Annotated in this window: 56 protein-coding genes and 1 tRNA gene; 56 read left to right on the forward strand and 1 reads right to left on the reverse strand. The window is 37.5% G+C overall.

Features of this window, described 5'->3' with window-relative positions; translation table 11 throughout:
* Window positions 1-931: 931 nt before the first annotated feature.
* The 10 genes from LT143_RS19155 to rsmI all read left to right on the forward strand — a co-directional run bounded on the left by LT143_RS19155 (window position 932) and on the right by rsmI (window position 8,328).
* On the forward strand, window positions 932-1,135 hold the full coding sequence (locus LT143_RS19155; protein WP_246945980.1) for a sigma factor G inhibitor Gin: 204 nt from the start codon (window positions 932-934) through the stop codon (window positions 1,133-1,135).
* A 74-nt stretch (window positions 1,136-1,209) separates the two neighbouring features.
* Window positions 1,210-2,631 carry an aminotransferase class I/II-fold pyridoxal phosphate-dependent enzyme gene (locus tag LT143_RS19160; protein WP_246945982.1) on the forward strand — a complete coding sequence of 474 codons (1,422 nt, stop codon included), beginning with the start codon at window positions 1,210-1,212 and terminating at the stop codon, window positions 2,629-2,631.
* A 14-nt stretch (window positions 2,632-2,645) separates the two neighbouring features.
* Complete coding sequence (tmk, locus tag LT143_RS19165) at window positions 2,646-3,296, forward strand: dTMP kinase (RefSeq protein WP_246945984.1); 651 nt, start codon at window positions 2,646-2,648, stop codon at window positions 3,294-3,296.
* Window positions 3,297-3,492: 196 nt separating this feature from the next.
* Window positions 3,493-3,822, forward strand: a complete 330-nt coding sequence (locus LT143_RS19170) for a cyclic-di-AMP receptor (protein WP_246945986.1) — start codon at window positions 3,493-3,495, stop codon at window positions 3,820-3,822.
* 15 nt (window positions 3,823-3,837) lie between these two features.
* Window positions 3,838-4,278, forward strand: a complete 441-nt coding sequence (locus LT143_RS19175; RefSeq protein WP_246945989.1) for a YaaR family protein — start codon at window positions 3,838-3,840, stop codon at window positions 4,276-4,278.
* Window positions 4,279-4,291: 13 nt separating this feature from the next.
* Window positions 4,292-5,284: a DNA polymerase III subunit delta' gene (holB, locus tag LT143_RS19180; protein WP_246945991.1), complete on the forward strand. Its 993-nt coding sequence runs from the start codon at window positions 4,292-4,294 to the stop codon at window positions 5,282-5,284.
* A 1-nt stretch (window position 5,285) separates the two neighbouring features.
* Window positions 5,286-6,113 (forward strand): PSP1 domain-containing protein, encoded by an 828-nt coding sequence (locus tag LT143_RS19185; protein WP_246945993.1) that lies wholly within the window; start codon window positions 5,286-5,288, stop codon window positions 6,111-6,113.
* A 13-nt stretch (window positions 6,114-6,126) separates the two neighbouring features.
* Window positions 6,127-6,489: a DNA replication initiation control protein YabA gene (gene yabA, locus LT143_RS19190; RefSeq protein ID WP_246945994.1), complete on the forward strand. Its 363-nt coding sequence runs from the start codon at window positions 6,127-6,129 to the stop codon at window positions 6,487-6,489.
* A gap of 148 nt (window positions 6,490-6,637) precedes the next feature.
* Window positions 6,638-7,390 (forward strand): tRNA1(Val) (adenine(37)-N6)-methyltransferase, encoded by a 753-nt coding sequence (locus LT143_RS19195; protein ID WP_246945996.1) that lies wholly within the window; start codon window positions 6,638-6,640, stop codon window positions 7,388-7,390.
* A 56-nt stretch (window positions 7,391-7,446) separates the two neighbouring features.
* Window positions 7,447-8,328 carry a 16S rRNA (cytidine(1402)-2'-O)-methyltransferase gene (gene rsmI, locus LT143_RS19200; protein ID WP_246945997.1) on the forward strand — a complete coding sequence of 294 codons (882 nt, stop codon included), beginning with the start codon at window positions 7,447-7,449 and terminating at the stop codon, window positions 8,326-8,328.
* 77 nt (window positions 8,329-8,405) lie between these two features.
* On the opposite strand, the gene LT143_RS19205 is transcribed toward rsmI, so the two are convergent.
* Window positions 8,406-8,690: an AbrB/MazE/SpoVT family DNA-binding domain-containing protein gene (locus tag LT143_RS19205; protein ID WP_246945999.1), complete on the reverse strand. Its 285-nt coding sequence runs from the start codon at window positions 8,688-8,690 to the stop codon at window positions 8,406-8,408.
* Window positions 8,691-9,267: 577 nt separating this feature from the next.
* On the opposite strand from LT143_RS19205, the gene metG reads away from it, so the two are divergent.
* The 46 genes from metG (at window position 9,268) to lysS (ending at window position 56,157) form a co-directional block, all read left to right on the forward strand.
* Entirely contained in the window at window positions 9,268-11,214 is a 1,947-nt protein-coding gene (metG, locus tag LT143_RS19210) for a methionine--tRNA ligase (protein WP_246946001.1), read from the forward strand.
* A gap of 146 nt (window positions 11,215-11,360) precedes the next feature.
* Entirely contained in the window at window positions 11,361-12,128 is a 768-nt protein-coding gene (locus LT143_RS19215) for a TatD family hydrolase (RefSeq protein WP_246946003.1), read from the forward strand.
* A 226-nt stretch (window positions 12,129-12,354) separates the two neighbouring features.
* Entirely contained in the window at window positions 12,355-13,551 is a 1,197-nt protein-coding gene (locus tag LT143_RS19220; RefSeq protein ID WP_246946005.1) for a ubiquitin-like domain-containing protein, read from the forward strand.
* A gap of 361 nt (window positions 13,552-13,912) precedes the next feature.
* The gene (gene rnmV, locus LT143_RS19225; protein WP_246946008.1) at window positions 13,913-14,470 is read left to right on the forward strand and encodes a ribonuclease M5; all 558 of its coding nucleotides are present in this window, start codon (window positions 13,913-13,915) and stop codon (window positions 14,468-14,470) included.
* On the forward strand, window positions 14,467-15,342 hold the full coding sequence (gene rsmA, locus LT143_RS19230; protein ID WP_246946010.1) for a 16S rRNA (adenine(1518)-N(6)/adenine(1519)-N(6))-dimethyltransferase RsmA: 876 nt from the start codon (window positions 14,467-14,469) through the stop codon (window positions 15,340-15,342). Before rnmV ends, rsmA begins: the two co-directional genes overlap by 4 nt.
* A 394-nt stretch (window positions 15,343-15,736) precedes the next feature.
* A complete protein-coding gene (gene yabG, locus LT143_RS19235) occupies window positions 15,737-16,612 on the forward strand; it encodes a sporulation peptidase YabG (protein WP_246946012.1) in 876 nt (291 codons plus the stop codon).
* A 283-nt stretch (window positions 16,613-16,895) separates the two neighbouring features.
* Entirely contained in the window at window positions 16,896-17,165 is a 270-nt protein-coding gene (veg, locus tag LT143_RS19240; protein ID WP_246946014.1) for a biofilm formation stimulator Veg, read from the forward strand.
* 89 nt (window positions 17,166-17,254) lie between these two features.
* Window positions 17,255-17,434 (forward strand): small, acid-soluble spore protein, alpha/beta type, encoded by a 180-nt coding sequence (locus LT143_RS19245; RefSeq protein ID WP_246946017.1) that lies wholly within the window; start codon window positions 17,255-17,257, stop codon window positions 17,432-17,434.
* A 217-nt stretch (window positions 17,435-17,651) separates the two neighbouring features.
* On the forward strand, window positions 17,652-18,521 hold the full coding sequence (gene ispE / locus LT143_RS19250) for a 4-(cytidine 5'-diphospho)-2-C-methyl-D-erythritol kinase (RefSeq protein ID WP_246946019.1): 870 nt from the start codon (window positions 17,652-17,654) through the stop codon (window positions 18,519-18,521).
* Window positions 18,522-18,580: 59 nt separating this feature from the next.
* Entirely contained in the window at window positions 18,581-19,441 is an 861-nt protein-coding gene (purR, locus tag LT143_RS19255) for a pur operon repressor (protein WP_246946021.1), read from the forward strand.
* Entirely contained in the window at window positions 19,438-19,812 is a 375-nt protein-coding gene (locus tag LT143_RS19260; RefSeq protein ID WP_246946023.1) for a RidA family protein, read from the forward strand. Before purR ends, LT143_RS19260 begins: the two co-directional genes overlap by 4 nt.
* 214 nt (window positions 19,813-20,026) lie before the next feature.
* Entirely contained in the window at window positions 20,027-20,317 is a 291-nt protein-coding gene (gene spoVG, locus LT143_RS19265; RefSeq protein WP_163181994.1) for a septation regulator SpoVG, read from the forward strand.
* Between the two features lie 415 nt (window positions 20,318-20,732).
* Window positions 20,733-22,106, forward strand: a complete 1,374-nt coding sequence (gene glmU / locus LT143_RS19270; RefSeq protein ID WP_246946025.1) for a bifunctional UDP-N-acetylglucosamine diphosphorylase/glucosamine-1-phosphate N-acetyltransferase GlmU — start codon at window positions 20,733-20,735, stop codon at window positions 22,104-22,106.
* 24 nt (window positions 22,107-22,130) lie between these two features.
* The gene (locus tag LT143_RS19275) at window positions 22,131-23,081 is read left to right on the forward strand and encodes a ribose-phosphate diphosphokinase (protein ID WP_246946027.1); all 951 of its coding nucleotides are present in this window, start codon (window positions 22,131-22,133) and stop codon (window positions 23,079-23,081) included.
* A 127-nt stretch (window positions 23,082-23,208) separates the two neighbouring features.
* On the forward strand, window positions 23,209-23,841 hold the full coding sequence (locus tag LT143_RS19280) for a 50S ribosomal protein L25/general stress protein Ctc (RefSeq protein WP_246946029.1): 633 nt from the start codon (window positions 23,209-23,211) through the stop codon (window positions 23,839-23,841).
* Window positions 23,842-24,179: 338 nt separating this feature from the next.
* Window positions 24,180-24,740, forward strand: a complete 561-nt coding sequence (gene pth / locus LT143_RS19285) for an aminoacyl-tRNA hydrolase (protein WP_246946031.1) — start codon at window positions 24,180-24,182, stop codon at window positions 24,738-24,740.
* 113 nt (window positions 24,741-24,853) lie between these two features.
* Window positions 24,854-25,084, forward strand: a complete 231-nt coding sequence (locus tag LT143_RS19290; RefSeq protein ID WP_246946033.1) for an anti-sigma-F factor Fin — start codon at window positions 24,854-24,856, stop codon at window positions 25,082-25,084.
* A gap of 138 nt (window positions 25,085-25,222) precedes the next feature.
* Complete coding sequence (gene mfd, locus LT143_RS19295; RefSeq protein WP_246946035.1) at window positions 25,223-28,765, forward strand: transcription-repair coupling factor; 3,543 nt, start codon at window positions 25,223-25,225, stop codon at window positions 28,763-28,765.
* A gap of 175 nt (window positions 28,766-28,940) precedes the next feature.
* Window positions 28,941-29,477 carry a stage V sporulation protein T gene (spoVT, locus tag LT143_RS19300; RefSeq protein ID WP_246946037.1) on the forward strand — a complete coding sequence of 179 codons (537 nt, stop codon included), beginning with the start codon at window positions 28,941-28,943 and terminating at the stop codon, window positions 29,475-29,477.
* Window positions 29,478-29,614: 137 nt separating this feature from the next.
* Complete coding sequence (locus LT143_RS19305) at window positions 29,615-31,207, forward strand: putative polysaccharide biosynthesis protein (protein WP_246946039.1); 1,593 nt, start codon at window positions 29,615-29,617, stop codon at window positions 31,205-31,207.
* A gap of 44 nt (window positions 31,208-31,251) precedes the next feature.
* Window positions 31,252-32,715 (forward strand): bifunctional methyltransferase/pyrophosphohydrolase YabN, encoded by a 1,464-nt coding sequence (gene yabN / locus LT143_RS19310; protein WP_246946041.1) that lies wholly within the window; start codon window positions 31,252-31,254, stop codon window positions 32,713-32,715.
* Window positions 32,716-32,731: 16 nt separating this feature from the next.
* Complete coding sequence (locus LT143_RS19315; protein WP_246946042.1) at window positions 32,732-33,007, forward strand: RNA-binding S4 domain-containing protein; 276 nt, start codon at window positions 32,732-32,734, stop codon at window positions 33,005-33,007.
* Window positions 33,008-33,078: 71 nt separating this feature from the next.
* Window positions 33,079-33,384, forward strand: a complete 306-nt coding sequence (gene yabP, locus LT143_RS19320; protein ID WP_246946043.1) for a sporulation protein YabP — start codon at window positions 33,079-33,081, stop codon at window positions 33,382-33,384.
* Complete coding sequence (gene yabQ / locus LT143_RS19325; protein WP_246946044.1) at window positions 33,381-33,980, forward strand: spore cortex biosynthesis protein YabQ; 600 nt, start codon at window positions 33,381-33,383, stop codon at window positions 33,978-33,980. The genes yabP and yabQ overlap by 4 nt, the downstream gene beginning before the upstream one ends.
* 18 nt (window positions 33,981-33,998) lie before the next feature.
* The gene (locus LT143_RS19330) at window positions 33,999-34,382 is read left to right on the forward strand and encodes an FtsB family cell division protein (RefSeq protein ID WP_246946045.1); all 384 of its coding nucleotides are present in this window, start codon (window positions 33,999-34,001) and stop codon (window positions 34,380-34,382) included.
* A 73-nt stretch (window positions 34,383-34,455) separates the two neighbouring features.
* The gene (locus LT143_RS19335; protein WP_246946046.1) at window positions 34,456-34,902 is read left to right on the forward strand and encodes a S1 domain-containing RNA-binding protein; all 447 of its coding nucleotides are present in this window, start codon (window positions 34,456-34,458) and stop codon (window positions 34,900-34,902) included.
* 665 nt (window positions 34,903-35,567) lie between these two features.
* Window positions 35,568-35,641 (forward strand) — tRNA-Met (locus LT143_RS19340).
* A 221-nt stretch (window positions 35,642-35,862) separates the two neighbouring features.
* On the forward strand, window positions 35,863-38,346 hold the full coding sequence (gene spoIIE, locus LT143_RS19345; protein WP_246946047.1) for a stage II sporulation protein E: 2,484 nt from the start codon (window positions 35,863-35,865) through the stop codon (window positions 38,344-38,346).
* 530 nt (window positions 38,347-38,876) lie between these two features.
* Window positions 38,877-39,614 carry a vWA domain-containing protein gene (locus tag LT143_RS19350; RefSeq protein ID WP_246946048.1) on the forward strand — a complete coding sequence of 246 codons (738 nt, stop codon included), beginning with the start codon at window positions 38,877-38,879 and terminating at the stop codon, window positions 39,612-39,614.
* Window positions 39,583-40,593: a protein kinase domain-containing protein gene (locus tag LT143_RS19355; protein ID WP_246946064.1), complete on the forward strand. Its 1,011-nt coding sequence runs from the start codon at window positions 39,583-39,585 to the stop codon at window positions 40,591-40,593. Before LT143_RS19350 ends, LT143_RS19355 begins: the two co-directional genes overlap by 32 nt.
* Window positions 40,594-40,757: 164 nt before the next feature.
* Entirely contained in the window at window positions 40,758-42,140 is a 1,383-nt protein-coding gene (tilS, locus tag LT143_RS19360) for a tRNA lysidine(34) synthetase TilS (RefSeq protein ID WP_246946049.1), read from the forward strand.
* Between the two features lie 22 nt (window positions 42,141-42,162).
* Complete coding sequence (gene hpt / locus LT143_RS19365; RefSeq protein WP_246946050.1) at window positions 42,163-42,705, forward strand: hypoxanthine phosphoribosyltransferase; 543 nt, start codon at window positions 42,163-42,165, stop codon at window positions 42,703-42,705.
* Window positions 42,706-42,802: 97 nt separating this feature from the next.
* Entirely contained in the window at window positions 42,803-44,746 is a 1,944-nt protein-coding gene (gene ftsH / locus LT143_RS19370; protein WP_246946051.1) for an ATP-dependent zinc metalloprotease FtsH, read from the forward strand.
* A gap of 191 nt (window positions 44,747-44,937) precedes the next feature.
* Window positions 44,938-45,714 carry a type III pantothenate kinase gene (locus tag LT143_RS19375; RefSeq protein WP_246946052.1) on the forward strand — a complete coding sequence of 259 codons (777 nt, stop codon included), beginning with the start codon at window positions 44,938-44,940 and terminating at the stop codon, window positions 45,712-45,714.
* Window positions 45,715-45,728: 14 nt separating this feature from the next.
* Window positions 45,729-46,604 (forward strand): Hsp33 family molecular chaperone HslO, encoded by an 876-nt coding sequence (hslO, locus tag LT143_RS19380; RefSeq protein ID WP_246946053.1) that lies wholly within the window; start codon window positions 45,729-45,731, stop codon window positions 46,602-46,604.
* Window positions 46,605-46,624: 20 nt separating this feature from the next.
* Window positions 46,625-47,539 carry a peptidyl-prolyl cis-trans isomerase gene (locus tag LT143_RS20655; RefSeq protein WP_246946054.1) on the forward strand — a complete coding sequence of 305 codons (915 nt, stop codon included), beginning with the start codon at window positions 46,625-46,627 and terminating at the stop codon, window positions 47,537-47,539.
* Window positions 47,540-47,610: 71 nt separating this feature from the next.
* The gene (gene cysK / locus LT143_RS19390; RefSeq protein ID WP_246946055.1) at window positions 47,611-48,534 is read left to right on the forward strand and encodes a cysteine synthase A; all 924 of its coding nucleotides are present in this window, start codon (window positions 47,611-47,613) and stop codon (window positions 48,532-48,534) included.
* Window positions 48,535-48,764: 230 nt separating this feature from the next.
* Window positions 48,765-50,195, forward strand: a complete 1,431-nt coding sequence (locus tag LT143_RS19395; protein WP_246946056.1) for an anthranilate synthase component I family protein — start codon at window positions 48,765-48,767, stop codon at window positions 50,193-50,195.
* Between the two features lie 16 nt (window positions 50,196-50,211).
* A complete protein-coding gene (pabA, locus tag LT143_RS19400) occupies window positions 50,212-50,814 on the forward strand; it encodes an aminodeoxychorismate/anthranilate synthase component II (protein WP_246946057.1) in 603 nt (200 codons plus the stop codon).
* Window positions 50,799-51,644 (forward strand): aminodeoxychorismate lyase, encoded by an 846-nt coding sequence (pabC, locus tag LT143_RS19405; RefSeq protein WP_246946058.1) that lies wholly within the window; start codon window positions 50,799-50,801, stop codon window positions 51,642-51,644. Before pabA ends, pabC begins: the two co-directional genes overlap by 16 nt.
* Before the next feature lie 35 nt (window positions 51,645-51,679).
* A complete protein-coding gene (gene folP / locus LT143_RS19410) occupies window positions 51,680-52,483 on the forward strand; it encodes a dihydropteroate synthase (RefSeq protein WP_246946065.1) in 804 nt (267 codons plus the stop codon).
* Window positions 52,484-52,487: 4 nt separating this feature from the next.
* The gene (folB, locus tag LT143_RS19415) at window positions 52,488-52,850 is read left to right on the forward strand and encodes a dihydroneopterin aldolase (protein WP_246946059.1); all 363 of its coding nucleotides are present in this window, start codon (window positions 52,488-52,490) and stop codon (window positions 52,848-52,850) included.
* Window positions 52,847-53,362 (forward strand): 2-amino-4-hydroxy-6-hydroxymethyldihydropteridine diphosphokinase, encoded by a 516-nt coding sequence (gene folK / locus LT143_RS19420; RefSeq protein ID WP_246946060.1) that lies wholly within the window; start codon window positions 52,847-52,849, stop codon window positions 53,360-53,362. The genes folB and folK overlap by 4 nt, the downstream gene beginning before the upstream one ends.
* The gene (locus LT143_RS19425; protein WP_246946061.1) at window positions 53,314-53,520 is read left to right on the forward strand and encodes a helix-turn-helix domain-containing protein; all 207 of its coding nucleotides are present in this window, start codon (window positions 53,314-53,316) and stop codon (window positions 53,518-53,520) included. Before folK ends, LT143_RS19425 begins: the two co-directional genes overlap by 49 nt.
* 16 nt (window positions 53,521-53,536) lie before the next feature.
* The gene (gene dusB, locus LT143_RS19430) at window positions 53,537-54,538 is read left to right on the forward strand and encodes a tRNA dihydrouridine synthase DusB (RefSeq protein ID WP_246946062.1); all 1,002 of its coding nucleotides are present in this window, start codon (window positions 53,537-53,539) and stop codon (window positions 54,536-54,538) included.
* Window positions 54,539-54,654: 116 nt separating this feature from the next.
* Window positions 54,655-56,157: a lysine--tRNA ligase gene (lysS, locus tag LT143_RS19435; protein WP_246946063.1), complete on the forward strand. Its 1,503-nt coding sequence runs from the start codon at window positions 54,655-54,657 to the stop codon at window positions 56,155-56,157.
* The last annotated feature ends 467 nt before the right edge of the window (window positions 56,158-56,624 follow it).

Genomic DNA, 56,624 nt, shown 5'->3' on the forward strand with positions numbered 1-56,624 from the left:
GTAAAAAAAGCAGCTAATTATAGCTGCTTTTTTTGTGTTTTCTAATGATGGGCGTTTATGTATGACATTTCTTGTTTTGTGGAATTCCGGAGTAAAATTGTAAAATAATCTTGAAAATCGTGAAATCATGTAATTTTTGTGGAAATACCAACCAAAAAGTTGAAATAACTTATAATTTCGTGGAATTAGCAAAACAAAGGTAAGCTAGGATTCCATATAGCCATACCCTAAACGATTAAATATAAATACATGAACCAAAAGTTACTAAAACTACCTCCGCTGGTTAAGAATTCACCTTATTTTAGAGTAAAATTGCTCCTGATCCTTAAAAAAATTAGCCTCTGCTAAACAAGAATGTTAATTTTCACTGTGGGACGGCTACTTTCCGCTGGATGGTAAGAAGAGAATCTACACTAGCGTAAAAAAACATGACTCGGCGCTTCTCACCTGCCTGAACTTCCATACCACACCGAAGATGTCGCAAGAAGGAGTCACACAGCCCTCCACTTCAATCAACCGTGCAAATAACAACCACAGCAGCAAGTGATAAACAAAGTAACAAGATAAAGTTAGAAGTACTATATTCACTACATCCATATATAAGATCCAGAAAAGCATTATAAGGATCTCCGTCCTGCTATAAGCAATTATTAAGCAGTACGAGAGGTTTCTTCCCTATTTAGGCACAACGGCACTCCGGGACTGTAATCAGCCCCAAGAATACAATCTAATACTCCGTACGTACAGCAAGCATGCCAGTTAGTACTCTTACCTAACTACCAACTCTAATTATTAAAATTAACAAATAGACATACACCTATAAATTCGAGATACATAGACTAGAATCATAAGGTAAAAAAATTATGCAAATTTTAAATTGTGTATACATTTTGCGAACTATGGCAATCCTAGTGACTAGGAGGTGGAGGAAATGAATGCGATTCCGAAGAGAGACTCTATAGGGGAAACTTGTGTGGTGTGTGAAATTCCGAAAGACAAAGGTATCCATTTATATACTTCGTTTATTTGTACAGATTGTGAGACTGATATGATTCAAACTGAGACCAATCATCCTAACTATAAGTTTTACTTAAAACAGTTACGTAAGGTGACACAGCCTACAATATTTTCATGAAAATCCCGCGTTTTGGGATTTTTTTTTTCGTGGTCTGATATAATACTTAAAGAACTTATAGAAAGGGATTAGCGATGAATCAAGAAAAAACCCCTTTATTTGATGCGTTATTAACTCATATAAAGAAGCGTCCCATATCTTTACATGTGCCTGGGCATAAGAACGGACAAGTTTTTCCAGAGAAGGGGCTTCCATATTTTCAGGATCTGCTCGCATTAGATGTAACGGAATTAACAGGGCTTGATGACTTACATGAACCAGAAGAAGCAATTTTTGAGGCAGAGGCGTTATTGGCATCGTTATATGGTGCGGAGAAATCATTTTTTTTAGTAAATGGTTCGACTGTTGGAAATTTGGCAATGGTTCTCTCTGTATGTTCTCGAGATGAGAAGGTCTTAGTACAGCGAAACTGTCATAAATCAGTAATGAATGCTCTAATGATGGCGGGAGCAAAACCTGTTTTTCTTACACCGGAATTTGATAAAGATGTACAAGTTCCCTCTTATATACATATACAGACGGTGAAAAAGGCACTATTAGAACATCCAGATGCTAAAGCAATTGTACTAACTAACCCCAATTATTACGGACAAACCTATGATTTGAAAAATATAATTGAGAGTGCTCATCAAATGAATGTACCAGTTCTTGTTGATGAAGCGCATGGGGCTCATTTTGGAATAGGTAAAACCTTTCCTACATCAGCATTACAATGCGGAGCTGATATCGTAGTCCAATCCGCACATAAGACTCTACCTGCTATGACAATGGGATCCTATCTCCATTATCAAAGTAAGTTAGTGCCGTTGGAAAAAGTTTCATTTTACTTAAAAGCGTTACAATCTAGCAGTCCTTCTTATCCCATTATGGCATCTCTTGATTTAGCAAGATATCATCTTTATCATTTTAAACAGGCTGATGATCATGAGTTCTATAAAAGCATATACCAGTTGCGCGAGGAGATTGACAAAATTCCTTCTATTCAGTGTGTACGATCTAAGGATGATCATGTTGCACAAGACCCTTTGAAGATTATTATTCAGAGTCGGTCTCAAGTTTCGGGTTTTGATATTAAGGCTAGGCTCGAAAGTGTGGGGTTATTCGTGGAATTAGCGGACCCTCATAATGTTTTACTCATACTTCCGTTAGGAGTAATCAATCATGATCAAATACTGTCTAAAATGCAACAGGCGTTACAGCAGGTTGAGATCAAAGGGACTAAACCTAATGAGAAATCGATATATGCTAATTTAGAATCAAAAGTGCCATATTCTTATTATGAACTACAATTTAAAAAATCAGTGAAAGTCCAAATAGAGGATTCCGTCGATAAAATATCAGCTCAAACCATCATTCCCTATCCACCAGGTATACCCTTGTTGTTGCAAGGAGAAGTCATTACAGATAAGCACTTACAAGAGCTAGCCATGTTAAAAAGGGTAGGAGCAAAGATACAAGGATCAATTGAAGGCGAAATCAACATCTATGAATCTTAAAGAGGAGATCTACTATGAAAGGTTTATTTATATCAGCAGAAGGGCCTGAAGGTGCAGGCAAGACAACTATTATTCAAATGCTAGTAGAGCACTTAAGACAAGAAAATCAAAAGGTAGTCTATACAAGAGAACCAGGGGGCATAAAGATTGCAGAGGAGATCAGGTCTATTATTTTAAATCCTGAAAATACGGAGATGGATGGTAGAACAGAAGCTTTATTATATGCTGCAGCTAGAAGACAACATTTAGTTGAAAAGGTTTTACCGGCTATAGAAGAAGGGTATATTGTATTATGTGATAGGTTTTTGGATAGCTCATTAGCTTATCAAGGGTTTGCAAGAGGATTAGGTGTACAAGAGGTATTATCTATTAATCAGTTCGCGATAGACAGTCTAATGCCAACAAAAACTATATATTTTGATATTGAACCAGAAGAGGGTTTTAAGCGAATACAGCAAAATAAAGACCGTGAGATTAATCGTCTAGACCTAGAGGAGCTTGAGTTTCATCACAAAGTGAGAGACGGTTATCAACTAGTAATGGCAAAAGAACCAGAACGATTCTTAAAAATTAATGCAGCTCAGCCTATTGAAGATGTCTTTTCCGATACATTAAGACAAGTACAATCCATCATTGACGAACATGTAAAAAGCACTTCTGTTTAGAGGTGCTTTTCATTATAAAGGAAAGAAAGTCCTATATAGAGATCTAACGTAAAGGACAATTTTCTCGAAAAAGTTTTCAGAATTTAGTGAAGTTGTTTATAATAGAGGAAAATGATGTGTAATCACAGAAGAATTACCATTTAACAGAAAATGAATAGTATATAAAAACATGATAAAATAAGAGGAGGCATACGGTATGAAACTAATTATGGCTGTCATTCAAGATAAAGATAGTAATCGTTTATCAACTGCGCTGGTGGAATCAAATTTTCGTGCGACTAAATTAGCGAGTACAGGTGGATTTCTTAAGTCGGGTAATACGACCTTTCTTATTGGAACAGAAGATATTCGCGTACCCAAAGCATTGGAAATTATTAAAGAAAACTGTAAGCACCGTGACCAATTAGTAGCACCAGTCTCTCCAATGGGAGGAAATGCTGATTCATATGTTCCTTATCCTGTAGAGGTAGAGGTTGGGGGAGCTACCGTGTTTGTCTTACCGGTAGAAGAATTTCACCAGTTTTAATGGGGGCACTAAGTAATGAAAATAAATCAAGAACTTCGTCCAACAATAGATAAGGCTAGACAGGAGCTTAAGTTACCATCAACTGGGCAATTACGTTTTGGAGATATGGTCCAAAAGCAGGAAAATAAATTGCAGATGGAACAGCTTCATAAACTAATGTCACAAATTGAAAGCCAAGGGGAACGTCTTTCCAGATCAAGAAACTTTAAAGACTTAGCAAAATATAAAGGCCTGGTCAAAAACTTCGTGAAACAGGCTGTTGATTTTGGTATGAATTTAAAGCAGTCTCATAGTTGGACATCTAGCGGTCATAGTCAGACACTTAAAACAGTGGAGCAGATTGACCGAAGCTTGGTGGAATTAACAGACGAAATTGTTAAAAAAGAGCAAGGCACCATTGATATACTAGGAAAGATTGGTGAGATCAAGGGTCTTCTCATAAACTTATATACGTAAGTGAGTGGTAAAGATGAATAAGACGTGGGATGATATTTCCTTACAGCAGCCAATCATAGCAAAAATGTTAACGAACAGCATAAAAAAAAATAGATTAGCCCACGCTTATTTGGTAGAGGGAAAAAAGGGGACTGGAAAAAAAGAGATTGCCAAGTTTCTAGCAAAGTCCCTTTTTTGCAAAGATCTTAAGGATGGAATACATCCTTGTCATATATGTATTAATTGCAAAAGGATTGAATCTGGTAATCATCCGGATGTCCACTTTATAGAGCCTGATGGATTATCAATAAAAAAGCAGCAAATCCAGCATCTTCAAGAAGAGTTTTCGAAAACTGGTGTAGAATCAAAGAAAAAGTTTTATATCATCAATCATGCTGATAAAATGACAATAAATGCATCCAATAGCTTATTAAAGTTCCTTGAGGAGCCAAACCAAGAGACAACAGCAGTCCTTTTAACCGAGCAAGTAAATAAGATGTTAGATACGATTATCTCGAGATGCCAGATACTTTCTACGAAGGCAGTACAGAAATCTGTATTAACGGAACAGCTTATTGGAGAAGGGATAAATCCGTTAATTGCAAAAGTTGTGGTTCAATTAACAAATAGTATTGATGAGGCTCAAAATCTAGCACAAGATGATTGGTTTGCAGAGTCAAGAAAAATAGTGTTACAATTATGTGAAGTACTAGATTCACCTTCTAGTTTATTCTACATTCAAGATAAGTGGCTTTCCCACTTTAAAGAACGTGAACAAACAGAAGTTGGCTTAGACTTATTATTACTTTATTATAGAGACGTACTTTCCATTATGATTGGAGAGGAAGAAGCAGTTGTATATCGTGATGTTATTGATCATTTAAAACAACGTGCCCTCCAAGTATCACGAAAAAGTGTTGTGGAAAAAATGGCTGCTATCTTAGAGGCAAAAAAACGCCTAAACGCCAATGTTCAAGGGCAATTAATGATGGAACAATTGGTGTTAAATTTGCAGGAGGGATCCTAGCTTGTATGATGTAGTTGGAGTCCGCTTTAAAAAAGCGGGTAAAATATATTATTTTGACCCATCAGAATTTAAGATTCCCAATGAAGAGTTTGTCATTGTGGAAACAGTCCGTGGAATTGAGTATGGAAAGGTTGTTATTAGTAATAAAAAGGTAGACGCAGAAGATGTTGTACTGCCTTTAAAGAAAGTAATCCGTATTGCTGATCCGAAGGACAAAATGACCGTAGATGAGAATAAAATGGCAGCACAAGAAGCATACCGTGTGTGTGAAGAAAAGGTAAATGAACACGGATTAGATATGAAGCTTGTAGATGTTGAATATACGTTTGACCGAAATAAAGTCATTTTCTACTTTACCGCAGACGGAAGAGTAGATTTCCGTGAACTTGTTAAGGACTTGGCTGCTATATTCCGTACAAGAATTGAACTACGTCAAATCGGAGTACGTGATGAGGCAAAAATGCTTGGTGGAATTGGGCCGTGTGGTAGAATGCTTTGTTGTTCAACTTTCCTCGGTGATTTTGAACCTGTGTCCATAAAAATGGCTAAGGATCAAAATCTATCATTAAACCCATCCAAGATTTCTGGGCTTTGTGGTCGTTTAATGTGTTGTTTAAAGTATGAAAATGATGAGTATGAAACCGCAAAAGAGGCTCTGCCTGATATAGGTGAACCAATTGAAACACCTAATGGTCGTGGGAAAGTAGTTGGTTTAAATATTTTAGAACGCTTGATCCAGGTTGAGCTACTAGATATCGAACGAGTTGTTGAATTTACACTTGATGAATTAATCGAAGAAGGGGCCGTGTCGATCCAAGCTACAGATTAATGAGGTGGAGCAAGTGGATAAAAAAGATATATTTGAATCTGTCAGTAGTATGGAAGAACAAATCGGGGACTTATATAAACAATTAGGTGAGCTTAAGCAACATTTAGCTGAACTACTTGAAGAGAATAATGAAATGAAAATAGAAAATGAACACCTCCGCAAACGACTCGATCAACAAGTGATGGAAGAAGAAAAATCACAAGTTGGTGAAAAGCCTGAAGCAAAGGAAAGTTCAAAGCCAGTGGATATAGGAGAAGGCTATGATAACTTAGCAAGACTATATCAAGAAGGATTTCATATATGTAATGTGCATTATGGGAGTATTCGAAAAGAAGGAGATTGCTTGTTTTGTCTTTCCTTTCTAAATAAGAAATAATGTATAGCCTTTCCTATAGTAGGGAAGGCTATTTTCCTTAAGGCACGTTCTATCATTTTATTGTATGATAGTTCAAGTACCCGAACAATATAGGAATGAGGAAAAGAATACTACCTTCCTCTTAAAGTAGATGGAAAGGAATAAACAGATGGTTGATTTACATAATGATGAACGCTTAGATTATTTGTTAGCAGAGGAATTGAGAATTATACAAAGTCCCTCTGTCTTTGCTTTTTCGTTAGATACGGTCTTGTTGGCTAAGTTTGTCTATGTGCCTATTCAAAAGGGAAATTTAATTGATCTTTGTACAGGGAATGGCGTGATTCCTCTTCTTTTAAGCACCAGAACGAAAGGAACGATTACCGGTGTTGAAATTCAAGAACGAATCTTTCAGATGGCAAAGCGAAGTGTAGAATATAATGCTCTATCCGAACAAATTAAGATTGTTCATGGAGATCTAAATGATATGCCAAAGGAGTTAGGGCATGGTAAATTTGATATTGTTACATGCAATCCGCCGTATTTTCCTACTCCGGCTACAAGTGAGAAAAACCGCAACGAGCATCTGGCCATTGCTCGCCACGAAATATATTGTACGCTAGAAGATGTAGTACGTGTTAGTAGTCAACTAGTTCGGTCAGGCGGAAAAGTGGCATTTGTTCACCGACCGGGTCGCTTATTAGATATAGTGACACTCATGAGAGCATATCGTTTAGAACCAAAGAGGCTTCAGTTGGTCTATCCAAAACAAGGGAAAGAAGCAAATACATTATTAATAGAAGGAATAAAGGATGGGAATCCTGACCTTAAGATTTTACCTCCTCTAATTGTCTATAATAATGATGGAGAATATACAAAGGAAGTTCAAACTATTCTGTACGGGGATTCAAAGGAAGACTGATGATAATCCAAGGTTAATTAAAACAACCACCAATTAAAAGATAGGAGGTGTATAGTATGTTTCAACAAAAAAGCTTTCAAAATGAAGAAGGAGCAGCTTTGTATTTGGTACCGACTCCAATTGGAAATCTTGAAGATATGACGTTCCGAGCCATCCGTCTGTTAAAGGAAGCATCTATTATTGCTGCGGAAGATACAAGAGTAACAAAGAAACTCTGCAATTACTTTGATATTCATACTCCTGTAATTAGTTATCATGAACATAATAAAGAAAAAAGTGGAGACCGACTTATTGAGGATTTAAAGGAAGGTAAGAAAATCGCTTTAGTTAGTGATGCGGGGATGCCGACCATTTCAGATCCTGGATATGAATTAGTGTCACAAGCTCTAGAGGCTGGGTTTCCAGTTATTCCTCTACCAGGTGCCAATGCGGCTGTCACAGCACTTATTGCTTCTGGGTTACCTTCGCAGAGTTTTTCTTTTTATGGGTTTCTCCCCCGTCAAAAGAAGGATAAGAAGCAAGAGCTTGAACGATTAAAAACACAAACGACAACGATGATCTTTTACGAATCACCGCATCGTTTAAAGGAAACGGTTAAGATTGCAGGAGAAATATTAGGTTCTAGAAGAATGGTTATTTGTCGAGAACTGACTAAGAAGTTTGAAGAATTTATTAGGGGTTCGATCCAAGAGGTAGTAGAGTGGATTGAGGAGACAGAAATTAAAGGCGAGTGCTGTATGTTAATAGAAGGAGCCTCTCTGCAAGAAGCGTCAGAAAAGGAATCTTGGTGGACAGAACTGACGGTGGTCGAACATGTTAATTGGTATATAGAGCAAAAAGGTCTTACTTCTAAAGAAGCAATTAAGAAAACAGCAGTTGATCGTAATCAAGCCAAGCGGGAAATATATGAAGAGTTTCATATACATAATGAGAGATAGGATCCGTGTTGAACTTTAGTAAAAATTAAAGAAGCATAAAGAAAAGAGCACTCAATAAAGAATGCTCTTTTTTCTAATTATTTATTTGAAGTTACTGCACCTTGTAGTTCGTTTAGAATTTGTTCAGCACCTTCACGGCTTAAGATAATCTTTCCACCAGCTAGAGCTAAATTTTCATCACTAACTTCTCCAGTAACCTGACAAGTCATGTTTGGCTTATATTTCTTTAAGATGATTCTTTCATCATCCACATAGATCTCTAAAGAGTCCTTTTCAGCAATTCCTAGTGTACGTCTTAATTCAATTGGTATAACAACACGACCTAATTCATCAACCTTACGAACGATTCCTGTAGATTTCATATTGGTAATCCCCTCTCCTAAAATCATTTATTTTTACAAATTTCATTGTTTTTCGTCATTATTCGACATAAACCTTAAAAATATAATACCAGTGATTCCCAAACCCGTCAATTGGAAAATGTAAAAAGATGTGAATTTTTTATTACAAATTACTTATAAATCCTTGTAAATTAGTAGTAATTCAGTGTTAAAGAGTTACAGTATTTTACTATTTTAATTATAATTCCAATTCGACACATTGCCAACAAAATTCGACAAACTCCAACTGGAAAATAAAGTAACAGTATTCCTTTACCCGTTATCTAGAAATCTAAACATTGAAGTTTAAAATAGTGGAAAAGTTTTACTATTTTAAGAAAGTCAGTTTGCATATTTTTGAAAACGGATGTTAGAAAGCTAAAAACTTTAAGAAAAATGACTTAATAAAAAATGGCATGCAAGAGCATAGTATAGATCGCATAGAGAAGGGTTAAGATGAAAATTTAAGAGACCATTTGTTTAATTCTTTATAATTCTTTTTTTTTTGATAAGATAATAAAAGGTAAATAATATTGAAATGAATTTAGGGGGCAGTAAAATGGCAGATCAGAAGACATTCTATCTTACAACGCCAATCTATTATCCAAGCGGTAAACTACATATTGGACATGCATATACAACAGTTGCAGGAGATGCAATGGCTCGTTACAAAAGGTTACGAGGATTCGATGTATTTTATCTAACAGGAACTGACGAGCACGGTCAAAAGATACAAAGAAATGCAGAAGAAAAAGGAGTAAGCCCTCAAAAGTATGTCGATGATATCGTGGAGGGAATTAAAGAGCTTTGGGACAAGTTAGAGATTACATATGATGATTTTATTCGTACAACAGAGGACCGTCATAAAGAGGTGGTTGAACAAATATTTGCGCGTTTAGTAGAACAAGGAGATATATATTTAGATCAGTATGAAGGCTGGTATTGTACACCTTGTGAATCATTTTATACGGAGAGACAGTTAGTCGAAGGTAATTGTCCTGACTGTAATCGCTCTGTAGAAAAAGTAAAAGAAGAATCTTACTTTTTTAAGATGAGTAAATATGCAGATCGTCTACTGCAATATTACGAAGATAATCCTGGTTTTATCCAACCAGAATCTAGAAAGAATGAAATGATAAACAACTTTATTAAGCCTGGCCTTGAAGATCTTGCTGTTTCTCGTACAACTTTTGATTGGGGAGTTAAAGTCCCTGGAGATCCAAAGCATGTTATCTATGTGTGGATTGATGCCTTATCAAACTATATAACCGCTCTAGGGTACGGTACAGAAAATGATGAGAACTATCAAAAGTATTGGCCAGCCAACGTTCATCTAGTAGGTAAAGAAATTGTTCGCTTCCATACCATTTATTGGCCAATCATGCTGATGGCTCTAGATTTACCTCTTCCTAAAAAGGTGTTTGCTCACGGCTGGCTATTAATGAAAGACGGAAAGATGTCAAAATCAAAAGGAAATGTTGTCGATCCTGTCACGCTGATTGATCGATATGGACTGGATGCACTACGTTATTACTTATTAAGAGAAGTTCCTTTTGGATCAGATGGGGTATTTACACCAGAAGGATTTGTAGAGCGGATTAATTTTGATTTGGCCAACGACCTTGGTAACTTATTAAATAGAACCGTCGCTATGATACAGAAATATTTTGACGGTGAGATTCCTCAATATACAGGAAGTAAAAGTGTATTTGATGATCAGTTAGAAGAAATGACAAAGGAAACAAGACGTAAAGTTGAGGATGCTATGGAAGACATGCAGTTTTCTGTTGCCTTAACGGCTCTTTGGCAGCTTGTTTCTAGAACGAATAAATATATAGATGAAACGCAACCATGGGTTTTAGCAAAAGATGAAGCAAATCGTGAAGCGTTAGGATCTGTTATGTCCCATCTTGCAGAGTCATTACGACAAGTTTCCATTATGATTCAACCGTTCTTAACGAAAACTCCAGAGCATATGTGGACTCAATTAGGTATAAATCAGAAAGAATTAACGAGTTGGGAAAGCATGGACAGCTATGGGATCATCCCTAAAGGAACAAAGGTAGTACAAGGCCAACCTATTTTCCCAAGACTTGATGTGGCTGAAGAAGTTGAGTATATTAAAGAAAAAATGCAAGGTTCCGCTCCAAAGGTTATTGAAAAGCAGAAATCAAGTGCTGCTGATGAGATAACCATTGATGATTTTATGAAGGTTGAACTAAGGGTAGCAGAAGTATATGCAGCTGAACCTGTTAAAAAAGCAGATAAATTACTAAAGATTCAACTGGATTTAGGATATGAAAAAAGACAGGTTGTATCAGGCATCGCTAAATATTACAAACCTGAAGATTTAATTGGAAAGAAAGTCATCTGTGTGACAAACCTAAAGCCTGTAACTCTTCGTGGAGAAAAGTCAGAAGGAATGATTTTAGCGGGATCACAAGATGGAGAACTCTCACTAGCGACAGTTGACCAGACGTTACCAAACGGATCCATCGTAAAATAGAATGAAAATGTTAAAGATAGGTGTTTTGTTGACACCTATCTGTTTCATTTTAAGCACATATGAGAACAGAGTTTGTAATCTAATTGTAAGGTTGCTGTAAGCCATGTTACAAAAATTCATGCTAAAATGACAAAAGGAGATTGTCTATGTTATTTGATACACATGTACATTTAAATGCAGATCAATTCAATGATGATTTAGAAGAGGTACTAGAAAGAGCAAAGCAGCAAGGTGTTCAAAATATGGTAGTAGTAGGATTTGATCGACCTACTATAAAGAAAGCCATAGAACTAGCTGAAAAGTATCCTCATTTGTATGCGTCAGTAGGTTGGCATCCTGTAGATGCAATTGATATGACAGATGAAGACCTTCACTGGATCGAAGAGCTCTCAAGTCATCCGAAAGTGGTGGCAATTGGTGAGATGGGTTTAGACTATTACTGGGATAAATCTCCGAAAGAGACACAAAAAGAAGTGTTTCGTAAGCAAATCCAATTAGCAAGACGAGTAAAATTACCTATCATCATACATAATCGAGAGGCAACTCAAGATATTGTAGATATTTTAAAAGAAGAGAATGCTGCTGAAGTTGGCGGTATTATGCATTGCTATAGCGGTAGTCTTGAGGTTGCAAAGGAATGTATAGACATGAATTTCTATATTTCGTTTGGGGGCCCCGTTACCTTTAAAAATGCCAAAAAGCCAAAAGAAGTAGCAAAGGAATTGCCACTAGATAAACTACTAATAGAAACCGATTGTCCATTTTTAGCACCGCATCCTCATCGTGGCAAAAGAAATGAACCAAGTTTTGTTTCATTAATTGCAAAAGAGATTGCAGAGTTAAAAGGAATCACATATGAAGAGGTTGTCCTAAAAACGTACGACAATGCTCGCCAATTATTTAACATCAAATAGTAGTGGTTCTTGTCGAATAACTAGTAATCATGTCCATTTATTTAAAAATTCAAAAAAGTTCTACAAGTCTCTTTCTCTTCATAGGATAAACTTGTCGATAAGTCTTCCTTCCCAAAAAAGAGCTTGTTATTCATAATAGGGTATACGGTCCGAGCTAGAAGGAGATTTGACAAAAAAGAATTTACTCTTTATAATCTCTCAAGTAGAGAAGGAGGCGTTTTTCATCGTGATTAATAACATGAAAAAGCTGTTTTCCGCACCTATGACACCTAAAAAACTTGTAGCATTGATTAGTAGTTTCCTAGTTTTATCAGGTTTAACCACCTATGCAGTATATGAGGAAACGAAGCAAACTGTTACACTGACATTGAATGGTGAAGAACAAGTCATCAGGACGCATGCTAACACAGTAGGAGACGTCTTGTCAGCGCAGGCTATTGAATTGCGAGATGAGGATTTCGTCAATCATAGCGTGGAAACTGTCATAAAGGATGACATGGTTGTCATTTGGAAAGCCGCATTACCAGTTGATTTAGTCATCAACGAAGAAGAAACAAAAGTATGGACTACAACTGAAACGGTTCAAGAATTACTCGAATCACAGAATATAAAAGTAACTGAGCATGATAAAGTAGAACCAGATCTTAGTGCTTCAATCAAGGCAAATATGGAAGTTTTAGTTGAAAGTGCATTTCAATTAACAATGAACGTTGGCGGAGAAGAAAAGCAGGTATGGACAACTTCGACTACTGTCGCTGACTTTTTAGAAAAGCAGAACATCACATTAAATGAATTAGACCGTGTAGAACCAGGACTAGAAGAAATGGTAGTGGCAGACGCAACCGTTTCGGTTACTAGGGTAGAAAAGGTCACCGATGTAGTGGAAGAATCTGTAGACTATGCTGTTGTTACAAAAAAGGATTCTAGCTTAGCTAAGGGAACTGAAAAGGTCGTAAACAAAGGTGAGACCGGTAAAGTTGCTAAACACTATGAAGTAATCATGGAGAATGGCAAAGAAGTTTCTAGAGAATTATTGAAGACAGAAACGTTAAAAGAAAGCAAGGACCGTATTGTTGCTGTAGGTACGAAGGTCGTCGAGCAGACGCAAGTTTCCAGAGGTAGTGGAACTGTAGCGAGTGAATTCTATGTAAGCTCTACCGCATATACAGCCTACTGTAATGGGTGCTCGGGCGTTACAAGTACAGGAATCAACTTAAAAGCAAATCCTAATGCTAAAGTCATTGCAGTTGATCCGAGTGTAATCCCTCTTGGAACAAAAGTTTATGTAGAGGGTTACGGATATGCAATTGCTGGTGATACAGGTAGCGCGATTAAAGGTAATAAAATCGACGTGTTCTTCGCAACAAAAGCAGAAGCATACAGATGGGGCCGAAAATCAGTTAAGATTAAAATCATCAAATAGGATCCAACGAACAGGGGATTATCCTCCCCTGTTTTTTTGCGTTATAATAAAGAAAAGCGAAAGTGCCTCGTTCAGCTCCGACAAGCAAATGTTCTGAAGCGGGGAAAAGGGTGCTCTTTCCCTTTTCATCGATTCAGGTTATTTGACTCGAGGAGCTAGGCACTGTAGCTAGCAGAAAGAAAAGCGAAAGTGCCTCGTTCAGCTCCGACAAGCAAATGTTCTGAAGCGGGGAAAAGGGTGCCTTTCCTTTTCATCGATTCAGGTTATTTGACTCGAGGAGCTAGGAGTAAAGAAGTTCATGTATTAACTACTATATAAGACGAAACAATACGAATAAAAGTTTCAGTTTTCGGAGGAGAAAATGAAAATAAAAGAAATTATTGTAGTGGAAGGAAAGGATGATACCGTCGCGATTCAAAGAGCGGTTTCGGCAGATACGATTGAAACCAATGGGTCAGCCATTAATGAAGAGACACTACAAAAAATAAAATTAGCTCAGGAAAAAAGAGGGGTCATTATCCTTACAGATCCTGACTATCCGGGAGAAAAGATTAGAAAAACCATCTCACAGAGTGTACCTGGGTGTAAGCATGCATTTATTCAAAAAAATGATGCACAAGATAAAAGAAAAAAGAAGGTTGGTGTGGAGCACGCATCAATAGAAGTGATCAGACAAGCATTATCTTCAGTCCAACAAGAGTGGATTGAGACTCACGAGGAAATAGGCTGGGATGAGCTCGTGTATTTAGGCCTCGTAGCAGGAAACCAAGCTAAGAAACGTAGGGAACGACTAGGAATGTTATTGAAGATTGGCTATACAAATGGAAAGCAACTTCATAAACGATTACAAATGTTTCAAATAACAAGGGAACAATTCGAACTTGCTGTGAAGCAAGTTATTCAGGAGGAATTAAGTTGACGAAAGATATAGCTACCCCATCAAGGACAAAGGAAATCCTTTCAAAATACGGATTTTCCTTTAAGAAAAGCCTAGGTCAAAACTTTTTAATTGATACCAATATTCTACATAACATAGTTGATTTTGCCGAGTTAAGTGAACAGAGTTGTGCAATTGAAATTGGCCCTGGTATTGGAGCTTTAACAGAACAGCTTGCAAAGCGAGCTAAAAAAGTAGTGGCATTTGAAATAGATCAGCGTTTACTACCTATTCTAGAAGATACATTATCGCCCTATCCAAATGTAAAAGTTATTCATCAAGATGTACTCAAAGCGGATGTAAGTCAAGTTATTAAAGATGAATTTGGTGAGAACCAAGATATTATGGTAGTTGCGAACCTACCTTATTACGTAACTACACCGATACTAATGAAACTATTAGAAGAAGGATTACCGTTAAGAGGAATAGTTGTTATGCTTCAAAAGGAAGTAGCCGACCGGATGGCTGCAGGACCAAATACAAAAGATTATGGCTCTTTATCTATCGCTGTTCAATACTACACAGAAGCAAAGACGGTCATGACTGTTCCCAAAACGGTGTTCGTACCTCAACCCAACGTGGATTCAGCCGTTATTCGGCTTACAAGACGAAGTCAACCTCCTGTTCAAGTAGAAGATGAAGACTTCTTCTTTGAAGTGGTTAGAAGTAGCTTTGCTCAAAGGAGAAAGACCATTTTAAATAACTTAAGCAATAACCTTTCAAAGAAACTACCGAAAGAACAAATACTCTTGGCGTTAGAGGAAGCAGATGTTGCACCTGAACGAAGAGGAGAGTCACTTTCTATTCAGGAGTTTGGAAAGCTTAGTGAAGCTCTATATAGGGCTTCTCAATAATTAATTTGAAGCTACAATCAAGAGTTAAGTAAAACCTAATTCTATAAAAAAGTCTTATTAAATTATATTCACTTAGGATCTAGTCTTATGGCTAGATTTTTTGTTTGGCTTTGGATTTATTAAAGTATGTTTATTTCATTAGTGGAAATCATCAACATACCATATCTAATTTGCACTCTTTCGCTTCTCCTACATAGGCTATTGAGAGGGTTATTATGTTTATAGCGAATCCCAGTATCTAGGCCCTCGAAGGAAAAAGAACAACACTTTTTCCTCGGTCAAATAACCCTAGAAAAATAAAGGGGAAATTCGCCCTTTTCTTCTTCTAGGAACATTTGCTTGTCGGAGCTTAACGGGGCGCTTGCGCCTTTTGTTCTTTATGGGAGGGAGAAGAATGGAATTGCAGGTCGGAGCGAAAGTTGCTCGCTTGTCATATAATTGTGACTTATTATTTAGAATTATAGAGATAAGAGAAGAGAATGGGGTTAGAAAAGCCTTATTGTATGGTGAGGATATTCGGTTAATAGCTGATGCCCCATTTGCAGATCTTAAAATACTTGACGATCTAGAACAAGCTAAGTACATGTCGATGGAGCGAAAAAAACAAGAAAACTCCTTTTCTCTCTTTAAACAGGATTATCATTTAACAAGGGAAAAGAGTGAATATGTAGCAACAAATGGATACCAAGGGGATTATGAGTTTTTTCAACTTCCTGGGAAGGTGTTACATCTAGATGGTGATTCTACGTATTTACAAAAATGCTTAAGTCTCTATGAGAAGATAGGTGTGCCAGTCTACGGAGTCCACTGTAATGAAAAGGAGATGCCTGAAAAAATTGGTCCTTTAATCGAAAAGTATAGACCAGATATACTCGTAATAACAGGCCATGATGCTTATTCAAAATCTAAGGGTAAAGTGAATGACTTAAAAGCTTATCGACACTCTAGACATTTTGCACGTACCGTTATGGAAGCTAGAAAAAAGGTTCCCAATCTTGATCAACTAGTTATTTTTGCAGGAGCATGCCAGTCACATTTTGAATCATTAATTCGGGCTGGTGCTAACTTTGCAAGTTCTCCGTCTAGAGTAAATATTCATGCGTTAGATCCTGTTTATATAGTGGCTAAAATTAGTTTTACTCCGTTTATGGACTATATTAATGTGTGGGATGTCGTAAGAAATACGTTAACAGGTCAAAAAGGACTCGGTGGGATTGAAACAAAAGGAGTATTACGTACAGGAATGCCTTTTAACAAACATACAGATTAAACAATGGCCTCTGATACTTTATTAGAGGCTTTTTTCTGTTGAGCACATATTAATACAGTTAAAATCGACTAAATACGAAAAACTGGCTAAATAAAAATAATTAGCTAAAGTTTTGCAATATATACATAAATATAACAAATTTAGACAAAATATATATGTTCGGACAGAAAATTGTCTTAAATTATTAATTGACAACTCTTTAAAAACATTGTTATAATTTATAATTTATTTGACTTTCGGACGGTAGTGTGTTATGATTAAATACATAGCGAGGTGGAGTGAAATGGGTAAAACACTTATGGAAATTAAACAAGCTCTTGATGGTAACCTTGGAAGACGCTTGACGTTAAGAGCAAACGGTGGTCGTAGGAAGACAATTGAACGTTCAGGTATACTTGCTGAAACCTATCCATCTGTTTTTGTCATTGAACTAGACCAAGATGAGAATTCATTCGAACGGGTATCATACAGCTATGCGGATGTGTTAACAGAAACGGTTGAATTAACTTTTTTTGAAGATAAAACAAGTGGTATTGCGCTTTCAGGTCAATAATTTAAAAATTGGATAATGAAGGCAATATAATTGTAACGGCTCCTTCCCAATACTATTAGTGTCGTAGTATTGGAAAGGAGCTGTTTTCTTTGGGAAGACGACGTGGAGTCATGTCAGAACACTTTAAATATGAGCTTGCAAAAGAATTAGGGTTTTATAACACTGTCCAGCGTGAGGGATGGGGCGGAATTACGTCAAAGGATGCCGGAAACATGGTAAAGCGAGCAGTTGAAATTGCTCAGAGTCAGTTAAACCAGAACCAATCTTAAGCATTCTTCATAGAAACATGCTAACCCGATAACGGAAGAAACTACGACAACGCCGAAGGACTCTTCGGCGTTATTTTATAGCCTTTTTTAAGAAGTAGGGTTTATAATGTTTGTTTTTATTCCATACTTTTGTTAAAAGTTGTCGAGTTATCGTTTTACAAGATACTTTATGGTACAATATCGTAATATATGGAAGTTCGTAAAGTAGGTGGACGTATTGAAAATCCTTGTTAAAGCTCCGGCCAAGATCAACCTTGCGCTAGATGTGCTTCATAAACGTAATGATGGGTATCATGAAGTAAAGATGGTCATGACAACCATTGATTTGGCAGACCGGGTAGAGCTTGAATTATTGGATACGGATCAAATAAAGATAAGCTCTCACAATCGCTTTGTTCCAGATGATAATCGGAACCTTGCTTATCAAGCAGCGGTATTATTAAAAAAGAAATACAACATCACTAAAGGAGTAGCCATCTCAATCACGAAATCTATTCCTGTTGCAGCTGGTCTAGCGGGTGGTAGTAGTGATGCAGCAGCTACACTTAGAGGATTAAATAAACTTTGGGGACTAGGCCTAAGCCTAGATGAACTAGCAGAGATTGGGGCTGAAATTGGTTCTGATGTTTCGTTTTGCGTGTATGGAGGAACAGCATTAGCAACTGGGCGTGGTGAGATTATTCAACCTATTGACCCTCCACCACATTGTTGGGTTGTTTTAGCTAAACCTTCCATTGGTGTTTCAACAGCAGATGTTTATGGACATTTAGATTTAGGACAAGTTACACATCCGAATGTAGACCAAATGGTCCAATCCATTCGCAATCATGATTATCCAAGCATTTGTAAAGAAATGGGGAACGTTTTAGAGGGAGTTACCTTAAAGATGTATCCAGAAGTAGCACAAATTAAAGATCAAATGAAACGCTTTGGTGCAGATGCAGTCCTTATGAGTGGAAGTGGCCCGACAGTGTTTGGTTTGGTTCAACATGATTCTAGAATGCAACGAGTATATAACGGCTTAAGAGGGTTCTGTGATCAGGTTTTTGCGGTTCGATTAGTAGGTGAACGAAATCGTCTTGATTAAATCCGTATAAAAATGGTATATTTACTTAAAACATTCGGATTTATAGGTGGTGAACAGGAATGAAGATTAAACGAAGTGGAAGACTCGTAGATATGACACACTATTTGCTACAGCATCCTCACGAGTTAGTTCCACTTACATACTTTGCAGAGCGGTATGAGTCCGCTAAGTCTTCTATTAGTGAAGATTTAGGCATTATTAAGCAGACATTTGAAGAATCAGGGGTCGGAACCTTATTAACGGTTGCAGGAGCTGCTGGTGGAGTTAAGTATATTCCTACTCTTGGGAAAGAAGAAGCGGTTTCCTTTATAGATGAGCTGTGTCAACTGTTTACAAAGCCAGAAAGGCTTTTACCTGGAGGCTACTTATACTTAACGGATATATTAGGAAATCCTAGCCTAGTTAATAAGATCGGGCTCATGTTTGCTTCACTATTCGCCACAAAGAAAATAGATGTTGTCATGACGGTTGCCACAAAAGGTATTCCATTAGCTTATGCTGTAGCTAGCTATTTAAATGTACCAGTTGTCATTGTTAGAAAAGATAGCAAAGTGACAGAAGGTTCAACAGTAAGTATTAACTATGTGTCAGGTTCTTCTAAACGAATCCAAACGATGCTACTAGCACGTAGAAGTCTAGAGGTAGGTTCAAACGTTTTAATTATTGATGACTTTATGAAGGCTGGTGGAACCATTAATGGTATGGTAAGTCTTCTAGAGGAATTCGATGCTAATGTTGCTGGTATTGGAGTCTTAATAGAATCGGATGATGCTGAAGAACGCTTAGTCGAAGAGTACTATTCTCTTGTCCAGTTATCTGAAGTTAAGTTGAAAGAAAAAGAAATAGAAGTTGTTTCAGGTAATTTCATCAAGCACTATGATGATATGGTTGTTAAAAACCTCGGAGGTGAAAAAGAATGAAAGTTGTTCAAACAGTAAAAGCTCCACAAGCAATTGGCCCATACTCACAGGGTATTATTGTAAATAATATGTTTTATAGCTCAGGTCAAATTCCATTAACAGCTGAAGGAGATCTTATAACTGGTACTATCCAAGAAGAAACACACCAAGTTTTTAAAAACTTAGAAGCTGTCCTTCAAGAAGCAGGAGCTTCACTTCAGTCAGTTGTCAAAACTACCGTTTTCTTAAGTGATATGAATGACTTTGCTGCCTTCAATGAAGTGTATAGCGAATACTTTACTTCGAATAAGCCAGCGCGTTCTTGTGTACAAGTCGCAAGACTACCAAAAGATGTAAAAGTTGAAATAGAAGTAATTGCTTTAGTGCAGTAGTAACAAAGCCCACTCAAATGAGAGTGGGTTTTTTTTGAGTTTATGGAATTTCCACCAAAATGGAAGTTGAGTAAGTAGAAAGAACTAGGTAGTTATATTAGAAAATTAAAAAAATTTGTAGAAATTTTTATTTTTTTTTAAAAAAAGAAGGAAAACAGAAAATTCCGTTGAATTAGTTAATTAAGTTTTATCTAGGGAAAAGGTGGTGAACATAATGGAAGTAACTGACGTAAGATTACGCCGCGTTAATACCGAAGGACGCATGCGAGCAATTGCCTCTATTACACTAGATCATGAGTTTGTTGTACATGATATTAGAGTAATTGACGGAAACAACGGTCTGTTTGTAGCAATGCCTAGCAAACGCACTCCTGATGGGGAGTTTCGTGATATCGCTCATCCTATCAACTCTTCTACTCGCGGAAAAATTCAAGATGCTGTACTAGCTGAGTATCATCGTGTTGGAGAGTTAGAAGTCGAGCTTGAAGAAGCTGGTGCATCTTAGGATGAAAAAAGCAGGAACCTAGTAATCATACTAGGTTCTTTTTTATTTTTTGGGAAATTATAAAATAATAACAAGGGTAGTGCATTTTAATCCAGCTTCAGCACCCAGCCCCTCGTAAAGGAACATTTGCTATGCCTGAGGTTAAACAGGGCGCTTGCGCTTTTGTTCTGTTATGCAAAATATTAGGATCAAAGATATAAATTCCTCAAAAGATCATCACTCTCTGTTATAATAAAAAATGCCTATTCCCCAAAATATTCCTAAATATTGTCTAAAATTCGTCAATTATTGACAGACCACTTGTAAGATTCCTTGTTTCCTTGAAATACAGTGTGTTTTAAGATATATTCGTAATGGATAATAGGAATAGAACGTCTAAAACGGTTTAAAAAACTAATAAATCAGGGGGTTTACTATGACAAAACGTTATGCTGTTGTATTAGCTGCTGGTCAAGGAACTCGAATGAAATCTAAATTATATAAAGTATTACATCCTGTTTGCGGAAAACCTATGGTTGAACATGTTATTGATGAAGTGTCATCATTACAGCTACATAAGATTGTAACGATTATTGGACACGGAGCAGAATTAGTAAAATCAACACTTGGTGAACGAAGTGAATATGCTCTGCAAGAACAACAACTAGGCACTGCACATGCTGTCATGCAAGCATCAACTCAATTAAAAGAAGAAAAAGGGACGACACTTGTTATTTGTGGAGACACACCCCTCATTACCTCTCAAACAATGGAAGAGCTTCTTAAACACCATGAAGAAACAAATGCTAAAGCGACAATTTTAACTGCACATGCAGAAGATCCGACGGGATATGGTCGAATTATTCGTCAATCTAATGGAGATGTAAAGAGAATTGTTGAGCATAAGGATGCAACTGAAGAAGAACGTAAAGTACAGGAAATTAACACTGGAACGTATTGCTTTGATAATGAGGCACTTTTTCAGGCTCTCAGCCAAGTTTCGAATGATAATGTGCAGGGAGAATATTATCTGCCTGACGTAATTGAGATCTTAAAAAACGCTGGTGAAACAGTTTCTGCATACCAAACTGAAAGGTTTGAAGAAACTCTAGGTGTCAATGACCGAGTTGCTTTATCACAAGCAGAAAAGATTATGAGGGAACGTATTAATAAAAAACATATGGTAAATGGGGTCAGCATTATTGATCCTTCTAATACGTATATTTCAGCTGAAGCGGTAATAGGGCCAGATTCCATTATTTATCCGGGAACGACTCTAACAGGAAATACAGCAATAGGTAACGATTGTATCATTGGACCTAATACAGAAATTAAGGACTGTACCGTTGGTGATCGGACGACGATCCGTCAATCGGTAGCTCACCAAAGTTTCATTGGATCTGATGTAGCGATTGGACCGTTTGCCCATATCAGACCTGATTCTCAGATTCATGACGAAGTGAAGATTGGTAATTTTGTTGAAATCAAGAAAGCCGTATTCGGTAAAGGCAGTAAAGCATCTCATTTAAGTTACATTGGAGATGCTAATGTGGGATCTGATGTTAACTTAGGTTGTGGTTCAATAACTGTTAACTATGATGGGAAGAATAAATACCAAACAGTCATTGAAGACGGTGCTTTTATTGGCTGTAATTCCAACTTAATTGCACCTGTAACGGTTGGAAAGAATGCTTATGTAGCGGCTGGGTCAACAATCACGAATAATGTGCCTGAAGAAGCACTTTCGATAGCAAGAGCAAGACAGACAAATAAAGAAGATTATGCAAGACGATTAAAACGTAAAGAATAACCTTAAGTGGAGGGTCTTAATCTCATGTCTCAATATGCTGATAAAAAATTAAAGTTGTTTACTCTTAACTCAAACTCGAAGCTTGCAGCTGATATTGCAAGCTTCATCGGAGTTGAGCTTGGTAAATGTTCCGTTTCTAGATTTAGTGATGGAGAAGTTCAAATTAATATTGATGAAAGTATCCGTGGCTGTGATGTATATGTTGTTCAATCAACGAGTGCACCAGTAAATGAACATATTATGGAGCTTTTAATCATGATCGATGCTTTAAAAAGAGCTTCAGCGAAAACTGTTAATATTGTAATGCCGTATTACGGATATGCAAGACAAGATCGTAAAGCAAGATCAAGAGAGCCGATTACAGCGAAGCTTGTTGCTAATCTGTTGGAAACAGCAGGAGCTAGTCGCGTCATCACATTAGATTTACATGCCCCTCAAATCCAAGGTTTCTTTGATATCCCTATTGACCATCTAATGGGTGTACCTATCTTAGCAGAGTACTTTGAAGGCAAAAACCTTAACGATATCGTGATTGTATCACCAGACCATGGTGGGGTAACTCGTGCAAGAAAAATGGCTGATCGCTTGAAGGCTCCAATAGCTATCATTGATAAAAGACGACCAAGGCCGAATGTTGCAGAAGTTATGAGTATTGTCGGAAACATTGATGGAAAAACAGCAATTTTAATCGACGATATTATTGATACAGCTGGTACAATAACGCTTGCTGCTAATGCACTAGTTGAGAATGGTGCAAAAGAAGTCTATGCTTGCTGTACACATCCAGTATTATCAGGTCCAGCTATTGAACGTATCCAGAACTCAAAAATTAAAGAGCTTGTCGTAACCAATTCAATTGCTTTATCTGAAGAGAAGATAACAGAAAAGGTTACTGAATTATCAGTAGCAGCATTAATCGGTGAGGCAATTATCCGTGTTCATGAAGAGCAATCTGTAAGTACATTATTTGATTAAAATCCATTGGAACGAACTTGTACGAACACGTAGTTCCAAAATAAATATCGTTTAGAATTTCCTCCAATGGGAAAAGGTATAATAGGACAACCCTTTATACAAATTTACCATATTGGAGGAATTTTTTATGGCAACATCAGTACTAAACGTTGAAAAAAGAACAAATCTAAAAAAATCAGAAAATCGAGTAATCCGTAATAGAGGTCGTTTCCCAGCAGTTATTTATGGGAAGCAAAAAGAAAGCCAACCAGTGGCAATTGACAGTGTAGAATTTGTTAAGACGCTAAAGGAAGTAGGACGTAATGGAATCCTCACTTTAAATGGATCTGGTGAGAATGTACAAGTAATGCTACATGATCTACAAACAGATCCATTAAAGAATGAAATCATCCATGCAGACTTTTATGTAGTGGATATGTCTTCTGAAGTGAATGTAGATGTGAATGTACATCTAGTAGGTGAAGCGGTAGGAGTAAAATCTGGCGGGGTCCTTCAACAACCTCTACACCAGTTGTCAGTTACAGCACTTCCGGGTGACATTCCTTCCTCTATTGATATTGATATCTCTAATCTAGATGTAAGTGAGACAGTTCAAGTTAGTGATATCGTAAAGAGCGGAAACTATAACATTAACCATGAGGATCAAGAAGTTATTGCTTCCATACTACCACCTAAAGTTGAAGATACTGTTGAAGCGGGAGAAACACAAGATGGAGAAGTAGAGAACGAGGGTACAGAAGGTGACGAAGAGGAAAAGTAAATGGTAGTGCTAAGCGTGGTCTAGAGGATAGACCATGCATTTTTTATATAAGGCTCTTTTCGTATAGATTGTTGCTTTCGTAAAAATCCCGAAAGCCTGATTTTTACGCGGTCCTACAGTGGTCATTGCTATAAATAGCGAAAGCTGCTCTTTTCTAACAATTATCACTTCGGTCTTATAGTATTAGAAGAGATGTTTATTATAAAATTAGCTTGAAAAGCAACAAAATTTTAAAAAAGAGCCTTTTATAAAAAATTTTAAAATTAGGAGGGGATTACGTCGTTAATTCTGTATACTAGTAGAATAAGAATAGTTTGAGTCTTAGTTGGAGGTAAAGGATGAAACTCATAATTGGACTAGGTAACCCGGGAAAGCAATATGCGCAAACTAGGCATAATGTTGGCTTTATTACGATAGATGAATTAGCGCACCGGCATCATATTGAGTTGGATAAAGAAAAGTTTAAAGGTTTGTATGGTACGGGGATGATTAATGGCGAGAAAGTAATATTATTAAAGCCACTTACCTATATGAACTTATCTGGTGAAGCTGTTCGTCCATTAATGGATTATTATAATATCGAAACAGAAGATATCATCGTCGTTTATGATGACCTTGATCTACCTGCTGGAAAAATACGTCTACGTACAAAAGGTAGTGCAGGTGGTCAGAACGGAATGAAATCTGTCATTCAACATCTTGGCACACAAGAGTTTAAAAGAATTAGAATAGGTATAGATCGTCCTAACAATGGAATGAAAATATCCGATTATGTTTTAGGTAGATTTTCTCCAGACGAAGTTCAGGACGTTGTTCATGCCATTAAGCAAGCAGCAGATGCTTGTGAAGAATGGACAAAAACTACTTTTATAGACGTGATGAATAAATTTAATGGGTAATGTATGTTTTTGACTTGGAATCAGCATTTTCATTAATCCTATACATACAATGTTGAATAAGAAACAACCTTCCCGTTCATACTAATCTTATATGAACTGCGGGGAGGAATAGGATGTCCATTCATTACAAATGTAGACATTGTGGAGTATCAGTTGGGAAAATTGATACTATGTCTGTAGACAGTCAGGCTTTAGGTTTTCACCAATTAGATGATCAAGACCGAATGAATATGATCTCCTATCAAAACGATGGGGATATTCATGTGAAAACCATTTGTGAAGACTGTCATGAGGCACTAGAGCGAAATCCACAATTTCATGAAGCGGAAACCTTTATACATTGAGCTTTGGATAAAACCAAAGCATTTTTCTGTTTTCATCTTGTTTTAGACGAACTTATACATTACTAGAAAATTAGTTTATATTAGGGGAAGTCAACAATATGAACCAAACATTTAACCTGTTGGAGAGGAGGACTACTTTTGATAGGTTTACAAGAAATATTCAAAAATAGTGAAGATGTATCGACAATAATAAACGGTATTGATGGAAGGTTAAAAGAGCAGCTTGTCGCAGGACTGTCTGGATCAGCCAGAACGGTACTTATGTCCTCAATCTACTCAACTCTACAGAAGCCACAAATTGTTGTCACCCATAACTTGTTTCAAGCTCAGAAACTTTATGATGATCTGGTTGAGTTAAACCCGGAGCAAGAAGTATTCCTGTATCCAGTGAATGAGTTAATTGCATCAGAAATTGGAATTGCAAGCCCAGAGCTTAAGAGCCAAAGAATAGAAGTATTAAACCATTGGAGTCAGGAGCCAAAAGGAATTATTGTTGTACCTGTTGCAGGTTTAAGAAGGCTTCTCCCTACAAAGGAGAAATGGAAAGCCTCTCAAAAGGTTATTCAAGTAGGAGACGATCTATCAATTGATGACTTCCTACTGGATCTTGTTAAACTAGGGTATGAAAGAAACTCCATGGTATCAACTCCCGGAGAATTTAGTGTTCGTGGAGGAATAATTGACATCTATCCTCTAACAGAGGAGTTACCTGTTAGAATTGAGCTTTTTGATACGGAAGTAGACTCAATTCGGACATTTGATGTGGAAGATCAGCGTTCTAAGGATAAGCTTGATTCTTTTGCCTTTGGACCAGCAACTGAGTACCTCTTTGAGGAAAAGGAACTGTTAAAGGGGGCAGCTAAACTAGAAGAAGGTCTAGCAAAATCACTTAAAAAATTGAAAGATGATAAGCTTAAAAAGCTATTTGTAGAGAACATCACTAGAGAAGTTGACTCCATTAGGAACGGCCAAGTACTTCAACAAATGTTTAAGTACTTATCCATATTCTATGATACTCCTGCTAGTTTACTAGATTACCTACCTGACAATGGTGTCATTATTGTAGATGAAATTAGCCGAGTGCAAGAAATGTCAGAGACGTTAGAAAAGGAAGAGTTAGAATGGACGACTTCCCTGTTAGCGGAAGGGGAAATTATCCATGACTTAGATCTCTCTCACTCCTTTTTTCCTTTATTGCATCAATCAAAGCAAAACATTTTGTACATGTCCTTATTTTTACGTCATGTACCACATACGAATCCGCAGAATATTGTCAATATGTCATGCAAAGCAATGCAATCTTTTCATGGACAGATTAATGTACTAAAAAATGAAATTGATCGATGGAAGAAATCCCAATATGCAATAGTATTCCTTGGGGCAACTGAGGAAAGAGTGAAGAAACTCGACCGAGTTCTAGCTGACTATGATATTGAAGGCGTTACAATTGGTAAAAACGATTCAATGGTACGTGGAAGAGTCCAAATTATCCAAGGCAGCCTTAATGACGGTTTTGAGTTTCCCATGCAGAAGCTTGCTGTTATTACGGAGGAAGAGTTATTTAAAAAGCAGGCACCAAAGCGTTCACAGCGGAAACAAAAGCTATCAAATGCAGAAAGAATAAAGAACTATTCGGAACTAAAAGTCGGAGATTATGTTGTTCATATTAATCATGGTATCGGGAAGTACTTAGGTATTGAGACACTTGAGATTAATGGTATTCATAAAGATTATATTCATATTAAATATCAGGGTAACGATAAGCTTTATGTCCCTATTGACCAAATTGACCAGGTGCAAAAGTATGTTGGTTCAGAAGGAAAAGAACCAAAGGTTTATAAGCTAGGTGGTACGGATTGGAAGAAAGTAAAAAGTAAAGTTGAGTCATCGGTACAAGATATTGCTGATGATTTAATTAAACTTTATGCTGAGCGAGAGGCAAGTAAGGGGTACTCCTTTTCACAAGATGGAGCCGAGCAGAGAGAATTCGAAACCTCATTTCCTTATCAAGAAACGGATGATCAATTGCGCTCTATTGAAGAAATTAAGCAAGATATGGAACGAGAACGTCCAATGGATCGTCTCCTTTGTGGGGATGTTGGGTATGGAAAGACCGAGGTAGCCATTAGAGCTGCTTTCAAAGCTATTATGGACGGAAAACAAGTTGCATTTCTTGTCCCGACGACAATCCTTGCCCAGCAACATTACGAGACGATAAAAGAACGTTTTCAGGATTATCCAATAGGAATTGGGCTTCTTAGTCGTTTTAAAACGAGAAAACAACAAAGTGAAACGATAAAAGGTATTAAACAAGGAACAGTTGATATTGTGGTGGGGACACATAGATTATTATCTAAAGATATTCAGTATAAGGATTTAGGTTTATTAATCATAGATGAAGAGCAGCGTTTTGGAGTAACCCACAAAGAAAAAATTAAACAATTTAAGGCCAATATCGATGTCCTAACCTTAACAGCAACTCCGATTCCAAGAACACTACATATGTCTATGCTAGGTGTACGTGACTTATCTGTTATTGAAACACCTCCAGAAAACCGTTTCCCGGTTCAGACGTATGTGATGGAGTATAATGGTGCCTTAGTACGAGAGGCAATTGAACGGGAACTGGCAAGAGGTGGGCAGGTGTACTTTCTTTACAACCGCGTGGAGGACATTGAACGCAAAGCGGATGAGTTATCTATGTTAGTTCCGGATGCTAAAGTCATCTACGCTCATGGGAAAATGAATGAAAATGAGCTTGAATCGGTCATGCTCTCATTTTTAGAGGGTGAGGCAGATGTACTTGTAAGTACCACCATTATTGAAACAGGTGTAGATATTCCGAATGTTAATACGTTAATTGTTCATGATGCAGATAAAATGGGCTTATCTCAGTTATATCAGTTACGTGGAAGGGTTGGACGTTCCAACCGTATTGCCTATGCTTATTTTACGTATAAACGAGATAAGGTTTTAACAGAAGTAGCGGAAAAGCGACTTCAATCTATTAAAGAATTTACAGAACTAGGATCTGGATTCAAGATAGCGATGAGAGATCTGTCTATTCGTGGAGCGGGTAATTTATTAGGAGCACAACAACATGGTTTTATCGATTCGGTAGGGTTTGATCTATACTCTCAAATGCTTAAAGATGCTGTTGAAGCAAGAAAAGGGTTAAGTTCTGAACAAAAAGAGATAGCAGTAGAAATCGATGTTGACCTAGATGCCTATCTACCAGAAGAGTACATCAAGGATGGAAAACAAAAAATCGAAATCTATAAGCGGTTCAAAGGGGTTTCGACTCCGGACGACTTGTTAGAACTTCAAGAGGAATTAATGGACCGTTTTGGAGATTATCCGCTCGAGGTTGATTATTTGCTTAAAGTGACAGAGTTAAAACTTTTAGCAACACAGGCAAAAGTTGAAACCATCAAACAAGTCAAGCAAGAGCTTATCATGCTTATGACCGAAGACGTAACAAATAAGATAAAGGGTGAAGAACTCTTTTTGACGGCAAATAAAATATCTTCTACCATTAATCTTGGACTAGAGAACAATAGAATCAAACTAACGATACCGACGAAAAAAGTACCAGCGGAACAGTGGTTGGAAATGGCTAAACAGTTATTAACAGAGGTTCCAAGGCTATTAGGAAATGAAACTCAATTAGTACAGAAATAAGTCAGTTTAGTAACTTATTCCAACTAATGATTTTTTTCAAGGTTGTGTATATAACTTTTCATCTGAAGGATACTAATCTCAACAAAAGGTGATTTATACAAAGATGGTAAAATAACTTAAATCCACCAGATCACCAAGAATAACTATTCATCAAATGAAAGTGAGGCATCTTAAGATGAAAGCAACAGGTATAGTTCGTCGAATTGATGATTTAGGACGTGTGGTAATTCCTAAAGAAATCAGAAGAACACTCCGAATTCGTGAAGGGGACCCACTTGAAATTTTTGTAGACCGCGATGGTGAAGTGATTTTAAAGAAGTATTCACCGATTAGTGAGTTAGGTGATTTTGCAAGAGAATATGCAGATGCATTATATGATAGCTTAGGACATACTGTATTAATCTGTGACCGAGATACTTTTATTGCGGTTGCAGGTGGTTCTAAAAAAGAATACTTAAATAAAAACATCAATGAACATATTGAAAAAGTTATGGAAGATCGTGGGTCTATTCTGGAAACGTCTGAAAAGCAAATAGGCATTTTAGAAGGAGTAGAAGAAACCATCTCTTCTTATACAATTGGACCAATCGTGGCAAACGGTGATCCAATTGGAGCTGTAGTCATTCTTTCCAAAGAGGGAACTCTTGGAGAAGTTGAGCAAAAGGCTGTTGAAACAGCAGCAGGATTTTTAGCAAGACAAATGGAACAATAAAAAGTAAATGAACAATGGGGCAGCTAAATGGCTGTCCTATTATTTTTATCTGCTTTTTATGGTTGACGTCTAAAAATGGACTTTATTCCAGTTTATGTTATAATACATCCGCAACTATTGGTGAAAGGAAACATGCCGTGAACGTGCTTACATCACATAAACAAACATTTTGGCATGGAGCAATGCTCCTTACATTAGCTGGATTAGTGTCAAAAGTGCTGAGTGCTATATACCGTGTACCTTTTCAGAATATCGTCGGAGATATTGGATTTTATATCTACCAGCAGGTCTATCCTTTTTACGGAATTGCTCTTGCCCTTTCTCTATACGGGTTCCCTGTTGTAATCTCTAAGTTACTATCAGAAAAAAAGGAAAAAAGTACACTGACTAGCCAAGCAATTATTGTCATTAGCTTTTGTTCTTTATTTATCATTGGTTTTATCATCTTTTTCGTATTATTTCAGTTTTCTTCACAGCTTGCGAACATCATGGGAGATCCTTACTTACATCTACCTATTGAGTTGGTGGCATTTACATTTTTGTTAGTCCCTTTTATTTCTGTTCTGCGTGGCTATTTTCAGGGTCATGAAAACATGCTACCCACTGCGTTATCCCAAATCGCTGAGCAATTAATTAGAGTAGGGACCATTCTAATACTTGCCTATATTCTTGTTAAAAGCGATTTTACTTTATATGAAGTCGGAGCAGGTGCAGTATTGGGTTCTCTTACTGGTGGGTTTGCAGCCGTTGCGATTTTACTACTATTTAAAAAAAGAATTACGGGAGGTCATTTTTTTCAAGAGTATAAAGGTATCTTTACCTTAAACAATATAAAAACCTTCCCTTTTAAACTCCTCTTGCTAAATAGCGTGGCTATTTGTATTACCGGTCTTACCCTTGTGCTAATGCAGTTGGTGGATTCACTCACTTTATATAATGGTCTGCTCATTTCAGGAAGTAGTGCTGAGGAAGCAAAAGTAATGAAAGGTATATTTGACCGAGGACAGCCGTTATTACAGCTTGGTGTGGTCTTATCCACTTCGCTTTCTTTATCACTTGTACCAATGATCGCAAAAGCCCAAACTAATAATCAATCAACATTGATTGTGAAGCATTCAAGGATGGCAGTTAAAATAAGTATAATTGTCGGCGCAGGGGCGACATTCGGTTTAATTGCTATTATGGAACATACAAACAAGATGTTATTTAGAAATATGGATGGTTCATTCATCCTTTCAGTTTTAAGTATATCTATTCTACTAACATCAATTAGTCTAACAGGCTTAGCCATTCTTCAAGGTTTAGGGTACGTTAGTCAATCTGCTTGGGCTGTTATTGCCGGAGTCATCATGAAATGGCTTTTTAATAGCTTGCTTATACCTTTATACGGATCACTCGGTGCAGCCATTTCTACAGTTTTATCTGTCGGTGTCGTTGCTGGAGTGACAGGACTGTTTCTATACCGTGCGATACAGAATCAATCTATTATTCAGTTTTACGCTTTTGTGAAGGCTTGTATAGCGGGAATAATCATGGTTAGCTTAATTAAAGGTTATGAATGGTTGTTCTTTTCCTATTTGGCAAGTAACAGAATATCAAGTACCATTTTCTCTTTATCAAGCGTAATTATCGGAGGAATCGTTTTCATAGTTGTATTGTACTTCTTAAGAATTTTTAGTAAGGAAGAGTTAGTAGAGTGGCCGGTCATTCAAAAATGGGTGAAAAAATAAGTAATACTTAAAACGATTAGTAAAGAGTGAGAGGAGGAAGGAATATGTCACATTCGACCATTTATGTGTTGGGGTTAGGGGCAGGTGAACTGGACCAACTTACAATGAAGATGTATAAAAGGATTAAGCAGTGCCCCCAATTATATGTAAGAACGAAAGAGCATCCTATTATTATTGAGCTAGAAAAAGAGGGTGTTAGCATTACTGGGTTTGATTATGTCTATGAAAAACATGATCAGTTCCATCACGTATATCAAGAAATCGTCGACACGATTTGTGAAAAAGCAAAAGTAGAGGACATCTTCTATGCTGTACCAGGACACCCGTTAGTAGCAGAGAAAACAATTGAACTATTACTAGAGAAGCGTAAAGAAGGTTATCAAGTTATTATTGAGGGTGGCAGTAGCTTTCTTGATCCGATGTTTACAGCTCTTGAGATTGATCCGATAGAAGGTTTTCAGCTTGTGGATGGGACTGATTTTCGAGTATCCCAATTAGAGCTTTCCCAGCACATGCTCATTTGTCAGGTATATGATCAATTTGTCGCATCTGATGTGAAGCTTGGATTAATGGAACGTCTACCAGATGATTTTGAGGTTTATATTGTAACAGCTGCAGGCACGTCTACTCAGGATGTGAAAAAGGTACCTTTGTATGAGTTAGATCATGGGATGAATATAAATAATCTAACAACTGTCTACATACCACCCGTTAAAGATCAAACCCTGCTATATCAGGAGTTTAACTCCCTGCGATCGGTGATAGCTGCTTTAAGAGGCCCGGATGGATGTCCATGGGATCAAGAGCAAACACATAAAAGCTTAAAACCGTTCTTATTGGAAGAAACATATGAAGTACTAGAGGCTATCGATGAAGAGGATGATGATCACCTTGTAGAAGAATTAGGCGATGTACTTTTACAAGTCATGCTTCATGCTCAAATTGGTGAGGATGAAGGTTGGTTTACTATTCAAGATGTCATCAAGGGTGTTACAGATAAGATGATAAGAAGGCACCCTCATGTATTCGGGAACCAAGTGGCAGAGAATGCAGAAGATGTAACGAAGCTTTGGGACGAAATGAAGTACGAGGAAAATCAAAGAGTTCGAGAAGAATCTTTGCTTGATCAAATTCCTAAAAGTCTACCAGGACTATTAGCTGCCAAGGAAATTCAAAAAAAAGCAGCAAAAGTAGGGTTTGATTGGAAGGAAGTCGCTCCAATTTGGGAGAAGATTAATGAGGAACTAGAAGAATTTAAAATTGAGATAAGACAGGATCCTACAAGTGAACAGGCGTTAAAGGAGTTTGGAGATATTTTGTTTGCACTAGTAAACCTAGCTAGGTTTTATAAAATTGACCCAGAGCTCGCCATTCTGCAAACGAATAGGAAGTTTAAGAAACGGTTTCAATATATCGAACAGCAAGTCAAAGTAAGAAAGTTAAAAATGGAAGAGATGTCACTTGAAGAACTAGACCAAATCTGGGAAGAAGCAAAGGAACTTGAATAGAAAGTAGGGGAATTGTGTGCGACTAGATAAATTTTTAAAAGTATCTCGTTTAATTAAGAGAAGAACCTTGGCGAAAGAAGTAGCGGATCAAGGGCGTATTACTATTAACGGAGTAGAAGCAAAAGCTAGCTCCAACGTGAAGGTTGGCGATACCTTAACCATTCGTTTCGGTCAGAAGCTTGTCACCATTAAGGTTGATTCAATCCAGGAAACAACCAAGAAAGAACTTGCCGCACAGCTCTATACAGTCGAAAAGGAAGAAAAAATTTCAACGGATGATGCTCTCTCCTAGAGAGCTTGTTCTAAATTTAGGATTGGCTCATATAATGACTACAAAGTCATTTATTAGTGGGGGATGAATCCATGAGTCAATACTATGATATGGGCACACAAAACAAAACGAATACGCCAGAACATGATGTCATCATGAGAGGAAGACGCTTGTTAGACATTACAGGAGTAAAGCAAGTAGAAAGCTTTGATAATGAAGAGTTCTTGTTAGAAACGGTCATGGGGATTTTGGCCATCAGGGGTCAAGGATTACAAATGAAAAATCTGGATGTTGATAAAGGAATCGTGTCCATCAAAGGAAGAATTTTCGATATTATCTATCTAGATGAGCAGCACGGGGAGAAGGCTAAAGGACTCTTTAGCAAGTTATTCCGATGAGCCTCACTGTTCAGTTTTATACCATGCTTGCCATGTTTGGAATGGGAAGTTGGGTAGGAGCAGCGTTAGACACGTATGGTCGCTTTTTAAAGCGGCCAGAACGTGCAAATTGGGTTGTATTTATAAACGATATTATCTTCTGGGTGGTACAAGGCCTCATCATATTTTATACGTTATTGGTCGTAAATGAAGGGGAACTTCGCTTTTATGTGTTCCTAGCGTTATTATGTGGATTTGCCGCCTATCAAAGTTTATTCCAATCCTTATACAAACGATTTTTAGAACAAGTGATTTTGCTTGTTGTTAACACATATAAATTTTTCGCAAAGCTCGTAACTGTCTTGATAATTAATCCAATTCGCTATATAATCCAGTTGCTACTTGTTTTTTTAATTGGGGTATGGAAGTTATTACTCGTCATAACTATGTCTATACTCAAAGTCATATATACTCCAATAAAGTGGGTTGGAATCCTATTATGGAAGCTCACTCCTAAAAAGATTAAAATCTTTTTCTTTAAAGTGGCAGGAATTTTCAAAAAAATAAAGAATTTGAAAGTGATATGGCAAAAATTGTGGAATAAATTACGCAGTTAGGAGGTTTCTAAAACGAGCATGGATTCATTTAGCAATGACAAAATCAAAAAAATCCAGTCAGACTATTATAAAATTGTAGAGCAACGAGAAAAGCTCGTTTTACATCGACGTCGTGGTCTAATTAGGCGATTAACTGCATTTGGTATTATTGTGGGAATTTTATCCTATATTATGATATCAACTTTTCTTTCACAAATTGCAACATATGAAAATAAATTAGAAGAGAGAGATCAGTTGAAGGCTGAACTCCAAGATATGCAAGACAAGCAAGTGAAATTAGAAGATGAGATTGTCAAACTCAATGATGATGAATATATCGCAAAGATAGCTAGACGTGATTATTTCTTATCAGAAGACCATGAAATTATCTTCTCAATACCTGAGGAAGAGACGTCTTATTGACACTACAAATTCTAATTAGGTATAATAAAAGCAATTTGATTTTTGATTTAATCTAAGGAGGAGCAATTTTTTTATGTCAATTGAAGTAGGCAGCAAGTTACAAGGTAAGGTAACAGGGATTACGAACTTCGGAGCATTTGTGGAGCTGCCAGGAGGTTCAACTGGGCTAGTTCATATTAGTGAAGTAGCGGATAACTATGTTAAGGACATTAATGAGCACTTAAAAGTTGGAGATGAAGTTGAAGTTAAGGTCATTAATGTAGAGAAGGACGGAAAGATTGGACTTTCTATCAAGAAGGCAAAGGAAAGACCACCACAAGCAAACACATCTTCACGTCCACCAAGCTCACAACGTCCTCGTAATTCCAACCGTCAAGGTGGAGGTTATCGAGACCAACGCGAACAAGAAACGTTCGAACAAAAAATGAATCGCTTTTTAAAGGATAGTGAAGATCGTTTAACTTCCCTAAAACGTCATACAGAATCTAAGCGTGGCGGACGCGGGGCAAGACGTGGATAATAATATTGCTGTCTATCATCATGATAAATAGATTGTTCTATGTGTAAAAGAGAGGGCCAATAGGCGCTCTCTTTATTTGTGTGTGGATATAGTGGGTATTCGATTGATTAGGGGAGGTGTTACGCTTCTCTGGTTTGATATCGACGAAAAGAATATAGATATCAACGAAATCTAAATTTTATCTACTAGCTTTACTCATTTATCTAACAAAATATCTGTTTTATCTACCAAGTTTAAGGATCTTTTTGATATGTTAGTGTTTATTTCTAAGCTCCAGCTAACTTGCTTGTCGGAACTAAACGAGGCACTTCCGCTTTTCTGGTCTAGCGTAAGTGCCTAGTTCCTCGAGTCAAATAACCCTTGCCAAATAAAAGGGAAAAGCACCTTTTCTTCGCCAAGGAACATTTGCTTGTCGGAACTATACGAGGCACTTCCGCTTTTCTGGTCTAGCGTAAGTGCCTAGTTCCTCGAGTCAAATAACCCTTCCAGATAAAAGGACAGAACACCTTTTATTCTGGAAGGGACATTTGCTTGTCGGAACTGAGCGAGGCACTTCCGCTTTTCTATACGTCGACATTATTTACTATTCGTTGTTTCTCGACAAAACGTTGTTGACATTTTGGTCTACCGATTGTAATATAGCAATTGTGTTTGAATATTATTATGGCGGTGTAGCTCAGCTGGCTAGAGCGTACGGTTCATACCCGTGAGGTCGTGGGTTCGACTCCCTCCGCCGCTATCATTAAAAAACTGTATCTATTATAGATACAGTTTTTTTGTTGTATTGCGCGGATTTTATAGTCCAAAAGAATACTAGATTTTTAAAAAATATCCCAGAATCTGTTCTCTTTAAGTGAAAATCGTCGAACGATTTCTTAGGCTTGTCCTCTTCTTTTGACAAAATACTAGAAATCCTTTCGTTATAATTACAATCAACTATATTCGCTGGGGGAGATATTTATGCACGAAACAGGAAGGAATGTTACAGAGGCAGCCGCACAAGTAACAGTGGTCGATCGAGTGCAAAATTCTTTGGCTCATGGAATGAACAAGCTGCAAACCAAAGTTGAAAGTATATTGTTTCAAAAAGGATTACTTCTGATGGTAATAGGATTTCTACTTGGGAGAGCGTTAATTCTAGAGCAAATTATGCCATTTGCAATTCCTTACTTTGCCGCTGTGTTTACCATGAAACGAGATAAATCAATGCTTGCCATGTTCTCGTTAATAGTTGGTGCTACGACGGTAGGTGCCGAACAAGCAGGATTAGTCGTGACGGCCATATTGGTGTTTCTAACCGTACGATTAATCGTAAATAAGTTTACTTCATCCATTGTTAAAGCATTACCATATATGGTGTTTGGATCCGTTATTGCGGGAAATCTTATTTTTACAGCTGTAACGACCATTGAGTTTAGCTTGTACTCTTTATCAATGGTGGCTGTTGAAGCGGGACTTAGTTTTATCCTAACAATGATTTTCTTACAAAGTATCCCTTTAATCAGCATGAAACGAAGAAAACAAGCGTTAAAGACAGAAGAAATGATATCGCTTGTCATTTTATTGGCTTCCATTCTAACAGGAACGATGGGGTGGACATTTTATGACTTGTCCATTGAACATATATTCTCACGTTATTTAGTATTAATTTTTGCATTATGTGCAGGGGCAACAGTAGGTTCGACTGTTGGTGTTGTTACCGGACTCATTTTGAGTCTTGCTAATGTTGCAAGCTTATATCAAATGAGTCTACTAGCATTCTCTGGTTTACTAGGAGGTCTCCTAAAAGAAGGGAAGAAGTTTGGGGTGGCCATTGGGCTTCTAATCGGTACACTCTTAATCGGTCTTTATGGAACAGAGCAAAGTTATTTGCTAAACACCGTGTTTGAATCCTTATTAGCCATCGCACTTTTTCTTGTCACTCCTCAATCTCTGATCTCAAAGATTGCCCGTTTTATACCGGGAACAGCTGAGCATTCAGCAGAACAACAACAATACTTGCGTAAAATTAGAGATGTTACGGCCAATCGGGTAGAACAGTTTTCGAGTGTCTTTCAAGCTCTTTCAAGTAGCTTCTCACAATACGGAATCATCCAGGAGGATACGGATGATGAGAGAGAAATCGATTACTTCTTAAGTAACGTTACGGAAAAAACTTGCCAAACCTGCTTTAAGAAGGAGTTTTGCTGGTCGAAGAACTTTAATACAACCTATGAGCACATGCATAAAATTATGCAAGAATCTGAAGAATTAACACTGACTAGAAATGTAAATTACTTAAGGGAATGGGATAAGTATTGTGTGAAGTCGAATAAAGTGATTGATGCGATTCAACATGAGTTAACCTTTTATCAAGCAAATCGAAAGCTAAAAAAACAAGTGAAAGATAGTAGACGATTAGTTGCAGACCAACTGCTAGGAGTTTCACAAGTAATGGGGGATTTTGCTAAAGAAATCCAGCGTGAACGCGAAAACCACACCATTCAAGAAGAGCAGATCCTTGACGGCTTAAAAGAATTTGGAATTGAAATTGGACATATTGATATTTATAACTTAGAACAAGGAAATGTCGATATTGAAATGAGTATTCCTTATTGTAATGGCAGAGGGGAATGTGAAAAGCTTATTGCTCCAATATTATCTGATATTATGCAAGAAACGATTGTTGTCAAACGTGAAGAATGTTCGGCATATCCTAATGGCTATTGTCATGTTAGTTTCGGATCTGCCAAAACATATGTCATTGAAACAGGAATTGCGAACGCTGCCAAAGGTGGTGGGTTCGTATCTGGTGACAGCTATTCAACGATTGAGTTAGGTGCTGGAAAGTATGCAATTGCTATAAGTGATGGTATGGGTAATGGTGAAAGAGCACATATGGAAAGCAACGAAACTCTACTTTTGTTACAAAAAATATTAAAAAGTGGAATTGAAGAAAAGGTAGCCATTAAATCAGTAAACTCTGTTCTAGCATTGCGTACCACAGATGAAATCTTTACAACGCTAGATTTAGCTATGATTGATCTACAAGATGGAAGTTCAAAATTCCTTAAAATTGGGTCGACCCCTAGCTTTGTCAAGAGAGGCGATAAAGTAATCAAGATTGAAGCCAGCAATTTACCAATGGGGATTATCCAAGAATTTGAGGTAGATGTAGTGAGTGAACAGCTTAAAGCTGGTGATCTACTAATTATGATGAGTGATGGTATCTTCGAAGGTCCAAAGCATGTTGAAAACTACGATATGTGGATGAAGAGAAAGATAAACGAGCTTAAAACAGATGATCCACAAGAAGTAGCGGACGTTATTATGGAAGAAGTCATTCGCTCAAGAGGTGGCCAAATTGAAGATGATATGACCGTTGTCGTTGCAAAGGTAAAAAGAAATCTACCAAGATGGGCCGCAATCCCTCTACACCGTAAAAAGGGTACGGTTACAGCCTAAAACACTGAGACCTGTATTAAATAGACTATCTTCTAGAAGTTTGTTGCTTCCAAACACATTCTAATAAAGATAGTGGAATGGAGCGGAAGACACTTGACTCCTGCGGGATATAGAGAAAAGGTCGAGACCCCGCAGGCGAAGCCGATGTCTAGCTGCAGTGCCCAACTCCGAAGAGTCAAATAACCCTACATTAAGTAAAGGGAAAGACCACCCTTTTCTTAATGCAGGAACATTTGCTTGTCGGAGCTAACCAGGGCACTTCAGCTTTTCAATGAGGAGGCTCGACTTTCTCCCCGGGGAATCTTGTGTCTGCAGCGCAATGGAACGACGGGTTACTTATATCTAACATCATGAAAAGTAGCAAAAAATCTGGAGAGAGACATTAAATAAAGTTGTCATTAAAAACAGTCCAAAAAGCTAAAGAGCCTATAAATAATTTACTAGTTTTTCAAGAGAAAAATTAATAGAAACGTATAAAAAAGTAGATCCCCGTCCATCATGGTAATAAATGATCAAGGAGGGGATGAAACTTGAAAAAAGGTACACTGAAGCAAATTCTATTAATTACAGACGGTTGCTCCAATCAGGGTGAAGATCCTATCGCTATGGCAGCCTTGGCCAAGGAACAAGGCATTACGGTGAACGTAATAGGGGTAATGGAAGAAGATACAATTGAAGAAAAAGGAATGGAAGAAATAGAAGGAATTGCAATGTCTGGCGGAGGGGTTAGTCAGATTGTTTATGCACAGCAGTTATCTCATACTGTTCAAATGGTAACACGGAAAGCTATGACACAAACTCTACAAGGAGTTGTCAATAAAGAACTTCAACAAATACTAGGATCAAATGCCTCCATGGATGAATTACCTCCTGAGAAAAGAGGAGAAGTAATGGAGGTCGTTGATGAGCTAGGGGAGACGGTTGAATTAGAGGTTCTCGTTTTAGTAGATACGAGCGCAAGCATGAAGCACAAGTTGCCAACCGTTAAGGAAGCCCTACTAGATCTATCATTAAGTTTAAATGCAAGAATGGGTGATAATAGATTTTCTGTCTTTGTATTTCCTGGAAAAAAGAAAGATGTCGAAAAAATACTAGATTGGACTCCAAAGCTAGAAACCTTAACATCCGTATTTCCAAAGCTAACGTCTGGTGGAATTACACCAACAGGTCCTGCTATTCGTGAAGCGTTATCACATTTTGGTAAGAAACGATCATTAAGGAGCCTAATATCCCGTGATGAACAATACCTCGAAGAATCCGGCATGTAAGGCTGCTTCCGGGACAGTCATTACTGGAAAGTGGCATAAAGAGTCCTATCGAATATTAAAAGAGCTAGGGTATGGTGCGAATGGTTATGTATATTTAGCAAGTAGTACAAGTGGACTTGTGGCTGTAAAGATAAGTGATAATAGTATGTCTATTACATCTGAAGTTAATGTCCTCAAGCATTTCTCGAAGGTCCAAGAATATAAACTTGGACCTTCTTTACTAGATATGGACGATTGGTATCGACCAGAACTCGGTATAACCGTTCCTTTTTATGTGATGGAATATTTAAAGGGAGAAAACTTTATTCATTTTATTACGAATCGTGGGGATGAGTGGACGGGTATTCTGTGTTCCCAACTGCTCATGGACCTAAATAGACTTCATGATGCAGGCTGGGTCTTTGGGGATTTAAAACCGGATAATTTATTAGTGACAGGACCGCCACCACAAATTCGTTGGTTAGATGTTGGGGGTGTCACTGTTCAGGGAAGATCTATAAAGGAGTTCACGGAATTTTTCGATCGTGGCTATTGGGGGATGGGCTCAAGAGTAGCCGAACCAACTTATGATTTATTTGCAGTAGCAATGGTTATGATTAATACAGCACATCCTAACCGTTTTCCAAAAGAGAAAGATGGCCCACAACAATTAAAAAGAGTCATCCAATCTACTTCTTCATTAAAAAGGTTTGAAGAAGTGCTCTTAAATGCATTGGAAGGAAAATATAAAACGGCTATAGATATGCGGAGAGATGTTGTCTATGCAATGAGCAGAGCCAGTTCGGCAATGCCTGTTGAAAAGAAAAAAAGAGCTCAAGTGAAACAGAGTCCACCAGTCAAACAGGTCGTCCCAAAGAACCATCAAAAAAGACAAACTTCCAAAAAGAAAAAGAGTAAAATGGGTTTTATTGAAACTATTTTCATTTTTGTTTTTCTTCTATTAGCCTATGTATTCTATATTTATGGACAACTACTTTAGTGGATGTTATTTGGACCTAACTATAAGCGCTCTTTTCTACTTCCAGATTAAATATAATTTAGAAAAGAGCCATTAGTAATGATACGATATGGTTAGAAAAGTTGCTTTTTGCGAAGGATGCAAAAAACAGCCATATACTATTTTAGAGAATTGGATCGAGTGATATGGAATTAAAGGTAAAACAGTTTATAGAAGAACATAAGCTTTTAGAGAAGAATAGCACAGTGATTGTAGGGGTTTCGGGTGGACCTGATTCCCTCGCATTACTTCATTTCTTGCATGTAGAGCGAGCAAAAAAGGGATATAACCTAATTGCAGCTCATATAGACCATATGTTTCGTGGCAAGGAATCGGAAGAGGAGTTAGAATTTGTAAAACAGTTCTGTCATCAACATCAAATTACATGTGAAACAACACAGGTAGATGTTGCAAGCTATCAAAAGGAAAAAGGTATATCCAGTCAACTGGCAGCGAGAGAATGCCGTTATCAATTTTATGAAGAAGTAATGGAAAAATACGAAGCAAATTTTTTAGCGCTTGGTCAGCATGGTGATGATCAAATAGAAACCATCTTAATGAGACTGGTAAGAGGGGCACTAGGTAAAGCTGCTGCCGGCATTCAACCAAAGAGATCTTTCCATAAAGGATATATCATAAGACCTTTATTAGCTGTGACAAAGGAAGAAGTTCTTACATATTGTGAACGTAATCAATTACAACCAAGATTTGATCCATCTAACCAAAAGGATATCTACACGAGAAATAGATATCGAAAACATATACTCCCTTTTTTAAAGCAAGAAAATCCTAATGTACATGTACTATTTCAGCGATATAGCGAAAGGCAATTTGAGGATGAGAGCTTTTTAGAGGCATTAACAATCGAACGAATGAATAGAGTTATTAAAAAGCAAAATGAAATGCATGTTGAAATCTCCATTAAACACTTATTAGAATTGCCTATTCCTTTACAAAGAAGGGGACTTCAACTAATATTAAACTATCTTTATGTTCATTTACCTAGCTCTTTAAGCTTTTTACATATTGAAGAAATGATCTCGTTAGTAAAGAGTAAACACCCTTCTGGAATTCTGAATTTCCCAAAAGGTCTAACTATTAGACGTTCGTACAATGACTGTATTTTTACCTTTAAAGAGGAAACAGTAAATACATACACTTATTTTTTGGGTAATGAGGACAAGGTGTTTCTCCCGACAGGTGGAACTATATGGTCAGAAACTTATCTAAAATACCCTGCTAATACGAGCAACTCTATGCTTGTATTAGATACAACTTCTACTTCTTTTCCTTTACTTGTTCGAACACGACAGCAAGGTGATCGAATTCAATTAAAGGGAACTCAAGGATCAAAGAAAGTGAAGGATATTTTTATAGATAAGAAAATTCCAACCATAGACCGTGATTCTTGGCCAATTATCGAGAATCAAGAAGGAGACGTCTTGTGGGTGCCAGGTTTAAAAAAATCAAGCTTTGAGACAATGGAAATGAATAAGCCTTCGTATACCGTTTTATTCTATTCAAGGTAATGAACTTCTAGGAGGACCAGAAATGCACGATGAAATTGAAAAGATTTTAGTATCTGAAGAAGAGATTCAAAAAAAAGTAAGTGAGCTAGGTAAAGTGTTAACAGAAGAATACAAAGATCGTTTTCCATTAGCGGTTGGTGTTCTAAAGGGTGCAATGCCATTCATGGGTGACTTGCTGAAAAGAGTGGAGACTCACTTAGAGATGGACTTCATGGATGTTTCAAGCTATGGGACTTCAACTGTTTCTTCTGGTGAAGTAAAAATCATTAAAGATTTAAATACATCAGTAGAAGGAAGAGACATCCTTATTATTGAAGATATTATTGATAGCGGGTTAACATTAAGCTATCTAGTCGAGCTTTTTAAGTATCGCAAAGCAAAATCAATAAAAATAGTGACACTCTTAGATAAGCCAACTGGCAGAAAGGCTTCCATCTCTGCAGATTTTGTAGGCTTTGAGGTGCCTGACGAATTTGTTGTCGGTTATGGTTTAGACTTCGCAGAGCGTTACCGCAACTTACCGTATATCGGTGTGTTAAAACCAGAAGTTTATCAAAATGCGTAAGAAACATTACCGGTGACAAGGATGGTATGATTTGTATTCTATTATTGTCATATGGTACTATTTACTATAGTTTGTTTGTCTTGGGAGGAGGTAAGGGATGAATCGGATCTTCCGTAATACGATCTTTTATTTATTAATTTTCTTAGTTGTAATTGGCGTAGTGAGCTTCTTCAATGGTACAAACCAACAGACAGAACAGCTTACATACAACGAATTTGTTGAACACCTAGAAAATGGAGAAGTTAAGGAAATCTCTATTCAGCCAGAACGTGGTGTATATGAAATTAGAGGTAAATTAAATTCCTATGATGAAGACACTACATTTCTTACATATGTAACAAATAGTCCTCAAGCGCTTGAGCGTATTGATGCACTAGCTGAGCAGGGGAACGTGGTTGAACCGCTACCTGCTGAAGAAACAAGTGGTTGGGTAACCTTCTTCACTTCAATTATTCCATTTGTTATTATCTTTATTTTATTCTTCTTCTTATTGAACCAAGCACAAGGCGGAGGAAGCCGAGTGATGAACTTTGGTAAGAGTAAGGCTAAGCTTTACAGTGAAGAAAAGAAAAAGGTCCGTTTTAAGGATGTAGCAGGAGCGGATGAAGAAAAACAAGAGCTTGTAGAAGTGGTTGAATTCCTTAAAGATCCAAGGAAATTTGCTGAGCTTGGTGCCCGTATACCAAAGGGGATTTTATTAGTAGGACCTCCTGGTACAGGTAAAACCTTACTAGCTCGAGCCACAGCGGGAGAAGCAGGAGTACCGTTCTTCTCAATTAGTGGTTCTGATTTCGTAGAAATGTTTGTAGGGGTCGGAGCTTCTCGTGTACGTGATTTATTTGAAAATGCGAAAAAGAATGCCCCTTGTATTATCTTTATTGATGAAATTGATGCAGTAGGTCGTCAGCGTGGAGCAGGTTTAGGTGGAGGTCATGATGAAAGAGAGCAAACCTTAAACCAACTTCTAGTTGAAATGGATGGATTCGGTGCAAATGAAGGAATTATCATTGTAGCTGCGACAAACCGTCCAGATATCTTAGACCCAGCATTATTACGTCCAGGTCGTTTTGACCGTCAGATTACAGTGGATCGTCCAGATGTTAAAGGTCGTGAAGCGGTACTAAAGGTACATGCTAGAAATAAGCCTTTATCCGAGCATATTGATTTAAAGGCAATTGCGATGCGTACTCCAGGATTCTCAGGAGCAGATCTTGAAAATCTACTAAATGAGGCAGCACTTGTTGCGGCTAGACAGAATAAAAAATTCATCGAACCAGAAGATGTAGATGAAGCAACTGACCGTGTAATCGCTGGTCCTGCTAAAAAGAGCCGAGTTGTTTCTCAAAAGGAACGTAATATCGTTGCTTATCATGAGGCTGGCCACGTAGTCATTGGGATGGTACTTGATGAAGCAGACATGGTACACAAGGTAACAATTGTACCAAGAGGTCAAGCTGGTGGTTATGCTGTGATGCTTCCTAAAGAAGATCGTTACTTTATGACGAAACCAGAACTACTTGATAAAATTACAGGACTTCTTGGAGGTCGTGTAGCGGAAGAAATTATTTTTGGTGATGTAAGTACCGGAGCACATAATGACTTCCAACGTGCTACAGGTATTGCACGTAAGATGGTGACTGAGTACGGTATGAGTGATAAGCTTGGGCCGTTACAATTCGGTCAACCACAAGGCGGGCAAGTATTCCTTGGTAGAGATATTCATAATGAGCAAAATTATAGTGATAAGATTGCTTATGACATTGACTTGGAGATTCAACAGTTCATTAAGGACAGCTATGCGAAAGCAAAGCAAATCCTTACTGAAAACCGTGATAAGCTTGAGCTCATTGCGAAAACTCTCCTTGATGTCGAAACCTTAGATGCAGCCCAAATTAAGCACCTATTTGAAGAGGGTTCGCTACCTGAGCGTCCGGTTACGACTTCTTTTAAGAGTGAAAAAGCAGATGAAGTAAAGGTAAACATTCACACGAAAAAAGAAGAAGTGACAACAGAAGAAGATAAAAATGATGAAAATAAATAGGAGTTAGGGGATTACCCCCTAGCTTCTTTTTTTCGCTGTTTTTAGTCTGTTTTCTCATACCTTGTTGCCTTATTTGGGTTAGTGGGTATATAGTGATAAAGCTAATCTGACGGAATTTCAGTAAAATTGTGATAAGATGGAAGGGATTAGATTAATTAATCATAAATAAGAAACACTAGAAGGTGAACGCCGTGATTTTTGTATTAGATGTTGGGAACTCCAATACGGTTCTAGGAGTTTTTAATGACCAGAAGCTAATGCATCATTGGAGAATTGAGACAAATCGGAATAAGACAGAAGATGAATACGGAATGCTGATTAAAGCATTACTTCTTCAAGAGGATATTACATTTTCACATATTAAAGGGATCATCATTTCTTCGGTAGTACCACCTATTATGTATTCTCTTGAAAAAATGTGCATTAAATACTTTGGTATTCACCCACTTGTTGTTGGCCCAGGAATAAAAACGGGATTAAATATTAAGTATGAGAATCCAAGGGAAGTAGGCGCTGACAGAATTGTAAATGCGGTAGCTGGGATCTCGTTGTATGGGGCCCCCCTTATTATTGTAGATTTTGGAACGGCTACTACTTATTGCTACATAAACGAACATAAACAGTATATGGGAGGTGCGATTGCTCCTGGGATATATATATCAACAGAAGCACTATATTCTAGAGCAGCCAAACTACCAAGAATTGAAATTACTAGACCTGAATCTATTGTTGGAAGAAATACAGTGAATGCTATGCAGGCTGGAATTGTGTACGGTTATGTAGGACAAGTTGAAGGAATTGTCTCAAGAATCAAAAATGAAACAAAATCAAATCCAACTGTCATTGCAACTGGTGGACTTGCTTCCTTAATTGCAAAGGAATCGAGTTTAATTGATGTGATAGATCCGTTTCTAACGTTAAAAGGTTTACAAATTATATATCTTCGCAACCAAAGAATGACTGAATAGAGAGGGGAATTATTTTGTCAGATTATTTAATTCGTGCACTTGCTTATGATAATCAAGTTCGAGCATTTGCAGTAAGATCAACAGATACAGTAAGCGAGGCTCAACAACGTCATCATACATGGCCCATCGTATCGGCTGCTTTAGGACGAACAATGACGGCTGGTGTCATGATGGGAGCAATGTTAAAAGGTAATGATAAGCTAACAATTAAAATCCAAGGTGGAGGACCCGTCGGAACGATCCTTGTAGATAGTGATGTAAAAGGGCATGTGCGTGGATATGTAACAAATCCTCATGTCCATTTTGATCTAAATAGTAAAGGGAAATTAGATGTAGCTAGAGTTGTGGGTACTGATGGTATGCTAACAGTCGTAAAAGACTTAGGATTGAGAGAGCATTTTACAGGACAAGTTCCGATTGTTTCTGGTGAAATAGGAGATGACTTCACCTACTATTTTGCTTCATCAGAGCAAGTTCCTTCAGCTGTAGGAGTAGGTGTGCTTGTAAACCCTGATAATTCCATACTAGCTGCTGGCGGATTTATTATACAACTACTTCCTGGTACGAGTAATGAGACAATTGATCATATAGAAAAAAGACTAAGTACAATCGAGCCTATCTCAAAACTAATTCAAAAAGGGCTTACACCTGAGCAAATATTAGATGAGGTGCTAGGAGAAGGCCAAGTTAGAGTATTAGATAAGATGCCTATCTCTTTTGAATGCCAATGCTCTAAAGAAAGAATTGAGAATGCGCTTAGAAGTATCGGTAAAGAAGAGCTAGAAGACATAATAGAAAAAGAGGGGAAAGCTGAAGCACAGTGTCACTTCTGTAATGAAAAGTATCAATTAAATAAAGAAGAGCTTATTTCCTTATTACCAAAAGAATAGATAAACAGGGAGAGTTGAAGGTGAACAATAAAGCGATCTGGGTGATTGTGTTTACCCTAGTGGTAACAAACTGTTTAACAATCGGAATGTGGTTAAAAGGTAACCAAGAAGGCATAGAAGTACCAGCTAAGTTGGCGACGGCTACTGTAACCGATGAGGTCGTTGCAACAATCGGGGAAAAAACGATAACTCAACAGGAATGGCTTCATCAGCTAGAAAAGCTATACGGAAGAGAAACTTTGAAGGATTTAATCAACAAAGAAGTGATTTATCAACTAGCTGAACAATATAATATAACGGTATCAGAAAAGGCAGTGGAACAAGAGTTGACCATTATTAAAGCAATGTACAACTCCATGGATCATGAAAATATTGCCGATGAGGAAGATTTAAGAAACCAGATTAAATATAATATTCTTCTTGAAGAAATGCTTACAAAAGATGTAACGATTCCAGAAGAAGATGTTGAGCGATTTTATGAAGAAAATCAAAGTCTGTATGATATACCCACTACGTATCATCTTTCACATATAAAGGTCGATACAGAGGAAGAAGCTAAAACTGTAATAGATGAGCTGGATAATGGTTCAGATTTTGCAGTGCTAGCAATGGAAAGATCCACTGATGAATTTACCTCAAACCAAGGTGGCGACCTTGGATATGTAACGAAAGATAGTGGCTATATCCCTTCAGAATATGAGGATTTATTATCAAACCTTAAAAAAGAGGCTTGGGCTGGTCCTATCAAAATTGGTAATGAATTTGCTATTCTTTATCTGCATGATGTAGAAGAAGGTAAAGAGTACTCATTTGATGATGTAAAGGATCATATTCGTAGACAACTAGCGTTAGGACAAATCGAAGGTAAGGTCACTGCCGAACAATACTGGACTGAAGTGGAAGTAGATTGGTTTTATGATAACCAAAATAATTGACAATTCTAACTTCTTTTGCTAATTTTTATTATATAAAACCTATAAAAATACTAGGAATTAGGGGTGGGAGAATGAGAGTAGCAAATACGATTACAGAACTTATTGGCCAAACACCAATTGTTAAACTAAACAAGCTTGTAGATGAGGATATGGCTGATGTTTATTTAAAGCTTGAATTTATGAATCCGGGTAGCAGTGTAAAGGATCGTATCGCTCTAGCTATGGTTGAATCTGCTGAAAAGAACGGAACATTGAAGCCGGGAGATACAATCATTGAGCCAACAAGTGGGAACACGGGAATTGGTTTAGCGATGGTTGCAGCAGCAAAAGGCTATAAACTGATCGTATCGATGCCTGAGACAATGAGCGTGGAACGACGTAATCTCCTACGTGCATACGGGGCGGAATTAGTCTTAACTCCTGGACCAGAGGGTATGAACGGTGCTGTAAAAAAAGCGGAAGAATTAGCGAAAGAACATGGATACTTTATGCCACAACAATTTAAAAATGAAGCAAATCCAGAGGTGCACCGATTAACGACAGGCCCAGAAATCGTAAAACAAATGGGCGAACAACTAGATGCATTTATTGCAGGTATTGGTACTGGAGGAACGATTACTGGTGCTGGATCTGTCTTAAAAGAACATTATCCAAACATTCAGTTATATGCAGTAGAGCCTGCTGACTCTCCAATTTTAGCAGGAGGAAAGCCTGGCCCTCACAAAATCCAAGGTATTGGAGCAAACTTTGTTCCGGAAATCTTAAACACTGGTATTTATGATGGTATTATTCACGTAAAGAATGATGAGGCTTTTGAATATGGAAGACGTGCTGCAAAAGAAGAAGGACTTTTAGGTGGGATTTCTTCAGGTGCTGCAATCTTTGCAGCGCTAAAGGTAGCAAAAGAGTTAGGTAAAGGGAAAAAAGTTTTAGCTATTATCCCTAGTAATGGTGAGCGTTACTTGAGCACACCGTTATATCAATTTGAAGAATAGTAAAAAGGCGACCCATTTTGGGTTGCTTTTTTTACTTCCCCCAAGCAACAAAGTTTAAGGAGAGTTCTTTTCTAAAGGCTCTTTTTTTAAACTTATCTATAAGAAAACAGCCTTAAGAAAAGAGTCAACAAAATACAGTGTGAAAGACTGCTCTTGAAGTGATAATATAAGGTGTAAAGCAATTAAACTAAATTTCTCTTAGAAAGTGGATGTAAAGGAGCGTGGATCGGATGGCGAAAAAGTATCCGTTTTATCAAACAGTTGAAGTGAAACAGGAAGACTGGTTTCCTCGCTATAAGCAACTTAGTAAACATTTTCAGCATCACGCTCTACTAGAAAGTGGAAGAGGCGGCAGGTACAGTATATTTGGTTTAGAACCCATTGCTATATTAGAGGGGAAAAATGGACAACTTGAAATAAAAAGTGAACATTCTACTGACTATCATTCCGGCAACCCCTTACATGCAATGAGAGAGTGGATGAGAAGGTTTGAGGTAGAGAATAATCTTGATCTTCCTTTTTTTCAAGGTGGGGCTATAGGCTATTTGAGCTATGACTATGTCAGAAATATTGAGCGACTACCATCCACTTCTAATGATGACCTAGAAATACCTGAATTATTTTACTTACTATTTGACGATATATTTGTATTTGATCATAAAGAAGAGTTACTCTATTTTATTTCATGTATGGACAAGGAAGCTGCTGAAGAATTGGTAGCAAACCGATTGAACCTAATGAGAAAGTTATGGGAGAAAGGTTTTCTAGATAGCAGTTTAACGAACGAATTGGAAATAGACCAAGTAGCAAGTGACGTAATGGTTTCTTTTACAGAGGATGAATTTAAATCGGCTGTTGAACGAATTCAGAACTATATAGCACAAGGTGACGTGTTCCAAGTTAACTTATCAGTTAGACAAGCCCAGAAGTTAACTGTCCCTCCTATAGAAGTTTATGAAACGCTAAGAAGTATCAATCCATCTCCATATATGGCGTTTATTCAATCTCCAGAATTTCAGATTGTTAGTGGTTCCCCAGAACTGCTAGTGAAAAAGCAAGGCGATGAAATAAGTACAAGACCCATTGCCGGAACTCGTTCTAGAGGAAAAGATGAAGCGGAAGATGAGAAATTAGCGTTAGAACTTATTGAAAATGAAAAGGAACGTGCTGAACATGTGATGCTTGTCGACCTTGAGCGTAATGATCTAGGGAAGGTTTGTAAGTATGGAACGGTAGAAGTCGATGAGTTCATGACTATTGAGAGATATTCCCATGTGATGCATATTGTTTCAAATGTAAAAGGGACATTGTATAATCAGTATGATGCATATGATGTTATAGATGCTGTATTTCCAGGTGGAACGATTACAGGTGCGCCTAAAGTAAGAACAATGGAAATTATTGAAGAACTTGAGCCTGTAAGAAGAGGTATTTATACTGGTTCGATCGGATGGATTGGGTATAATGGAGATATGGAATTAAATATCACCATTAGAACAATGTTGGTAAAAGATCATATTGCGTATATTCAAGCGGGTGCAGGAGTAGTTATAGACTCAAACCCAGCTTTTGAATATAAAGAGTCTTTAAAGAAGGCGAAAGCTTTATGGAAGGCAAAGGAAGTAGCAGAGCAGAACAGCCAGGTTGTAGAACAAGTTTAGCGGAGGAGAGATTAGGATGATATTAATGATTGATAACTATGATTCATTTACTTTTAATCTTGTACAGTATTTAGGAGAGCTTGGACAAGAGCTACTAGTAAAGAGGAATGATCAAATAACGATACAGGAAATAGAAGAACTAAATCCCGATTTTTTAATGATTTCACCAGGACCATGCAGTCCAAATGAAGCGGGCATTAGTCTAGAAGCTATACAATACTTTGCTGGTAAGATTCCGATTTTCGGTGTTTGTTTAGGTCATCAATCCATTGCGCAGGTATTTGGAGGAGATGTAGTTAGAGCAGATCGACTGATGCACGGCAAAACTTCCCCTATTTTTCATAATGGTGAAACCATTTTTAAAGAGGTAGAAGGACCATTTACAGCAACAAGATATCATTCACTTATTGTTAAAAAAGAAACGTTACCAAATACACTAGAGATCACGGCATGGACTGAAGAAGGGGAAATTATGGCGTTAAAGCATAAAGAGCTTGCCATTGAAGGAGTTCAATTCCATCCTGAATCAATCATGACTTCAGCGGGCAAAAAATTATTACAAAACTTTATTGACCTATACGGAGGAAAGTCCAAAAAACTAACATGTACATCTATATAAATGGCCGTATTATAAAAGAAGAAGAAGCACAAATATCAATATTTGATCATGGTTTTATGTATGGTCTTGGTCTATTTGAAACTTTTCGAGTATATCAAGGCCATTCTTTTTTGTTTTTTGACCATATGTCACGGTTGCGAAAAAGTCTAAATGAATTAGATATTAAGTGGGACCTTACTAATGAGGAGTTACTCCAGATTGTGCAAGAACTTTTAGCCCAAAATAAACTTCAAGATGCCTATATTAGACTAAATGTATCTGCAGGTCCGAGTAGCTTAGGTTTACCTATGGAAGCTTATACATCACCGACAACTATAATCTACATAAAGCCCATTCCTAAAATGGTTTCAGAAAAAGAAGGAGTCTTCCTTGAGACCATTAGAAATACTCCTGAAGGAAAGTACCGATTAAAATCACATCATTATCTAAATAATATATTGGGAAAGAAAGAGATTGGACAAGCTCCTACTAAAGAAGGGATCTTCTTCACAAAAGAAGGTAATCTTGCAGAGGGTATTGTTTCAAATCTTTTCTGGGTGAAAGATGGGGTTGTCTATACACCACATATTGATACAGGTATACTTAACGGAATTACCAGACAGTTTGTATTAAGGTTGCTTGATAAAAACGGAATAAGATATGAAGAAGGTTTTTACAAGAAGGAACAAATCATGAATAGTGATGAAGTGTTCGTCACGAATTCTATACAAGAAATTACGCCACTTACCTTCATTGACGGACAACCATTTCTAAAGAATACAATGACTAAGCAACTGCAGCGGCTATATCAACACTATAAACCGTTACTTCTAACGATGGAGGGGTTATAAAAGTGTCAACACTTGTTATTAATAGATCAGAAGGAATGATTAACAAACTAGATTTCGGTAAGAAGACTTACATTATGGGAATTCTTAACGTAACACCGGATTCGTTTTCAGATGGAGGTAGTTACAATACGATTGAAAGTGCTACTCAGCGTGCAAAGAAAATGATAGTAGAAGGAGCCGACATTATTGACATAGGTGGAGAATCCACTAGACCGGGTTCTACTAAGGTCTCTTTAGAAGAGGAGCTGCACCGGACGATTCCAGTCATTAAGGAGCTTTCAAAAAGAATAGATGCCCCTATCTCCATAGATACCTACAAGGCTGAAGTGGCCAAACAAGCGATTGAAGCTGGAGCCCACATTATCAATGATGTATGGGGAGCAAAGGCAGACCCTAACATGGCGAAAGTAGCCGCTGATTATCAAGTACCAATCGTCCTTATGCATAATCGTGACAATAGAAACTACAGCAACCTCATGCAAGATGTAATCTCGGATCTAATGGAGAGTATCTCAATTGCTAAGTTTGCAGGTGTAAAAGATGAACAAATTATAGTAGATCCTGGAATTGGTTTTGCAAAGGATTTTAATATGAATATAGAGGTCATGCAAAACCTCGACCAAATCGTGGCGCTTGGCTATCCTGTTCTACTAGGAACATCTAGAAAATCGTTTATTGGTCAAATATTAGACCTACCTCCTGATGAGCGAATGGAAGGTACAGGTGCAACTGTTTGTTTAGGGATACAAAAAGGGTGTCATATGGTGCGTATTCATGATGTGTCTGCTATGTCTAGGATGGCTAAGGTAATGGATGTTTTGGTGGGAAAGAAAGGGTGATCTCATGGATAAGATTGAACTAAAAGAAATGTTGTTTTATGGTTATCACGGTGTTCTTCCTGAAGAAACAAAACTTGGTCAACGTTTTATCGTCGATCTTTCGCTATCACTTGATCTTTCGGTAGCTGGGAACAGTGATGACTTACATGATACAGTGAATTATGCGGAAGTATACAATCTTTGTAAACAGGTTGTCGAAGGAACACCAAGAAAGCTAGTTGAGACCGTGGCAGAGGATGTATGCCAACAAATTCTAAGTAGCTTTTCAAAAGTTCAAGAATGTACAATAAAATTGATAAAGCCGGATCCACCTATCCCTGGTTATTACAAGTCAGTTAGTGTTGCTTTAACGAGGAGTAGAGGATGAATAGAGTTTTTATTGGTTTAGGTTCTAATATAGGGGACCGCCTACATTATATGAAATCGGCTATTCAAGAATTACAACAATATAACATGACCATTAAAGGTTACTCCTCACTATATGAAACAGAACCGGTGGGATACATAGAACAGGATTCCTTCTTGAATATGGTTATAGAAGTTTATACCAATGACCAACCAAAAGAACTATTGAATATTCTACAAAAAGTGGAGCGGGATTTTGGAAGGAATAGGGAGATTAAATGGGGTCCAAGAACGTTAGACCTTGACATTTTACTCTATAACCAAGAAAATATTGAAGCAGAAGAGTTAATTGTGCCTCATCCAAGAATGGAAGAGCGCGCTTTTGTGATCGTCCCATTATTTGAGATTGATCAAGATTTATCCATTCGTGATAAACATATCACCACTATATATGAGGAATTAACAGATAGAGAAGGTGTAAGAGTATGGAAGCGGAGAAGTGGGGAAGACGTATACGAGCTTTTCGAAAACTAAAAGGCTATACACAAGAAGAATTCGCAAAAGACTTAGGTATATCTGTCTCGGTTCTCGGAGAGGTGGAGCGTGGAAGTCGCCCGCCTAGTCAAGATCTGTTACAAAGTGTTGCGGTTGCACTTAATATTAGTTTAGAAGAATTAACACCGATAGATTGAAAAGGGAGGTAAGTACATGTTGAAAATTGGAGATATCCAGATGAAAAATCAAGTCGTACTTGCACCGATGGCGGGAGTATGTAACTCAGCATTCCGCCTCACGGTAAAAGAGTTTGGTGCAGGACTTGTATGTGCTGAAATGGTTAGTGATAAAGCAATCCTATATAAAAATGCAAAAACAATGGGAATGCTGTATATTGATGAGCAAGAAAAACCACTAAGTCTTCAGATTTTTGGTGGAGAGAAAGAAACATTAGTAGAGGCAGCGAAATTCGTAGATAAGAATACGACTGCTGATATTATTGATATTAACATGGGGTGCCCTGTTCCCAAGATCACAAAATGTGATGCTGGAGCAAAATGGTTGTTAGACCCTAATAAAATCTATGATATGGTAGCGGCTGTAACAGACGCTGTTGATAAGCCAGTTACCGTAAAGATGCGCATGGGGTGGGATGATAACCATATTTATGCGATTGAAAATGCAAGAGCGGTGGAACGCGCTGGTGGAAAAGCGGTAGCTCTTCACGGTCGTACACGAGTTCAAATGTATGAAGGTAAAGCAGATTGGAATATCATTAAAGACGTAAAGCAATCTGTATCAATTCCTGTCATTGGTAATGGTGATGTCCAAACTCCACAAGACGCAAAAAGAATGCTAGAAGAAACTGGTGTAGATGGTGTAATGATTGGTCGTGCTGCACTTGGCAACCCATGGATGATTTATCAAACGGTACAATACCTAGAGACAGGAGAACTATTACCTGAACCATCTGTTCGTGAGAAAATAAACGTATGTATCCTACACTTGGATCGACTAATTGCACTAAAAGGTGAAACAGTCGCTGTCCGAGAAATGCGTAAGCATGCGGCCTGGTACCTAAAAGGCATTCGTGGAAATGCAAAGGTACGTAACGGTATTAACGAATGTAATACACGTGCGGAATTAGTTGCCTTACTTTCTTATTTAGTAGAAGAAGTGGAAGCGAATCAAGAAAACCAAATTCAGGTTGGCTAATACGTTTGACTTCCCTTTCATACTAACCTATAATACCCATAAAGAAGATTCGTCACTGCCAGTACTTTGCTGGCAGTTTTATTCATTTATAAACAATTGTGCTTGGAGTGAGAATAATGAGTTTTGAGGAATTAAATGACCAGTTAAAAGTTCGTAGAGAGAAATTACATAAACTACGTGAAAAGGGACTCGATCCTTTTGGTAAGCGCTTTGAACGTACACATACATCTCAAGAATTACTTTCGTTATACGGAGAGACATCCAAGGAAGAACTAGACGAACAAACTATTGAAGTAACAATAGCAGGCCGTATTATGACGAAACGAGGTAAAGGGAAGGCTGGATTTACTCATATCCAAGATCTTACTGGCCAAATTCAGTTATATATCAGACAAGACGCTGTTGGTGAAGAAGCATACGAAGTTTTTGATACAGCCGATCTTGGTGATATCGTCGGGGTAACAGGAACTGTTTTTAAAACAAAAGTTGGAGAGCTGTCTATTAAAGCAACTACTTTTGAATTACTAACTAAGTCACTAAAGCCATTACCAGAGAAATACCACGGTCTAAAAGACGTGGAACAAAGATATAGACAAAGATACCTAGATTTAATTACAAACATGGAGAGTCGTGAAACTTTCATTTTACGAAGTAGAATCATTCAATCTATGAGGAGATATTTTGATTCTCAAGGATTCTTAGAAGTCGAAACTCCAACTATGCATGCTATTGCAGGTGGAGCTTCTGCTCGTCCATTTATCACTCATCACAATGCATTAGATATGACGCTTTATATGCGTATCGCGATTGAACTTCATCTAAAACGCCTAATAGTAGGTGGCTTAGAAAAGGTTTATGAAATTGGTCGTGTATTTAGAAATGAGGGTATATCAACTAGACATAATCCAGAGTTTACGATGCTAGAGCTGTATGAAGCATACGCAGACTATAAGGATATTATGAATCTTACTGAGAATGTTATTGCTCATATTGCAAAAGAAGTATTAGGTACAACCACAGTTCAGTATGGGGAACATACGGTAAACCTAGAGCCAGGGTGGAAGAGACTTCACATGGTAGATGCAATTAAAGAATATGTAGGAGTAGACTTCTGGACTCAAATGACTGATGAAGAAGCAAGAAAGCTTGCAAAAGATCACGGAGTTGAAGTTACTGAGCATATGCAATATGGCCATATCGTTAATGAGTTCTTCGAGCAAAAGATTGAAGAACAGCTTATTCAACCAACATTTATATATGGACACCCGGTTGAAATTTCACCACTGGCTAAGAAGAATCCAGAGGATCCTCGTTTTACTGATCGTTTTGAACTATTTATTGTTGCTAGAGAACATGCAAATGCATTTACAGAATTAAATGATCCTATTGATCAAAGAGAGCGCTTTGAAGCTCAGTTAAAGGAAAAAGAACAAGGTAACGATGAGGCACATGAAATGGATGAGGACTTCATTGAAGCTTTAGAATACGGTATGCCTCCAACAGGTGGATTAGGAATTGGTATTGATCGTTTAGTCATGTTACTAACTAACGCTCCATCAATTCGAGATGTGCTGCTATTTCCGCAAATGAGACATAAAGAAGTATCAAAGTCAGAATAGAAATAAAGCCTGCCGAACTTAATTGGCAGGCTTTATTTATTAGGCTCTTTTTGCAACTTTGTTGCTTTCACTACTATTTAATTTGAAATAATGATGACGTAGATGGTATAAAACGCTGTAACTAAATGTTTAGAAGTGAGCAACTTTTAAAATGTAAATTACATGACGTGTACTGCTGATAAAAATCCGGCTTATGGGAACTTACGAAATCAACGTATAATAAGAAGACAGCCAATTATTAATTTGTAATAATATTCCTGTTGCTTCTACTTTAGGAAGATGATATATTTATATTCGTTGTCACGAAAGACGAGCAATTAAAGATGTTTTAAAAAATAAAAAAACATTGTTGACTTTGTTGTTTCGAGATGATATATTAATAAAGTCGCTTTTGAGAGAAGGCGAAAGAGAGTTCTTTGAAAACTAAACAAAACGTCAAGCGTGTTGGTTTATGTAAATCAACAACG

The organism is Bacillus pinisoli (assembly GCF_023036475.1).
Taxonomy (GTDB): Bacteria; Bacillota; Bacilli; order Bacillales; family SA4; genus Bacillus_BS; species Bacillus_BS pinisoli.

Coding starts and splice junctions, on each gene's coding strand:
- LT143_RS19155 (WP_246945980.1), top strand. CDS start 932: ATGAATGCGATTCCGAAGAGAGACTCTATAGGGGAAACTTGTGTGGTG.
- LT143_RS19160 (WP_246945982.1), top strand. CDS start 1,210: ATGAATCAAGAAAAAACCCCTTTATTTGATGCGTTATTAACTCATATA.
- tmk (WP_246945984.1), top strand. CDS start 2,646: ATGAAAGGTTTATTTATATCAGCAGAAGGGCCTGAAGGTGCAGGCAAG.
- LT143_RS19170 (WP_246945986.1), top strand. CDS start 3,493: ATGAAACTAATTATGGCTGTCATTCAAGATAAAGATAGTAATCGTTTA.
- LT143_RS19175 (WP_246945989.1), top strand. CDS start 3,838: ATGAAAATAAATCAAGAACTTCGTCCAACAATAGATAAGGCTAGACAG.
- holB (WP_246945991.1), top strand. CDS start 4,292: ATGAATAAGACGTGGGATGATATTTCCTTACAGCAGCCAATCATAGCA.
- LT143_RS19195 (WP_246945996.1), top strand. CDS start 6,638: ATGGTTGATTTACATAATGATGAACGCTTAGATTATTTGTTAGCAGAG.
- rsmI (WP_246945997.1), top strand. CDS start 7,447: ATGTTTCAACAAAAAAGCTTTCAAAATGAAGAAGGAGCAGCTTTGTAT.
- LT143_RS19205 (WP_246945999.1), bottom strand. CDS start 8,690: ATGAAATCTACAGGAATCGTTCGTAAGGTTGATGAATTAGGTCGTGTT.
- metG (WP_246946001.1), top strand. CDS start 9,268: ATGGCAGATCAGAAGACATTCTATCTTACAACGCCAATCTATTATCCA.
- LT143_RS19215 (WP_246946003.1), top strand. CDS start 11,361: ATGTTATTTGATACACATGTACATTTAAATGCAGATCAATTCAATGAT.
- rnmV (WP_246946008.1), top strand. CDS start 13,913: ATGAAAATAAAAGAAATTATTGTAGTGGAAGGAAAGGATGATACCGTC.
- yabG (WP_246946012.1), top strand. CDS start 15,737: ATGGAATTGCAGGTCGGAGCGAAAGTTGCTCGCTTGTCATATAATTGT.
- veg (WP_246946014.1), top strand. CDS start 16,896: ATGGGTAAAACACTTATGGAAATTAAACAAGCTCTTGATGGTAACCTT.
- purR (WP_246946021.1), top strand. CDS start 18,581: ATGAAGATTAAACGAAGTGGAAGACTCGTAGATATGACACACTATTTG.
- LT143_RS19260 (WP_246946023.1), top strand. CDS start 19,438: ATGAAAGTTGTTCAAACAGTAAAAGCTCCACAAGCAATTGGCCCATAC.
- spoVG (WP_163181994.1), top strand. CDS start 20,027: ATGGAAGTAACTGACGTAAGATTACGCCGCGTTAATACCGAAGGACGC.
- glmU (WP_246946025.1), top strand. CDS start 20,733: ATGACAAAACGTTATGCTGTTGTATTAGCTGCTGGTCAAGGAACTCGA.
- LT143_RS19275 (WP_246946027.1), top strand. CDS start 22,131: ATGTCTCAATATGCTGATAAAAAATTAAAGTTGTTTACTCTTAACTCA.
- LT143_RS19280 (WP_246946029.1), top strand. CDS start 23,209: ATGGCAACATCAGTACTAAACGTTGAAAAAAGAACAAATCTAAAAAAA.
- pth (WP_246946031.1), top strand. CDS start 24,180: ATGAAACTCATAATTGGACTAGGTAACCCGGGAAAGCAATATGCGCAA.
- LT143_RS19290 (WP_246946033.1), top strand. CDS start 24,854: ATGTCCATTCATTACAAATGTAGACATTGTGGAGTATCAGTTGGGAAA.
- spoVT (WP_246946037.1), top strand. CDS start 28,941: ATGAAAGCAACAGGTATAGTTCGTCGAATTGATGATTTAGGACGTGTG.
- yabN (WP_246946041.1), top strand. CDS start 31,252: ATGTCACATTCGACCATTTATGTGTTGGGGTTAGGGGCAGGTGAACTG.
- yabP (WP_246946043.1), top strand. CDS start 33,079: ATGAGTCAATACTATGATATGGGCACACAAAACAAAACGAATACGCCA.
- yabQ (WP_246946044.1), top strand. CDS start 33,381: ATGAGCCTCACTGTTCAGTTTTATACCATGCTTGCCATGTTTGGAATG.
- LT143_RS19330 (WP_246946045.1), top strand. CDS start 33,999: ATGGATTCATTTAGCAATGACAAAATCAAAAAAATCCAGTCAGACTAT.
- LT143_RS19335 (WP_246946046.1), top strand. CDS start 34,456: ATGTCAATTGAAGTAGGCAGCAAGTTACAAGGTAAGGTAACAGGGATT.
- spoIIE (WP_246946047.1), top strand. CDS start 35,863: ATGCACGAAACAGGAAGGAATGTTACAGAGGCAGCCGCACAAGTAACA.
- LT143_RS19355 (WP_246946064.1), top strand. CDS start 39,583: ATGAACAATACCTCGAAGAATCCGGCATGTAAGGCTGCTTCCGGGACA.
- tilS (WP_246946049.1), top strand. CDS start 40,758: ATGGAATTAAAGGTAAAACAGTTTATAGAAGAACATAAGCTTTTAGAG.
- hpt (WP_246946050.1), top strand. CDS start 42,163: ATGCACGATGAAATTGAAAAGATTTTAGTATCTGAAGAAGAGATTCAA.
- ftsH (WP_246946051.1), top strand. CDS start 42,803: ATGAATCGGATCTTCCGTAATACGATCTTTTATTTATTAATTTTCTTA.
- cysK (WP_246946055.1), top strand. CDS start 47,611: ATGAGAGTAGCAAATACGATTACAGAACTTATTGGCCAAACACCAATT.
- LT143_RS19395 (WP_246946056.1), top strand. CDS start 48,765: ATGGCGAAAAAGTATCCGTTTTATCAAACAGTTGAAGTGAAACAGGAA.
- pabA (WP_246946057.1), top strand. CDS start 50,212: ATGATATTAATGATTGATAACTATGATTCATTTACTTTTAATCTTGTA.
- pabC (WP_246946058.1), top strand. CDS start 50,799: ATGTACATCTATATAAATGGCCGTATTATAAAAGAAGAAGAAGCACAA.
- folP (WP_246946065.1), top strand. CDS start 51,680: ATGATTAACAAACTAGATTTCGGTAAGAAGACTTACATTATGGGAATT.
- folB (WP_246946059.1), top strand. CDS start 52,488: ATGGATAAGATTGAACTAAAAGAAATGTTGTTTTATGGTTATCACGGT.
- folK (WP_246946060.1), top strand. CDS start 52,847: ATGAATAGAGTTTTTATTGGTTTAGGTTCTAATATAGGGGACCGCCTA.
- LT143_RS19425 (WP_246946061.1), top strand. CDS start 53,314: ATGGAAGCGGAGAAGTGGGGAAGACGTATACGAGCTTTTCGAAAACTA.
- dusB (WP_246946062.1), top strand. CDS start 53,537: ATGTTGAAAATTGGAGATATCCAGATGAAAAATCAAGTCGTACTTGCA.
- lysS (WP_246946063.1), top strand. CDS start 54,655: ATGAGTTTTGAGGAATTAAATGACCAGTTAAAAGTTCGTAGAGAGAAA.